General features: G+C 73.0%; 58 protein-coding genes (1 of these 58 cut by a window edge). 29 read left to right on the forward strand and 29 right to left on the reverse strand.

Translation table 11 applies throughout. From position 1 onward, the window contains the following. A partial coding sequence (locus LG632_RS05880) for a serine/threonine-protein kinase (protein WP_226725737.1) occupies positions 1-996 on the reverse strand: 996 nt, incomplete at its 3' end. A gap of 153 nt (positions 997-1149) precedes the next feature. Between LG632_RS05880 and LG632_RS05885 the strand changes: the two genes are divergently transcribed. After that, positions 1150-2184, forward strand: a complete 1035-nt coding sequence (locus LG632_RS05885; protein WP_226725738.1) for an alpha/beta hydrolase — start codon at positions 1150-1152, stop codon at positions 2182-2184. Positions 2185-2191: 7 nt separating this feature from the next. On the opposite strand, the gene LG632_RS05890 is transcribed toward LG632_RS05885, so the two are convergent. Continuing rightward, positions 2192-3052, reverse strand: a complete 861-nt coding sequence (locus LG632_RS05890; protein WP_226725739.1) for a menaquinone biosynthetic enzyme MqnA/MqnD family protein — start codon at positions 3050-3052, stop codon at positions 2192-2194. A gap of 235 nt (positions 3053-3287) precedes the next feature. Here LG632_RS05890 and LG632_RS05895 point away from each other — a divergent pair, with 235 nt between their 5' ends. Next, entirely contained in the window at positions 3288-3491 is a 204-nt protein-coding gene (locus LG632_RS05895; RefSeq protein WP_226725740.1) for a cold-shock protein, read from the forward strand. A gap of 62 nt (positions 3492-3553) precedes the next feature. Here LG632_RS05895 and LG632_RS30150 read toward each other — a convergent pair whose 3' ends face one another. Beyond that, entirely contained in the window at positions 3554-5296 is a 1743-nt protein-coding gene (locus LG632_RS30150) for a lytic murein transglycosylase (protein ID WP_308108010.1), read from the reverse strand. A 200-nt stretch (positions 5297-5496) separates the two neighbouring features. After that, the gene (locus tag LG632_RS05905; RefSeq protein ID WP_226725741.1) at positions 5497-5775 is read right to left on the reverse strand and encodes a ricin-type beta-trefoil lectin domain protein; all 279 of its coding nucleotides are present in this window, start codon (positions 5773-5775) and stop codon (positions 5497-5499) included. A 15-nt stretch (positions 5776-5790) separates the two neighbouring features. Here LG632_RS05905 and LG632_RS05910 point away from each other — a divergent pair, with 15 nt between their 5' ends. Continuing rightward, positions 5791-6450, forward strand: a complete 660-nt coding sequence (locus LG632_RS05910) for a hypothetical protein (RefSeq protein ID WP_226725742.1) — start codon at positions 5791-5793, stop codon at positions 6448-6450. A gap of 500 nt (positions 6451-6950) precedes the next feature. On the opposite strand, the gene LG632_RS05915 is transcribed toward LG632_RS05910, so the two are convergent. Beyond that, entirely contained in the window at positions 6951-8708 is a 1758-nt protein-coding gene (locus LG632_RS05915) for an AMP-dependent synthetase/ligase (protein ID WP_226725743.1), read from the reverse strand. Positions 8709-8802: 94 nt separating this feature from the next. Here LG632_RS05915 and LG632_RS05920 point away from each other — a divergent pair, with 94 nt between their 5' ends. From LG632_RS05920 to LG632_RS05935, 4 genes are all read left to right on the forward strand, one after another. Continuing rightward, positions 8803-9813 (forward strand): AraC family transcriptional regulator, encoded by a 1011-nt coding sequence (locus tag LG632_RS05920; RefSeq protein ID WP_226725744.1) that lies wholly within the window; start codon positions 8803-8805, stop codon positions 9811-9813. Between the two features lie 85 nt (positions 9814-9898). Further along, entirely contained in the window at positions 9899-10309 is a 411-nt protein-coding gene (locus LG632_RS05925; RefSeq protein ID WP_226725745.1) for a RidA family protein, read from the forward strand. 157 nt (positions 10310-10466) lie between these two features. Then, a complete protein-coding gene (locus tag LG632_RS05930) occupies positions 10467-11132 on the forward strand; it encodes a maleylpyruvate isomerase N-terminal domain-containing protein (protein ID WP_226725746.1) in 666 nt (221 codons plus the stop codon). A 128-nt stretch (positions 11133-11260) separates the two neighbouring features. Beyond that, on the forward strand, positions 11261-11932 hold the full coding sequence (locus tag LG632_RS05935; protein WP_226725747.1) for an alpha/beta fold hydrolase: 672 nt from the start codon (positions 11261-11263) through the stop codon (positions 11930-11932). 118 nt (positions 11933-12050) lie between these two features. Here the strand turns inward: LG632_RS05935 and LG632_RS05940 are convergent, their stop codons facing one another. Next, positions 12051-12512, reverse strand: coding sequence for a hypothetical protein (locus LG632_RS05940; RefSeq protein WP_226725748.1), 462 nt, complete (start codon positions 12510-12512; stop codon positions 12051-12053). A gap of 202 nt (positions 12513-12714) precedes the next feature. Here LG632_RS05940 and LG632_RS05945 point away from each other — a divergent pair, with 202 nt between their 5' ends. Continuing rightward, positions 12715-13881 carry a lipase family protein gene (locus LG632_RS05945; protein ID WP_226725749.1) on the forward strand — a complete coding sequence of 389 codons (1167 nt, stop codon included), beginning with the start codon at positions 12715-12717 and terminating at the stop codon, positions 13879-13881. A 90-nt stretch (positions 13882-13971) separates the two neighbouring features. Here LG632_RS05945 and LG632_RS05950 read toward each other — a convergent pair whose 3' ends face one another. Then, a complete protein-coding gene (locus LG632_RS05950) occupies positions 13972-15876 on the reverse strand; it encodes an AMP-dependent synthetase/ligase (protein WP_226725750.1) in 1905 nt (634 codons plus the stop codon). Between the two features lie 179 nt (positions 15877-16055). Between LG632_RS05950 and LG632_RS05955 the strand changes: the two genes are divergently transcribed. Genes LG632_RS05955 through LG632_RS05965 form a run of 3 tightly spaced genes read left to right on the forward strand, consistent with a single transcriptional unit; the run spans position 16056 to position 18219 of the window. Further along, positions 16056-16508: a hypothetical protein gene (locus LG632_RS05955; RefSeq protein WP_226725751.1), complete on the forward strand. Its 453-nt coding sequence runs from the start codon at positions 16056-16058 to the stop codon at positions 16506-16508. Continuing rightward, on the forward strand, positions 16505-17902 hold the full coding sequence (locus LG632_RS05960) for a hypothetical protein (protein WP_226725752.1): 1398 nt from the start codon (positions 16505-16507) through the stop codon (positions 17900-17902). Before LG632_RS05955 ends, LG632_RS05960 begins: the two co-directional genes overlap by 4 nt. Continuing rightward, positions 17899-18219: a hypothetical protein gene (locus tag LG632_RS05965; protein WP_226725753.1), complete on the forward strand. Its 321-nt coding sequence runs from the start codon at positions 17899-17901 to the stop codon at positions 18217-18219. Before LG632_RS05960 ends, LG632_RS05965 begins: the two co-directional genes overlap by 4 nt. Before the next feature lie 82 nt (positions 18220-18301). Here the strand turns inward: LG632_RS05965 and LG632_RS05970 are convergent, their stop codons facing one another. From LG632_RS05970 to LG632_RS05980, 3 genes are all read right to left on the reverse strand, one after another. Then, positions 18302-19630 (reverse strand): dicarboxylate/amino acid:cation symporter, encoded by a 1329-nt coding sequence (locus LG632_RS05970; RefSeq protein WP_374203408.1) that lies wholly within the window; start codon positions 19628-19630, stop codon positions 18302-18304. Positions 19631-20009: 379 nt separating this feature from the next. Then, on the reverse strand, positions 20010-20285 hold the full coding sequence (locus LG632_RS05975; protein ID WP_264201475.1) for a DUF4229 domain-containing protein: 276 nt from the start codon (positions 20283-20285) through the stop codon (positions 20010-20012). A 119-nt stretch (positions 20286-20404) separates the two neighbouring features. Then, positions 20405-20929, reverse strand: coding sequence for a GNAT family N-acetyltransferase (locus LG632_RS05980; RefSeq protein WP_226725756.1), 525 nt, complete (start codon positions 20927-20929; stop codon positions 20405-20407). A gap of 277 nt (positions 20930-21206) precedes the next feature. Here LG632_RS05980 and LG632_RS05985 point away from each other — a divergent pair, with 277 nt between their 5' ends. Further along, positions 21207-21731 (forward strand): DUF6879 family protein, encoded by a 525-nt coding sequence (locus LG632_RS05985; protein ID WP_226725757.1) that lies wholly within the window; start codon positions 21207-21209, stop codon positions 21729-21731. Between the two features lie 89 nt (positions 21732-21820). Next, on the forward strand, positions 21821-22075 hold the full coding sequence (locus LG632_RS30690) for a hypothetical protein (RefSeq protein WP_374203409.1): 255 nt from the start codon (positions 21821-21823) through the stop codon (positions 22073-22075). A 100-nt stretch (positions 22076-22175) separates the two neighbouring features. Here the strand turns inward: LG632_RS30690 and mqnE are convergent, their stop codons facing one another. Next, positions 22176-23339, reverse strand: coding sequence for an aminofutalosine synthase MqnE (mqnE, locus tag LG632_RS05995; RefSeq protein WP_226725758.1), 1164 nt, complete (start codon positions 23337-23339; stop codon positions 22176-22178). A 74-nt stretch (positions 23340-23413) separates the two neighbouring features. Next, entirely contained in the window at positions 23414-23869 is a 456-nt protein-coding gene (locus LG632_RS06000) for an Lrp/AsnC family transcriptional regulator (RefSeq protein WP_226725759.1), read from the reverse strand. 122 nt (positions 23870-23991) lie between these two features. On the opposite strand from LG632_RS06000, the gene LG632_RS30155 reads away from it, so the two are divergent. Further along, positions 23992-24126, forward strand: coding sequence for a hypothetical protein (locus LG632_RS30155; RefSeq protein WP_264201485.1), 135 nt, complete (start codon positions 23992-23994; stop codon positions 24124-24126). Positions 24127-24149: 23 nt separating this feature from the next. Here the strand turns inward: LG632_RS30155 and LG632_RS06005 are convergent, their stop codons facing one another. Genes LG632_RS06005 through LG632_RS06025 form a run of 5 tightly spaced genes read right to left on the reverse strand, consistent with a single transcriptional unit; the run spans position 24150 to position 28036 of the window. Further along, a complete protein-coding gene (locus LG632_RS06005) occupies positions 24150-24821 on the reverse strand; it encodes a UbiX family flavin prenyltransferase (RefSeq protein ID WP_226725760.1) in 672 nt (223 codons plus the stop codon). A gap of 39 nt (positions 24822-24860) precedes the next feature. Further along, a complete protein-coding gene (locus LG632_RS06010; RefSeq protein ID WP_226725761.1) occupies positions 24861-25109 on the reverse strand; it encodes a BAR domain-containing protein in 249 nt (82 codons plus the stop codon). A gap of 22 nt (positions 25110-25131) precedes the next feature. Then, complete coding sequence (gene mqnP / locus LG632_RS06015; RefSeq protein ID WP_226725762.1) at positions 25132-26058, reverse strand: menaquinone biosynthesis prenyltransferase MqnP; 927 nt, start codon at positions 26056-26058, stop codon at positions 25132-25134. Continuing rightward, a complete protein-coding gene (locus tag LG632_RS06020; protein WP_226725763.1) occupies positions 26058-26561 on the reverse strand; it encodes a hypothetical protein in 504 nt (167 codons plus the stop codon). The genes mqnP and LG632_RS06020 overlap by 1 nt, the downstream gene beginning before the upstream one ends. Positions 26562-26578: 17 nt before the next feature. Continuing rightward, positions 26579-28036, reverse strand: coding sequence for a menaquinone biosynthesis decarboxylase (locus LG632_RS06025; protein ID WP_226725764.1), 1458 nt, complete (start codon positions 28034-28036; stop codon positions 26579-26581). 95 nt (positions 28037-28131) lie between these two features. On the opposite strand from LG632_RS06025, the gene LG632_RS06030 reads away from it, so the two are divergent. Both LG632_RS06030 and LG632_RS06035 read left to right on the forward strand, forming a co-directional pair. Next, positions 28132-28464 carry a PLD nuclease N-terminal domain-containing protein gene (locus LG632_RS06030; RefSeq protein WP_226725765.1) on the forward strand — a complete coding sequence of 111 codons (333 nt, stop codon included), beginning with the start codon at positions 28132-28134 and terminating at the stop codon, positions 28462-28464. Between the two features lie 65 nt (positions 28465-28529). Further along, on the forward strand, positions 28530-28991 hold the full coding sequence (locus tag LG632_RS06035) for a GNAT family N-acetyltransferase (protein ID WP_226725805.1): 462 nt from the start codon (positions 28530-28532) through the stop codon (positions 28989-28991). Between the two features lie 23 nt (positions 28992-29014). Here the strand turns inward: LG632_RS06035 and LG632_RS06040 are convergent, their stop codons facing one another. The 8 genes from LG632_RS06040 to hemL form a co-directional block, all read right to left on the reverse strand. Further along, positions 29015-29446, reverse strand: coding sequence for an SRPBCC domain-containing protein (locus LG632_RS06040; protein ID WP_226725766.1), 432 nt, complete (start codon positions 29444-29446; stop codon positions 29015-29017). Positions 29447-29487: 41 nt separating this feature from the next. Beyond that, on the reverse strand, positions 29488-30570 hold the full coding sequence (gene ccsB, locus LG632_RS06045) for a c-type cytochrome biogenesis protein CcsB (protein WP_226725767.1): 1083 nt from the start codon (positions 30568-30570) through the stop codon (positions 29488-29490). After that, a complete protein-coding gene (resB, locus tag LG632_RS06050) occupies positions 30567-32315 on the reverse strand; it encodes a cytochrome c biogenesis protein ResB (protein ID WP_226725768.1) in 1749 nt (582 codons plus the stop codon). The genes ccsB and resB overlap by 4 nt, the downstream gene beginning before the upstream one ends. Before the next feature lie 13 nt (positions 32316-32328). After that, entirely contained in the window at positions 32329-33105 is a 777-nt protein-coding gene (locus LG632_RS06055) for a cytochrome c biogenesis CcdA family protein (protein WP_226725769.1), read from the reverse strand. After that, entirely contained in the window at positions 33102-33734 is a 633-nt protein-coding gene (locus LG632_RS06060; protein WP_226725770.1) for a TlpA family protein disulfide reductase, read from the reverse strand. The genes LG632_RS06055 and LG632_RS06060 overlap by 4 nt, the downstream gene beginning before the upstream one ends. A gap of 54 nt (positions 33735-33788) precedes the next feature. Beyond that, positions 33789-34991, reverse strand: coding sequence for a polysaccharide deacetylase family protein (locus tag LG632_RS06065; protein ID WP_226725771.1), 1203 nt, complete (start codon positions 34989-34991; stop codon positions 33789-33791). Between the two features lie 1290 nt (positions 34992-36281). Continuing rightward, the gene (locus tag LG632_RS06070; RefSeq protein ID WP_226725772.1) at positions 36282-36962 is read right to left on the reverse strand and encodes a histidine phosphatase family protein; all 681 of its coding nucleotides are present in this window, start codon (positions 36960-36962) and stop codon (positions 36282-36284) included. Next, positions 36959-38281, reverse strand: coding sequence for a glutamate-1-semialdehyde 2,1-aminomutase (gene hemL, locus LG632_RS06075; RefSeq protein ID WP_226725773.1), 1323 nt, complete (start codon positions 38279-38281; stop codon positions 36959-36961). Before hemL ends, LG632_RS06070 begins: the two co-directional genes overlap by 4 nt. Positions 38282-38916: 635 nt before the next feature. Here hemL and LG632_RS06080 point away from each other — a divergent pair. From LG632_RS06080 to LG632_RS30485, 8 genes are all read left to right on the forward strand, one after another. Further along, complete coding sequence (locus LG632_RS06080) at positions 38917-39369, forward strand: hypothetical protein (RefSeq protein ID WP_226725806.1); 453 nt, start codon at positions 38917-38919, stop codon at positions 39367-39369. Between the two features lie 451 nt (positions 39370-39820). Next, on the forward strand, positions 39821-40492 hold the full coding sequence (gene upp, locus LG632_RS06085; protein ID WP_226725774.1) for a uracil phosphoribosyltransferase: 672 nt from the start codon (positions 39821-39823) through the stop codon (positions 40490-40492). After that, a complete protein-coding gene (locus tag LG632_RS06090; RefSeq protein WP_226725775.1) occupies positions 40489-41502 on the forward strand; it encodes an EamA family transporter in 1014 nt (337 codons plus the stop codon). The genes upp and LG632_RS06090 overlap by 4 nt, the downstream gene beginning before the upstream one ends. Further along, on the forward strand, positions 41492-45724 hold the full coding sequence (locus LG632_RS06095; protein ID WP_264201468.1) for a non-ribosomal peptide synthetase family protein: 4233 nt from the start codon (positions 41492-41494) through the stop codon (positions 45722-45724). The genes LG632_RS06090 and LG632_RS06095 overlap by 11 nt, the downstream gene beginning before the upstream one ends. Before the next feature lie 98 nt (positions 45725-45822). Next, a complete protein-coding gene (locus LG632_RS06100; protein WP_226725776.1) occupies positions 45823-46059 on the forward strand; it encodes a tautomerase family protein in 237 nt (78 codons plus the stop codon). After that, complete coding sequence (locus tag LG632_RS06105; protein WP_226725777.1) at positions 46056-47006, forward strand: pseudouridine-5'-phosphate glycosidase; 951 nt, start codon at positions 46056-46058, stop codon at positions 47004-47006. Before LG632_RS06100 ends, LG632_RS06105 begins: the two co-directional genes overlap by 4 nt. Next, a complete protein-coding gene (locus tag LG632_RS06110; protein ID WP_226725778.1) occupies positions 47003-47800 on the forward strand; it encodes an HAD family hydrolase in 798 nt (265 codons plus the stop codon). Before LG632_RS06105 ends, LG632_RS06110 begins: the two co-directional genes overlap by 4 nt. A 17-nt stretch (positions 47801-47817) precedes the next feature. Beyond that, positions 47818-48876, forward strand: a complete 1059-nt coding sequence (locus LG632_RS30485; protein ID WP_308108019.1) for a GNAT family N-acetyltransferase — start codon at positions 47818-47820, stop codon at positions 48874-48876. Between the two features lie 114 nt (positions 48877-48990). Here LG632_RS30485 and LG632_RS06125 read toward each other — a convergent pair whose 3' ends face one another. Continuing rightward, the gene (locus LG632_RS06125; RefSeq protein WP_226725809.1) at positions 48991-49887 is read right to left on the reverse strand and encodes an NADP-dependent oxidoreductase; all 897 of its coding nucleotides are present in this window, start codon (positions 49885-49887) and stop codon (positions 48991-48993) included. A gap of 188 nt (positions 49888-50075) precedes the next feature. On the opposite strand from LG632_RS06125, the gene LG632_RS06130 reads away from it, so the two are divergent. Both LG632_RS06130 and LG632_RS06135 read left to right on the forward strand, forming a co-directional pair. Continuing rightward, a complete protein-coding gene (locus tag LG632_RS06130) occupies positions 50076-50504 on the forward strand; it encodes a winged helix-turn-helix transcriptional regulator (RefSeq protein ID WP_226725779.1) in 429 nt (142 codons plus the stop codon). A 116-nt stretch (positions 50505-50620) separates the two neighbouring features. Beyond that, positions 50621-51376 (forward strand): Mut7-C RNAse domain-containing protein, encoded by a 756-nt coding sequence (locus LG632_RS06135; protein WP_226725780.1) that lies wholly within the window; start codon positions 50621-50623, stop codon positions 51374-51376. Here LG632_RS06135 and LG632_RS06140 read toward each other — a convergent pair. After that, positions 51364-51867 (reverse strand): hypothetical protein, encoded by a 504-nt coding sequence (locus tag LG632_RS06140; RefSeq protein ID WP_226725781.1) that lies wholly within the window; start codon positions 51865-51867, stop codon positions 51364-51366. The genes LG632_RS06135 and LG632_RS06140 overlap by 13 nt on opposite strands. 163 nt (positions 51868-52030) lie before the next feature. On the opposite strand from LG632_RS06140, the gene LG632_RS06145 reads away from it, so the two are divergent. After that, the gene (locus tag LG632_RS06145) at positions 52031-52366 is read left to right on the forward strand and encodes a YnfA family protein (RefSeq protein WP_226725782.1); all 336 of its coding nucleotides are present in this window, start codon (positions 52031-52033) and stop codon (positions 52364-52366) included. A 121-nt stretch (positions 52367-52487) separates the two neighbouring features. Beyond that, complete coding sequence (locus LG632_RS06150) at positions 52488-53252, forward strand: SDR family NAD(P)-dependent oxidoreductase (RefSeq protein ID WP_226725783.1); 765 nt, start codon at positions 52488-52490, stop codon at positions 53250-53252. A gap of 19 nt (positions 53253-53271) precedes the next feature. Here LG632_RS06150 and LG632_RS06155 read toward each other — a convergent pair whose 3' ends face one another. Further along, positions 53272-53949, reverse strand: coding sequence for a polysaccharide deacetylase family protein (locus LG632_RS06155; RefSeq protein ID WP_226725784.1), 678 nt, complete (start codon positions 53947-53949; stop codon positions 53272-53274). 163 nt (positions 53950-54112) lie between these two features. On the opposite strand from LG632_RS06155, the gene LG632_RS06160 reads away from it, so the two are divergent. Then, positions 54113-54385, forward strand: coding sequence for a PDDEXK family nuclease (locus tag LG632_RS06160; protein WP_226725785.1), 273 nt, complete (start codon positions 54113-54115; stop codon positions 54383-54385). A 96-nt stretch (positions 54386-54481) separates the two neighbouring features. Here LG632_RS06160 and LG632_RS06165 read toward each other — a convergent pair whose 3' ends face one another. Further along, positions 54482-55555 carry the 3' portion of an RtcB family protein gene (locus LG632_RS06165; RefSeq protein ID WP_226725786.1) on the reverse strand. Its footprint extends 120 nt past the window's final position, so the window shows 1074 of its 1194 coding nt (coding positions 121-1194); its start codon lies off the right edge, out of view; its stop codon occupies positions 54482-54484.

The raw sequence follows: 55555 nt of genomic DNA on the forward strand, positions 1-55555 counted from the left end.
GCCGTACGCGCCCGAGGTCGCGGTCGGGCTGTACGGGGACGCGGTCGGCACGGGACCGCCGGCCCCGCCCGGCACGGAGTCCTCCGCGTCCAGGTCCAGCAGCCGTACGGCCGCCCGCGAGGCCTCCTCCACCAGCGGGGCCGGGAGCCAGCCGGGCACGCCCAGGGCGGCGCCGAGCTCCGCCGCGACCGCCTCCGGCGTGGGCCGGTCCGCCGCGGCCTTGGCCAGGCAGGCCCCGACCAGCGGCACCAGCGCGGCCGGGACGTCCGTCAGGTCCGGCTCCTCGTGGACGACCTTGTACAGCAGCGTGGCCGAGTTGTCCCCCGAGAACGGCGGGCGGCCGGTCGCGGCGAAGGCCAGCACCGCGCCCAGGGAGAAGATGTCCGAGGCGCCGGTGACGCCCTTGCCGAGGATCTGCTCGGGCGACATGTAGCCGGGCGAGCCGATCGAGACCCCGGTGGAGGTCAGCGAGGCCGTGCCGTCCGTGGCCCGGGCGATGCCGAAGTCGATCAGCCGGGGGCCGCCCGCCTCGCCTCCGGCCCCGCCGGCCGTGCCGAGGGTGAGCAGCACGTTCGAGGGCTTGACGTCCCGGTGGACCAGCCCGAGCCCGTGCACGGCCACCAGCGCCCGCGCCAGGCCCGCGCCGATGGCCCGTACCGTCGGCTCGGGCAGCGGGCCGTGGGAGGCCACCGCGCGGTCCAGGGAGGGCCCGGCGACGTAGCCGGTGGCCACCCACGGCACCTCCGCGTCGGGGTCGGCGTCCAGGACCGGCGCGGTCCACTCGCCGCCCACCCGGCGGGCCGCCTCCACCTCCCGGCGGAAGCGGGTGCGAAATTCCGTGTCGGTCGCGAAGTGCGGGTGGACGATCTTGACCGCGACCGTCCGGCCGCCCGCGCTGCGGCCCAGGTAGACCCGGCCCATCCCGCCGGCACCGAGCCGGCCCAGCAACCGGTACGGCCCGATCGCGCGCGGCTCCCCGGCCTCCAGCGGCTGCATGGCTCCCCCTTCACGTCGACGGCCCGGTGGCTCCCCCGTCGGATGCACACCGGACGACGGTTGCGTGTCCGATACATGGCGGATGCACGACGACACGCACCCTAATGCCACCCCGCTGCGCGCCGCCGCTCCTTGCGTGACACGGTGATCCCCATGAGATCCACGACCGCTCCGGCGGCCTTGGCCGCCGCCCTGCTGACGGCCCTGATATCCACCCTGCTCACCGGCTGCTCCGGCAAGGGCGACAAGGTGAGCTACGACACCCCCGCGGCCCGCTCCCAGAGCGCCTCGCGCAAGCAGCCGACCGAGGCCGAGCGGCGCGCGCAGGAGCTGACGCAGCTGCCGACCGGGCCGCAGGCGCAGTGGGCGAAGGAGACGGACGTCGACGGTGGCACGACCATCAGTGTGACGACCCTCGTGGGCAGGAAGTCCGGTTTCACCGGTCAGGTGTGGGTGTGGGTGCCGCGGCAGTACTTCGAGCCGAAATACAGCATGAGCGGCTTCCCGGTGATGATCGCCCTGCCGGGCGGCAAGGGCTTCCCCAAGACGTACTGGACCCAGCCGGGGCTGGGGCTGCAGACCGGTATCCACAAGTGGTCGCAGGAGGGCACGAGCCAGCCGTTCATCGTGGTGATGCCGGTGCTGAACCCGAGCAAGGAGTACTACCAGGACGGCAGTGACATCCCCGAGCAGGCCAAGATGGGAACGTGGCTGTCGGAGGACGTGCCGCAGCTGGTCAAGGAGAATTTCCGCACCTTCAAGTCCCGTGACGGATGGGGGTGGATGGGCTCCTCGTCGGGTGGTTTCGCGGCGCTGAAGTTCGTCCTGCAGAAGCCCGAGCAATTCAAGGCCGTCATCGCCTCGGGTCCCGACACCCGGCCCGACTCCCCGCTCTGGAAGCACTACGAGAAGGAGAAGCAGGCGAACAATCCGGAGAAGCTCGCCGCGGCGCTGATCGAGAAGGGCGGGCCGGATGTGTACGTCGCCTTCCAGGTGGGCACGCTGGAGCCCGCGATAATGCCGAACATCAAGAATTTCATCAAGAATTACGGCCATGGCCCGATCAAGACCAACCTTCAGGTGATCAAGGACGGCCAGCACGACGCCAAGAGCTACATCCGGGGCATGGGCGAGGGCACCATGCAGTGGTACAGCCAGTGGTTCCAGGCGCCGATCGCCACGCCGTAGCCGCCGCTCAGGCCGTCGCCGCCGGGGCCAGCAGCCGGACGTCCACGTCGGCCGGGAATCCCGTCGTCGGACCGGTGCGCCGCGCGAACTCCCGTACGCCGGCCAGCTGGTCGGCCCCGAAGCGGAAGTCCAGCGTGGTGAAGTAACGCTCCAGCAGCTCGGCGTCGAAGGCCTCCCAGCGGGCCGCCTGCTCCGCCACCTTGGTGACCTCCTCCAGGGACAGGTCACGGGAGGCGAGGAAGGCCTCGTGCACCTGGCGGACGGTCTCCGGCTCGCGCTCGGCGTACTCCCGGCGGGCGGCCCAGACCGCGAAGACGAACGGCAGCCCGGTCCACTCCTTCCACATCGTCCCCAGGTCGTGGACCTCCAGCCCCAGCCGCGGGGCGTCGTGCAGGGACGCGCGCAGCGCCGCGTCACCGATCAGGACGGCCGCCTCCGCCTCCTGCATCATCAGCCCGAGGTCGGGCGGGCAGGAGAAGTAGTCGGGGTGCACGTCGTAGCGCTCGGCCAGCATCAGCTGGGCCAGCCGGACGGAGGTGCGGGAGGTGGAGCCGAGGGCGACCCGGGCGCCGTCGAGCTGCGCCAGGGGCACCTGGGAGACGATCACGCAGGACATGACGGGGCCGTCGCAGCCGACCGCGAGATCGGGGAAGGCCACGAGATCGTCGGCGTTCTTCAGGAACTCCACCAGAGTGATCGGCGCGATGTCGAGCTCCCCGGCCACCAGGGACGCGCTGAGCTTCTCGGGGCTGTCCTTGGTCAGCTCCAGGTCCAGCAGAGTGCCGGTCCTGGCCAGGCCCCAGTAGAGCGGGAGACAGTTCAGGAACTGAATGTGGCCGACCCGGGGCCGGCTGCGATTGGCGTCCACGTGGTGAGACTAGACCCCGGCCCGCGTCAGCATCCGGGCGGGTCTCAAACGTCCGGGTGACGTGATCTTTCCCTCTGGTCTCCCAACGACCCCGCGTGCTACGCTCGAAGCAAGTTGCAGTTTGGTTTCCCTTGCAGTACGGAGCCTGCGGAGCTTGTGACCGCGGGCTTTTGTAGTTTTCAGACTTCTTAGCAGGTTCTGGAGCAGGGCGACCCTTTGGCCCATAGGAGGGCTCATGGCTACCGGAACCGTGAAGTGGTTCAACGCTGAAAAGGGCTTCGGCTTCATCGCCCAGGACGGCGGCGGCCCGGATGTCTTCGTCCACTACTCCGCGATCAACGCGTCTGGCTTCCGCTCCCTCGAGGAGAACCAGACCGTCACCTTCGACGTCACCCAGGGCCCGAAGGGCCCGCAGGCCGAGAACGTCGTTGTGGGTTGATCTTTTGATCTGAGCAAGACCCAAGGAGCCCCGCCGATCGGCGGGGCTCCTGCCTTTTGCGCTCAGGCCTTGCGGGACGGGGCCACGGAGGGCTTCGGGGACTCCTTCGGCTGGTCGGCCGGGGCCGGCGTCGGGGTCGGCGTGGGCGTCGGCGTAGGCGTCGGCGCGGGAGCCTTGGTGACCGTGAGGTCGAAGATCTTCTCCAGGCCGTCCGCGGTCCTCAGCCGCAGGTGGTACGTGCCCGGCTCCGCCGTGGCCGAGGTGAACAGCTCCGGCAGGGTGACCAGGCCGTTCCTGTCCGTGGCCGGCAGCTCCAGGCTGCGCACCTCCTTGCCGTCCTTGTCCTTGAAGAACGGCCCCGACCCGGCGACGACCCACTTGTCCGTCGCCCTGTCCTTCACGACGGTCTCGGCGGTCAGCACCGTGCCCGCGACCGGCTTGCCCTTGGCCAGGGCCTTCAGCTCGATCCCGGTGAAGCTGCTGCCCGCGACGGTCTCCAGGACCTTCTCACTCGTACGGGCGATCTCGTCGACGACCGGCACCGGCTTGGGCGCAACCGTTCCGGTGAACTTGACGGAGAACGAGCGGGCGCCGTACGTCGAGGCGCGCAGCGTGAAGCCGCCGCCCTTGGGCTCCGGGCCGGCCTTCAGCAGCGGGGCCGTGGCCACGCCCTGGGCGTCGGTCTTGACCACGTAGTCCTTCTTGCCGGCGTGGTCGCCGGTGAAGGAGGTGCCGCCGGTCGTGTCGTTCTCGATCACGAAGACCACGTCCTGGCCGGCGGCGGGCTTGCCGTCGCTCATGACCGCCTTGACGGTCGGCACCAGGTCGATGACCTCGCCGGCCTCCCCCTTCAGCTCGGTCGCGCCGACCGCCTTGAGCCCGTCCAGCGTGGGCGCCGGCGGCGTCGGCTTCGACGGCTCGGCCGGCTTGGTGGGCGGGGTCGTGGGCGTGGACGGCTTCGCCGGCGGGGTGTACGGAGGCGGCGTCCGCGGCGTCGGGATCGGGCCGGGCGGGGTGGTCGGGTAGTTCCCGGCGGGCGGGTTCGGCACCCCGGCAGCACCGTTCTGGTACTGCCGCATCCAGCCGAGCACGCTGTTCACGTACTCGCGGGAGTTGTTGTAGCTCAGGACCGCCCGGTCCAGCTGGGCGGCGTCCCCGAGGTTCCGGTCGCCCGCGCACAGGTAGAGGCCGGCGCCGAGCGCGGCGTCGTAGATGTTGTTGGGGTCGCGGCGGCCGTCGCCGTTGCCGTCGGCGCCCCAGGTGGCCCAGGTCGACGGGATGAACTGCATCGGGCCGACGGCACGGTCGTACTGGGTGTCGGCGTCCCACTCGCCCTTGTCGGTGTCGCGGATCTCCGCGAAGCCGTTGCCGTCCAGGCGCGGGCCGCGGATGGGCTTCTCGGTGTACCCGTCGGCCTTGAGGCCGTAACCGGAGGCGTGCACGGACTCGATCCGCCCGATGCCGGCGAGCAGCTGCCAGGGCAGGTGGCAGTTCGGCAGCGCGGCCGCCACCGACACCTCGGCGCGCTTGTACGCGTCCAGGGCGGTCGCGGGTATCCCGCTGGCCCCCTCCTGCGTACCGGTGCCGCCGTCGGCGACCGGCGGGTTCTGGACCAGGTCGGGCAGGTCGAGCCGCGCGTTGCCCCGGTCGTTGGCCTGCGGGCTGTCGGGCGTCGGCTCGGCCTCACCGGCGTCGGCGGTGGGCGAGGTGGTGACGACGGCCGCCGTGGTCAGGCTGGCCGCGAGCGCGGCGGTGCAGAGCACCTTGCGTGACGTCGAGACGAGGTGGCGGTGAAGAGGCTTCACAGTGCGGCGATCCCCCCATGGCGAGCCGTGAATATCCACTGTCTATCAGGTATTCAACGCCGACTCGCCGCGCACCCTCCCCATAATGGCGAACCATTTGTCTCGCCTTCACCGAACCTCCCCCGAGGGCCGGCCACCACGACGGGCGGCCGGCCCGGATCGCCCTCGTTCAGGGGGAGTTGTCCGAACGGGGACCGCCGCTACACGGTGGTTCCCATCGGGGTGGTCAGCCCGGGCGACAGCCAACGCTGCGCCTTGCTGCCGTTGCAGTCCCAGATCTGCAGCTGGTTGCCGTTGTCCGTCCGCCCGCCCGGCACGTCCAGGCACTTGCGGCTGACCGGGTTGTAGAAGCCCGAGGTGGCGGTGGGCAGCCACGTCTGGTTCCAGGCGCCGGGGGCGCAGCCCCACGGGATCTCTCTCTGCTCAAGGGCGAGGACATGGCCAAGAAGCTGAAGGGGTCGGTCATCGGTTACTGCCACTGCTGAGGAACGGACATGAATGCCTTTCGAAAGGTCCTGTACGCGGACGTGGCCGTCCTGGGCGGCCTCGGAGCAGCCGTGGAGGGGGTGGCGCGGGAGCGCGGATGTGACATCGGCACCGTGTTTCCGGCATCCGACGCGGTGAGGATCGAGACGACACGCGGTGTCGTCTCGATCGAGCCGGAGGCCGACCAGCACCGGTTCCGGCTGAGCGTCCACATCCCCGGTTTCACCTGGGTGATCGGGTCCACGGACGATCTGGGATCGGCCGTGGAGGCGGTCGCCGCGTGGCGCGGAGGCCTGCCGCTCGAGGAGTTCCGGGCAACGTTCGAGTTCATCGAGCTCGATGAGTTCGTCAGGGCACTCGACAACGGCGAGCCGACCGCGACGCAGTGGGCCGACCTGCTGTCCTCCGAGTTCTACGAGGAACAAAGGGGTCTCCTGCGTCGCGTCCACGCGGACGAGGGACTGCGGGAACTCTTCCCCACCGTCTCCCACGGCGGCGTCCGCCTCCGCGTGGATCCGCTGGACGGCGCGAGCCGTCAGGTCCTGGTGACGGAGCTGGGCGCGGAGCAGTACCGGGTCGTCCGCGTCGGCGTGCCGGAGGCCGCGTGGGGCGACGTGTCGGCCGATGAGCTGATCTCTCACCTGCGCAGCGTTTTTGAAAAGGCGTGATGCTGAGAGGCAGTTGAGGCGACACCCCGCCAGGCTCAGCCTGGTGGGGTGTCGCCGTCTGTGCCATGTCACTGAATTCGGTCAACCCCCTCACAGAGCGTCGCCGGACCGTCCTACGCCGATTCCTCCGGTACGGGCTGTACGGACGAGGGCGGATCAGCCGTGAACGACCTGTCACCACGCGAAGAACGGGCCTGAGCGCGTAAGGCAGCAGCATCGCCGGGAAGGCGGCACGGACGACGGAGACCGGGGACGTCGACTCGGTGATGAGCCGGTCCGCCTGGCCGGCGCCGTGCAGCAGGCACGCGTCGCCGGGGTCCGGCAGCGAGAAGCCGGCCAGGTGGCCCCACAGGAAGGCGGCCGCCGCCGTGCCCGCGCCGGCGAAGGCCGCGGTGAGGCAGGTCCGGGCGGTCAGGGCCGGCAGGGGTCGCCCTGGCGGATCGCGAAGATGATCACAGTGGCTCGGGACACCGCAGGGCGCCCCGCGGTCCCTGGGGCGGTCACCCGTACAGCGCCTCGATCTCCCGCGCGTACCGCTCCGCCACCGCCCGGCGGCGGACCTTGAGGGTCGGGGTCAGGGTTCCCTCCGCGATCGACAGGTCCTCCGGCAGGATGTGGAAGGCGCGGATCCGGGCGGGGCGGGACACCGTGGCGTTGGCCGCCTCGACGGCCTGCGCCACCAGGGCGCGGACCGCCGGGTGGGCGTACGGCGCCTCGCCGAGGGTGCGGCCCTCGCGGGCCGCCCAGGCCGCGATCTCCTCCGCGTCGAGGGTGATCAGCGCGACCGGGTGGGGGCGCCGGTCGCCGATCATCACGGCGCGGGAGACGTAGCGGGAGCGCTGGATCGCGAACTCCACCTCGGTCGGTGAGAGGTTCTTGCCGGCCGAGGTGATCACGATCTCCTTCTTGCGGCCGGTGATGCGCAGGTAGCCGTCCTCGTCCAGGGCGCCCAGGTCCCCGGTGTGCAGCCAGCCGTCCGCGTCCAGGACCTCCGCGGTCGCCTCCGGGTTGTTGTGGTAGCCGGGGAAGACCATCGGGCCGCGCACCAGGATCTCGCCGTCCTCGGCGATGCGGACCTCGCAGCCGTCGATCGGGCGGCCGACGGTGCCGGGCCGGGCGGCGCCGGTGTGGTTGGCGGAGACGACCCCGGCCGTCTCGGTCATCCCGTAGCCCTCGTGGACGACCAGGCCGCAGGCCCGCAGGAAGTCCAGGACGGCCGGGTCGATCGGGGCGGCGCCGGTCAGCGCCCAGCGCAGCCGGCCGCCCAGCGCGGCCCGTACGGGTGCGAACAGGGCCGCCTCGGCGGCCTCGTGGGCCGCCTTGAGCTCCGCCGGCAGGCGTCCTTCGGCCGCCAGTACGCCGATCCGGACGGCCTCGTCGAAGCGCGTGCGCCCGCCCTCCTGGGACTCCGCGAGGGCGAGCACGGTGGCGTGCACCTTCTCGAACAGGCGTGGTACGGACGGCAGATGGGTGGGACGGGCCTCGGCGAGTTCGGTGACCACGTCCTCGATCCGGCCGCCGAAGTAGCACAGCTCCGCGCCGCTCAGGAACGCTGTGAACTGGATGAGCTGGGCGAGTACGTGGGCCAGCGGGAGGTAGAGGTACGTGGAGTCGCCGGGGCCGGCCGGGACCAGCGGGAGCAGGGCGTCCTGGACCGCGCCGAAGTTGGCGTGGGTGAGGCGGCAGCCCTTGGGCGGGCCGGTGGTGCCCGAGGTGTAGATGATGGCGGCGTCGGCGGTGGCGGGGACGGCGGCGGCCCGGGCGAGGAGCTCGTCCGGAGCGCCTGCGCCCTGCCGGGTCAGGTCGTCCATCAGGACGGTCTCCCGCAGCTTCGGCAGGCGGTCGCGGACCGCCGCGACCCGCGCCGCCTGGGCGGGGTCGTCGCAGACGACCACGACCGCCTCGGAGTCGGAGAGCACCCAGGCGAGCTCCTCCTCCCCCGCGCTGGGGTAGACCGGCACCAGGACGGCGCCGGCCGCGAGCACGGCGAAGTAGGTGTACGTCCACTGCGGGCGGGTCTCGGCGAGCACCGCGACCCGTTCGCCGGGGGCCACGCGCAGGTCCAGCAGGGCCCGGCCGGTGCGGCGGACGCGGTCGCGCAGGTCGGCGTAGGAGCCCGTGCGCCAGGTCCCGTCCGCGGCGCGGTGGCGCAGGGCGGTGACCTCGGGTCCGTGCCGTTCGTAGGTCCACTCGGTGAGGACGGCGAGGGTCGCCGGTCGGTCCTGCGGTCGGGTGGATGGCGCGGCGGCAGCAGTCATGGACCGACGCTAGGCAGCCAGATGGCGTCATGAGCATGACCAGAAGCGTCACCCCCGCTGACCGCAGCGCTCAGGGCGGCTACCGTCGTTGCGCATGGGGAGGCGGACGATCTCCGTGCACCACGTGCGGGCCCTGCTCGCGGGTGTGCGGCGGGACGGGGTCGATGTCGTGCCCTTGCTGCAGGCGGCGCAGATCCCGCCGCTGCTGCTGGGCGACGGCCGGGCGCGGGTGACCGAGGCGCAGTTCACCCGGCTGTTCCGGGCGCTGTACCGCAGCACGCAGGACGAGTTCCTGGGGCTGGGGACGACGCCGAGCCGGCCGGGGACGTTCGCGATGATGTGCTACGCCGCGCTGGGCTGTCCGGACCTCGGCGCGGCCATCGAACGCGGGACGGCGTTCTACCGGCTGTTCCCCGGCGGCCCCGACCTGGGGCTCGACGTGCGGGCCGGCCAGGCGTGGTTCACGGTGCGCAGCGCGCCCGCCGGGGACGAGGAGCGGTTCCTGTCGGAGTGCCTGCTGTGCATCTGGCACCGGCTGTGCAGCTGGCTGATCGGGCGGCGGATCCCGCTGGCCGGGGCGGGGTTCGCCTATCCCCCGCCGCCGCACCGGCAGGAGTACGAGGCGCTGTTCGGCTGCCCGGTGCGGTTCGGCGAGCCGCGGACCGGGGCGGTCTTCGACGCGCGCTGGCTGGCGGCGCCGCTGGTGCGGGACGAGGCGGGGCTGGAGGAGATGCTGCGGCGGGCGCCGTTCGACCTGCTGGGGCGGCCGGAGTACGGCACCACGGTCGCGGAGCAGGTGCGGCGGGCGCTGGCGCGGCAGTTGCGGTCCTCGCCGCGGCTGCCGGCCCTCGGGGAGGTGGCGGGCCGGCTGGCGGTGTCGCCGGCGACGCTGCGGCGGCGGCTCCAGGAGGAGGGGACGTCGTTCCAGCGGCTGAAGGACCAGGTGCGGCGGGACGCGGCGATCGCCGGGCTGGTGGAGGGCAACGAGCCGATCGCGGACCTGGCGGCCCGGCTGGGCTTCTCGGAGGACACCGCCTTCCACCGGGCCTTCCGGCGGTGGACGGGGACCACACCGGGGGCGTACCGGATCGCCTCGGGCGGGTGAGGGGAGCCAGGAAAATGCGTCGAACGCGGAAGCGGTCCTCTGAGAAGGTCCTCAGTGCCCCGGAACCGCTGCGAAAGGGAAGACCGTGCCGCGTGCCGTCACATTGATCCGCTCCGCCTCCCTGTCCGATGTCGCGGAGTACGCCTACGCGGCCACGGCGCCGGCCGAGTCGCGACTGATCTTCCTGGCCGGAGCGTGTCCTTTGGAGGAGGACGGCTCCACCGCGGCCCTCGGGGACTTCGCGGGGCAGGCGGCCAGGGCCGTGGAGAACATGCGGACCGCTCTGGCGGACTCCGGCGCGTCGCTGCACGACGTCATCAGCACCCGTGTCCTCGTCGCCTCTCACCGGCGGGAGGACCTGGTGACGGCCTGGCAGGTCGTCCGGGACGCCTTCGGTGACCACGACGTGCCGAGCACGTTGATGGGAGTCACCGTGCTCGGCTACGACGGCCAGCTCGTGGAGATCGAAGCGGTCGCCGCCGTGCTCGACGCCTGAACCCCGGGTGACGGTCGCGGGCCCGGGGCGGGCGACCCACCTGCCCGGGGCGGCGACCCACCTGCCCGGGGTGGCGACCCACCTGCCCGGGGCGGCGACCCACCTGCCCGGGCCGGGCGACCTACCTGATCGAGGACCGACGGCCTACCCTGGCGCCGTGGACCTGTTCACGCGGTCGTGGGACGCGCTGCGGGCGGCGGTGGCCGCCCTGGCGGACGAGGACTTCGGGCGGCCGTCGGGCTGCGCCGGGTGGCTGGTGCGGGACCTGGTGTGCCATCTCGTCATCGACGCCCAGGACGTGCTGATCACCCTGGTGACCCCGGCCGGGGCGGCGGAACCGGTGACGCACGACGCGGTGACGTACTGGCGGGTCGGCGACACCCCGCCGACCGGTGACGACCCGCTGGACGCGCTGGTCGTGCGGCTGGCGGCGGCGTACCAGGAGCCGGAGCTGCTGAAGTTCCACCTGGACGACGTCGGTGCGGCGGCCGGGCGGGCGGCCGCGCTGGCCGATCCGGAGCTGCGGGTGCGGACCCAGGACATGGTGCTGACGGCCGGCGACTACCTGTCCGCGTACGTGCTGGAGTGGACGCTGCACCACCTGGACCTCGTGGCGCACGTGCCGGGGGCGGCGGGGCCGCCGCCGGAGGGACTCGCCCGCACCCGGGCCATGGTGGAGGCCCTCGCCGGGGCGGCCTTCCCGGCGTCCTTCTCCGACGTCGACGTGCTGCTCGTGGCGACCGGGCGGCGGGCCCCGACCGCGGCGGAACGGGCCGCGCTGGGGCCGGAGCTGGGCACCCGGCTGCCGCTCGTACTGGGCTGAGCCGGTCGTCGGCCGGGCCGGGCGCCACCTCCGGCCGGGCCCGGCGCCCACCCCCTGCCGCCCACCCCCCGACCGGGCGGGGCGAAAACCTGTGGCCCGGCCCGCCGTTCGTGGTTACGGTCGCCGCGATGACTCTCTCTCACGACGTGACCGGCAGCGGCCCGGCACTCCTGCTGCTGCACGCGGCCGTCTGCGACCGGCGGATGTGGGAGCCGCAGTGGCGGGCGCTGGCCCGCGCCGGGTTCCGCGTGGTGCGGCCCGACTTCCGCGGGTACGGGCGGACACCGGCGGCGACCGGACCGTACGGCGACGCCGAGGACGTCGTGGAGCTGCTGGACGCCCTGGGCGTGGCCCGCGCCGCCGTCGTCGGCTCCTCCTACGGCGGCCAGGTCGCGCTGGAGCTGGCCGCCAGGTGGCCGGAGCGCGTGGAGTCGCTCGCCCTGCTGTGCAGCGGGGCCCAGGGCCGCGACGCCGGGGCGGACGCGGTCGCCTGGCTCGGCCCGGAGGCGTCCGAGGTGGTGCGCGCGCTGGTGCGCGAGATGCAGCTCGCCGCCACGGGCGGCGGACGGCCCACCGGGAGCGGTGCGGACCCGGCCGGGGTCGCGGCACGGACGCTGATCGTGTCCGGGGCCCACGACCTCGGTCATTTCCGGTCGGTCGCCGCCATGCTGGCCGGGCGGATCGCGGGAGCCCGCCACGTGGAGCTGCCCTGGGCCGGGCACCTGCCCAACCTGGAACGGCCCGCCGAGGTCACCGAATTGCTGCTCGACTTCCTGCGGGTGCCGGCCGCCTGCGGCTGAGCGCTCCTGCGGGTGCCGGCCGCCTGCGGCTGAGCGCTCCTGCGGCCGAGCGCTCCTGCGGGTACCCGCCGCTGCGGCCGAGCGCGGCGGTGCCGCGGGCTGCTGGGGTGCGTCCCGCTCAGCGGCGGCCGGGCAGCAGGGCCACCACCACCGAGCCCAGCAGGCCCAGCAGTCCCGTGGCGGCCAGCGTCAGGGCGCCCAGGTGGACGAAGGTCAGCCAGCTCTCGGGTTCGCCGTAGGCGCGGTCGGCCAGGACGTGGGCCTCGCCCTTGAGGGTCAGAGAGCCGGACGAGCGCTCGATCTGGTCGGCGTAGGCATACAGCGCGCCCTGGTGGGTCTCGCCGTCCACCGTCCACGTCGTGCGCTCGCACACCACCGTGCCGCGGCCGCCCGAGACCGTCTCCGTGCCGCAGCGGGCGGGCAGTTGGAGCCGGGCCGGCGAGCCGAAGGCGTAGGCCGCGCCCCAGCCGGAGGGTTGCTGGGAGGCGCTGCCGACGACGAAGAACACCCCGGCCGCGACGGCCACGAGGAGCAGGCACAACGTGGCGCGGTTCTTCAGGCTTTCCCAGCGTGCGGACACGGGCGCTCCCGTTGGGTGTGAACACGTCAACATCAACTCGGTGGCGCGTTTCTATCGCACAGAGTGATCACTCCACAAGGAGTGCGGCGCATGTGACTCACGGTCAGGAAAGCTGAGCGGTCCGGTCAGCGACGTTCCGACCGGTCGGTCACTACGGTCTCCTCACCCACCACCGCACGGAAACCGTTGGGAGAGCCGCCCCATGCGTATCCGCAGCACCGCCCTGACCGCCGTCGCCGCCACCCTCGCCACCGCCCTGGCCCTGGCCGCGGCCGGTCCTTCCCACGCCGCCGCCGAGGACGGCGCGGGCCCCCGGCCCGGCGACCTCGTCGCCGTCGCGCCCTCCGCCTTCCATCCGCTGCCCGGGCAGCCCACCGCCACCAAGGCCTGGAAGATCCACTACCGCTCGACCACCGCCGACGGCGCGCCCGACGTGGTCTCGGGCACCGTCATCGTCCCCCAGGACGGCCGGACGGGTCCGCGCCCGCTGATCACGTACGCCGTCGGAACCGTCGGGCTCGGCGACTCGTGCGCGCCGAGCGCCAACTTCCCCCGGGGCACGGGCCTGGAGGCCAATCTGATCCAGCAGCTCACCTGGCGCGGCTGGGCCGTCGTGGTCACCGACTACGAGGGGCTGGGCACGCCCGGCACCCACACGTACACCGTCGGGCCGTCCGCCGGGCACGCGATGCTCGACGCCGCCCGGGCCGCGCAGCGGCTGCCGGAGGCCGGACTGCCGGCGGACGGGCCGGTCGGCATCATGGGCTACTCGCAGGGCGGGCAGGCCGCCGGCTGGGCCGCCGAGCTGCAGGGGTCGTACGCGCCGGAGCTGAAGGTCAAGGGCACCGCCGCCGGCGGGGTGCCGGCCGACCTGCTGAAGGTGGCCGACTTCAACAACGGCTCCTACGGCTCGGGGCTGGTCTTCATGGCGGCCGCCGGGCAGGACGCGGCCTTCCCCGAGCTGAGGCTCGACGCCTACCTCAACGCACCCGGCAAGGCGCTGGTCGACTTCTTCCGGGAGAACTGCGTGGCCGTCGACGCCACCGTGGGCTCCTTCAAGCGGATCTCCGACCTCACCACCACCAACCCGCTGGACCGGCCCGAGTGGCAGGCCCGGCTGAACCAGTCGAAGCTGGGCCGGACCGCGCCGGCGGCGCCGGTGTACCAGTACCACGCGCTCGGCGACGAGCTGATCCCCTACGCGGTCGGACGCACCCTGCGCGAGGAGTGGTGCGCCCGGGGCGCGGCCGTGCAGTGGTCGACGATCCGGGTGGGCGAGCACGTCAGCGGAGTGATCACGGAGGCGTACGACGCCCAGAACTGGCTCGCCGACCGCTTCGCCGGACGCCCGGCCGGCGGCAACTGCTGAGCGACCGCGGACGCGCGCCGCGGTGCCGGAGCCCCGCCGGCAGGGCCCGCACCCCGCCGGCGGGGTTCCGGCACCGGCGCGCCCGCGGCCTCACTTGCGGTACAGGTCCTCGATCTCCCGCTCGTGGTCGCGGGCGATCGCGGCCCGGCGCAGCTTCAGCGACGGGGTGAGGTGGCCGCGGTCCTCGGTGAAGTCGTGGGCCAGGACCGTGAAACGGCGAATCGACTCGGCGCGCGAGACCAGCTGGTTGGCCTCGTCCACCGCGCGCTGGATCTCCCCGAGCAGCTCCTCGTCGCGGACCAGGTCCGCCATCGGCACGCCCTCCTTCCTGCGCATCCGCCGCCAGTGGGCGAGGCCGTCCGGCTCCAGCGTGATCAGGGCGGTGACGTAGGGGCGGTTGTCGCCGACGACCATGCACTGGCCGACCAGCGGGTGGGCGCGCAGCCAGTCCTCCAGGGGGGCCGGGGCCACGTTCTTGCCGCCGGAGGTGATGATCAGGTCCTTCTTGCGGCCGGTGATCGTCAGGTAGCCGTCGGCGTCGAGCTCGCCGAGGTCGCCCGTGGCGAACCACTGACCGGGCTGGACGGCGTACGGGGTGTTCCAGTAGCCGCCGAAGACGTGCCGGCCGCGCAGCAGCACCTCGCCGTCGTCGGCGATCCGGACCGCCGTGCCGGGCAGCGGCCACCCGACCGTGCCCAGGCGGGGCGCCAGCGGCGGGGTGACCGTGGTGGCGCCGGTGGTCTCGGTGAGGCCGTAGCCCTCGAAGACCTCCACGCCGGCACCGGTGTAGAAGGCGGCGAGGCGGCGGCCGAGCGGTGAGCCGCCGCTGATCACGTAGCGGACCCGGCCGCCGAGCGCCGCCCGGATCCGGCGGTAGACCAGCGGGTCGTACAGGGCGCGGGCCGCGCGCAGGCCGAGGCTCGGCAGCTTGCCGCCCGCGGACTCGCCGACGCTCCGCGCGATCCGGGCCGCCCGGTCGAAGGAGGAGGCGCGGCCCATCTTCTCGGCCGTGGCCCGGGCGGTGTTGTAGACCTTCTCCAGGACGTACGGGATGGCGAGCAGGAACGTCGGGCGGAACCCGGCCAGGTCCGCGAGGAGGTCCTCGCTCGCCAGGCTCGGCGCGTGGCCCAGGCGCACCCGGGCGCGCAGGCAGCCGACGGCGACCATCCGGCCGAAGATGTGCGACAGCGGCAGGAACAGCAGCGTGGCGGCGGGCTCCTCGCTGGCGGCACGGAAGACCGGGTGCAGCAGCTCGACGGCGTTGTCCACCTCGGCGAAGAAGTTGCCGTGGGTCAGCACGCAGCCCTTGGGCCGGCCAGTGGTGCCGGAGGTGTAGACGAGGGTGGCGATGGTGTCGGGCGAGCACAGGGCGCGCCGTTCGTGCACGAGCGCGTCGGGGATCCGCTCCCCGGCCTTGACCAGGCGGGCGACGGCGCCGGTGTCGAACTCCCACAAGTGGGTGAGCCCGGGCAGCGCGGCCCGTTCGCCGCTGATCAGGCGGGCCTGCGCGGTGTCCTCGACGGCGCAGGCGACGGCGCCGGAGTCGTGCAGGATCCAGCGGGCCTGCAGGGCGGAGGAGGTCGGGTAGACCGGGACGGTGACCAGGGCCGCCGCCCACGCGGCGAAGTCCAGCAGGGTCCACTCGTACGTCGTCCGGGCCATGATGGCCAGCCGGTCACCGGGCCGCATGCCCTCGGCGATCAGCCCCTTGGCCACGGCGAGCACCTCGGCGGCGAACTCGGCGGCGGTGACGTCCCGCCAGCTGCCGTCGCGCTGCTTGCGGCCGAGGACGACGGCGTCGGGCGCCTCGCGGGCGTTGTCGAACGGGATGTCACCGAGGGCCCCGCGCACCGGAACCGGCACCAGCGCGGGTACCTCGGCCTCGCGGACGACGCCGTCGACGACGGTGGTGCGGGGCGGGACCGGGCGGGGGGCGCCGCCGGCGGGCGGGACGGCGGCCGGCGGGGCGGCGGGCGAGGTACGGGCGGCTTCCATGGGCGGCTCCTCGGCTCTCGTCCTTGTTACCGCCGGTAATTTAGAGCGGGCCCGACGCCCTGAACACCCCCCTGCACAGCCCCTGCACACCGCCCGTGCACGGTCCGCACGGAACCGCACAGCTCTGACCTGCGTGAACATCCTTGGCAGGGGATGCAGGAACGGGAAGGCAGCGGGGCATGTCGTTCGACGCGGAGTGGGCCGGCTTCAAGGCCGCCGCCCAGGCCCGGCTCCAGCAGGAGCCGGGCGAGGCGGCCATGCGCCTGGACTCGGCGGGCTCCGGCGGCCCCCCGGGCGCCGAGGGCAACCTCGTGGCCGACACCGCCTCGATCAACGGGAACGCCAACCTCCTCATCGAGATCGCCGCCCTGCTCCACGAGGGCCGCCCGGACGGCGACGCGGCCACCATGGCGCGCGCGCCGCGGGCCCACGCCGACGTCGGGGCCAAGGTCCAGGCCTTCGCACGGTTCGCGAACGACCAGTACCTCGACACCGTGGCGCTGTTCGCGGCGCTCGCCACCAAGCTGAAGTCGGCCGGCACGGACTTCGCCCGGGTGGACGACGACAACGCCCGGAAGTTCCTGGACGAGCTGCTGGAGTCGGGCAGTTACGTGAAACCGGAGGACAAGTGAGCGACGGTCTGACCTACCGCAAGGACGTGGAGTTCCTCGCCGAGTGCAATCCGGCCCTGGTCGAGCGCAACGCGATGGAGTTCAAGCGGCTGCGCGACCTCCTCACCGAGATCGGCACCCCGGCCCGCCGCGCCGAGACCGGCACGCAATGGCACAGCGAGCACAGCGGTGCGTACACCTCCCGCCTCTCCGAGGCGCGCAAGCTCGCCGAGCAGATGGCCGAGGGCTTCGGCAAGGCGGCCGGCGCCCTGCACGCGTACGCCCAGGCGCTGACCACGGCCAAGTCGCACTACTCGGCCGGCAAGCGGACCGAGCAGGCCCTCGCGGACCTCATCCACACCAAGGGCACCGCCATCACCCGCACCGCGCAGGAGGCCGAGCCGATGCGGCAGTGGGAGGACATGCGGGCGACCACCGGCGTCATGGACTTCTTCGCCGAACTGACCATGGACGTGGACGACATCCGCGACCGGGCCAACAGCCTGCACGACAGCTGCGGCGGCAGCTTCGACCAGGCCAGGACCACCGAGTCCGAGGCCCGCGCCACCTGCCTGCACGCGCTGGACCAGGCGTACGACCTGCTGCCCGAGTTCAAGCTCAAGGGCGACGCCTCCAAGGTGGACCTGTACGCCGCCCTGGCCGACCTGCGCCGCGAGGGCGCGGAGGCCCGGCAGAACCCGCTCACCCACCTGCCGGGCAGCGGGCCGAAGCGGGACATGACCGGGCCGCTGGGCAAGGAGCCGGTCTCCCCGGCGCTGCGCGACATCCGGATGCGGGTGGCGGGGCTGCCCGAGGCCGCCGACACCTACTGGTGGCCGCCGTCCTCCGACGCCGACAAGACCGCCTGGCTGCAGCAGAACAAGGAGCTGCTCAAGGCCGCCGCGGCGCACGCGGGGCTGCCGCCGGAGATGGTCGCCGGCATCGCGTGGCGGGAGGTCGCCGGGCAGCCCGGCTTCTTCGACGACATCACGGACACCGTGCGCGAACAGGCCGCCGCGCCCTGGGGGCTGAGCCCCGTGGCCCCGCAGAACCTGCCCTGGCGGCTGGCGGGCAACCCGGACGAGACCTCGTTCGGCCCGATCGCCATCCAGCTGCGGCGCGGCGCGGAGGTGCTCGGCTACGACCCGCAGCACCTGACCGAGGGCCAGCGCAACCTGATCGAGGGCGCCCTCCAGGACCCCAAGCAGAACGCCTTCATCGCGGCCGGCTACCTCGCGCAGCTCAAGGCCGAGAGCGGCTTCGCCGACGTACCGGCGGAGCAGATGACCGAGGCGCAGATGAAGGAGCTCGCCGCCCGCTACAACGGGGGCCCCTATTGGCGGACGGACAAGGCGCAGAACTACGGTGACGAGTTCGGCGGGAACCTGGACGACGTGAGGAAAGCCCTGAAATGACCTACGACCGCGAGAGCGTCGACCTCCCGGAGGACCGGGGCTGCCTGCGGTGGGTGCTGGGCGTCCCCCTCGTCCTGATCCACGGGCTGAACGCGTTCCTCGTCTTCTCCGCCGTCGCCCACGGCCCCCAGGGCGCGTGGGACGACCAGGGCTACGCGGGCACCACCGCGGCCTGCGTCCTCGCGATCGCCCTGAGCCTGCTGGGCCTGGCCGTCACCGCCGTTCCGTCGGTCCGCCGGACGATGGGCCGGTGGTGGTTCGCACCGCCGGTGGTGCTCGGCACGGTCGCCTTCGTACGGGCCTGGACCCTGAACTGACGCGCGCCGCGGCCCCCGTCCTGGCAGCAGGACGGGGGCCGCGGCGCGCGTGGTGCGGGTCGGACCTGGGTCGGACGGCGGGTCAGACGGTGGCGGGGACGGCCACCTTGCGCTCGGCCTCGCGGACCTCGGCCTCGTCCAGCGGGGAGGCGGACGCGGTGGCGTAGGCCGTCTTGTCGAGGATGCCCTCGCGGGCCGAGACCAGGACGGGGACCAGGGACTGCCCCGCGACGTTGGTGGCGGTGCGCATCATGTCGAGGATCGGGTCGATCGCCATCAGCAGGCCGACGCCCTCCAGCGGCAGGCCCAGGGTCGACAGGGTCAGCGTCAGCATGACCGTGGCGCCCGTCAGGCCGGCGGTGGCGGCCGAGCCGACCACGGAGACGAAGGCGATCAGCAGGTAGTCCTTGACGCCGAGCTGCACGTCGAAGATCTGCGCGATGAAGATCGCGGCGAGCGCCGGGTAGATGGCGGCGCAGCCGTCCATCTTGGTGGTCGCGCCGAACGGCACGGCGAAGGACGCGTACTCCTTCGGGACGCCCAGGCGCTCGGTGACCTTCTGGGTGACCGGCATGGTGCCGACCGAGGAGCGGGAGACGAAGGCCAGCTGGATGGCGGGCCAGGCGCCCTTGAAGAACTGCAGCGGGTTGACCTTGGCGACGGTGGCCAGCAGCAGCGGGTAGACGCCGAACAGGACCAGGGCGCAGCCGATGTAGACGTCGGCCGTGAAGGTCGCGTACTTGCCGATCAGGTCCCAGCCGTAGGTGCCGATGGCGGTGCCGATGAGGCCGACGGTGCCCAGCGGGGCGAGCCGGATGACCCACCACAGGGCCTTCTGCAGCAGTTCCAGCACCGACTGGGACAGGCTCAGCAGCGGCTGCGCCTTGTCACCGAGCTGGAGGGCGGCGACACCGGCGACGGCGGCCATGAAGACGATCTGCAGCACGTTCAGCTCGGTGAACGGGGTGACGACGTCGTTCGGCACGATGCCGGTCAGGAAGTCGATCCAGGAGCCCTGGCGCTTGGGCAGCTTGCCGTCGGCCGGGGTCAGGCCGGTGCCCGAGCCGGGGTTGGTCAGCAGGCCGAGGACCAGGCCGATGCTCACCGCGATCAGCGAGGTGAGCATGAACCAGAGCAGCGTGCGGGTGGCCAGCCGGGCGGCGTTGTTGACCTTCCGCAGGTTGGTGATGGACACCAGGATCGCGAAGAAGACGAGCGGGGCGACGGCCAGCTTCAGCAGCTGGACGAAGATGTCGCCGACCTTCTCCAGGGTCGTGTGCAACCAGCTGACGTCCTGGCTGCGGGCCAGCCAGCCGAGGAGCACACCGAGCACGAGACCGGTGACGATCTGGGCCCAGAACGGGAATTTGAACGAGGCCTTGGGGGCCGCGGTGGACGTGGATGTGGACACGGACACACTCCGGGGATGGCGCACGGGAGGCAGGGACATTTCTGCGGGGGTGTTGCGCGGTGCGGCAGCCAGGAATGTGCCCGGCCCGGACCGCTGCTGAACGCGTGAAGCTGTTACGGACAGCAACAGGCCGCGGACACACGGCGGCAGAGGTCGACGTGCAGGCGCGCCACGAGCAGGGTGCCCGGGGCAGTCAGAGGCGCTTCAACAGTCAACATGTGGGCTACGTTAACACTGATCCTTTGAGATACTCAAAGGAGATCTTTGAGGAGCGGGCCTCCCGGAACGAGGAACGAGCCTCCCGGAACGCCGAAAGCCCCGGCGCGGGACGGGAAGTCCTGCGCCGGGGCCCTCGGGAGTGTGACGAACGAGACGCCGCTCAGGAGTGGGCGGCACGCGCGGCGTCGTCCGCCGCGTCCTCCTGGCTGCGGTTCTCGGCGAGCCGGCCCTTGGCCCGCTCGACCTTGCCGACGATCTGCTGGGACATCTCCTCGCGCTGCTTGCGCAGCAGCACGAAGGACAGCGGCGCCGAGAGCACCAGCGCCAGCAGCACGACCCACGCCAGATTGGCGTCGCCGAGCCCGGCCGGCACCAGACGCAGCCGGACCAGCCCCCAGACGACGAAGAAGCAGCCGACGAAGATGCCCAGCCGCATGGCGGTGTAGCGGATCGTGGCGCTCGGCTTCTGGGACACGGTGACCCTTCTTTCGTCGGTACGTCCGGTGATGCCCGTCCAGTGAAGCACGCCGACCCCCCGCGCCCGCGCGCCGGGGGTCAGCCGAGCGGCAGCAGCATGAAGATGTCGTCGCGGTCGTCGCCGGGGGCCACGCGGATGGCGGACGGGACCCGGCCGACCTCCTTGTAGCCGCACGCGGCGTAGAAGTGCTCCAGGCCCAGGCCGCCGCGGCAGTTCAGCCGGATCGCCTCGATGCCGTCGAAGCCGCGCACCGCGTCCGCGACCGCGGCCATCAGGTCGCGGCCGTAGCCCCGGCCCTGGTGACGGGGGTGGACCATCACCGTGTACACCCACAGCCAGTGGGTCATCAGCTGGTGCGTGTTGTAGGTGAGGAAGGCGGTCGCGGCCACCCGGCCCTCGGCGTCGTGACCGACCAGCAGCCGCGAGGCGCCGTCGGCGACCTGGGCGAGCTGCTTGATCAGCTGCGGCCGTACGGCGTCCCGGTCGACCGGCGGCACGAAGCCGACCGCACCGCCCGCGTTGGAGACGTCCGTCCACAGGTCGAGGAGGCCCTCGTGGAGGGCGGGGTCGATGACGGGGTCCAGCGTGAAGGTAAGGGTCATAGGGCGAGGCTATCTATTACACACCGGGTGCCGCAACGGTATTGCGCCGAGCGGGAAACGGCGCGCTGCGGCCGCACTTCCCCCAGGGCAGCGACCTGCCCGTCCCCGATGCCGAGCGCCGCACCACCCGGGAAATTTCCCGGGTGCCGCTTCCTCGAACGGCCTGATCGGTCAGAGTGAGTGTGCGACCAGGCGCAACGCGCTCGACGAGGAGGGACGCCATGGCCTTACGGTTCGTCGGTAAAGATCCGGAGTCCGGGGACCACGGAGGCGCTCCGTGTCGCAGAGTCTGACTGACTTCTCCGACCTCATCAGGTCGGTCCAGCAGTCGGCCGTTCATCTGGAGATGCGGGACGGGTACGGCGTCGAGAACGAGATCGAAGGCTTCGCCGCGTGGAAGGACGGTCACCGGCTCGACCCGGAAGACCGAGCGTCGTGGTGGCGCCCCTGGCTCGACCTCGTACAGGAGATCACGGCCAAGGGTGTGCTGATCCGCCGGGCCCGGATCATCTCCGAGCCGGTCAGCGACTACATCGCCTACGAGCACTCGTTCACGTTCACCAACATCGCCGCCGGGGAGCAGATCCGATGGCTTCCCCGTCGCCACGCATCCGACCTGATGTTGCCCGGTAACGACTACTGGCTGTTCGACGGACGGCTGGTCCAGTTCAACATCTTCGACGGCCTCGGGCGGTGGGTACACACCGACCAGACCGAAGACCCCGCCGTAGCGGCACAGTGCGAGGCAGCGTTCGAAGCAGTGTGGGAGCGCGGTGTCCCGCACGAGAAGTACGCCGTCTGATTTCCTGGCCCGGTCAGCTCATGCCCACATCTCCGCTCTCCAGCGCCCAGGCCGCACGCAAAGCCGTCGCCGTCCGCCTCCAAGGGCTGATGAAAGACGCTGGGCTCTCAGGGCACGAGCTGGCCGTCCGGTGCGGCTGGCACCGAGCCAAGTCGTCCCCCATCGCCCGGGGCATCACGCCGCCCGAGTTCCAGGACCGGGGCTGGAGGCTTGAGCCCGGCGGGAAGCGGGTCAGCTTCGAGGCGACCTGCGCCAACCGTGACCACCTGTGGACCGGGAACCTCACCGTGGAGGGGCTCGCCCCGGAGCGGGTGGCCGAGCGCCCTTCTCTCTACCACGCCTAGCTCGAAGCAGAACGAGGCCCCGGTCCCCCCTCGGGGACCGGGGCCTCGCGCACGCGCCGGAGGCACGCACCGGAAGCGGGCGTCGGAAGCGGGCGTCGGGTCAGACGCGCATCGGCTGCGGCGACTCGCGCAGCTGGGCGTCCGGGCCCGGGTACTCGCGGATGACCTCGTAGCGCGTGTTGCGCTCGACCGGGCGGAAGCCGGCCTCCCGGATCAGCTCCAGGAGGTCGTCCCGGGTGAGCTTGTTCGGGGTGCCGTAGTTGTCGGCGTCGTGCGTGATCTTGTACTCGACGACCGAGCCGTCCATGTCGTCCGCGCCGTGCTGCAGGGCGAGCTGGGCGGTCTGCACGCCGTGCATCACCCAGAAGACCTTCACGTGCGGGACGTTGTCGAAGAGGAGGCGGGAGACCGCGAAGGTCTTCAGCGCCTCGGCGCCCGTCGCCATCGTCGTGCGCGCCTGGAGGGTGTTGCGGACCTTGCCGTCCTGCATGTCCACGAAGTCGTGCTGGTACCGCAGCGGGATGAAGACCTGGAAGCCGCCGGTCTCGTCCTGGAGCTCGCGCAGCCGCAGCACGTGGTCCACGCGGTGGCGCGGCTCCTCGATGTGCCCGTAGAGCATCGTGCACGGGGTCTTCAGACCCTTCTCGTGCGCGAGGCGGTGGATGCGCGACCAGTCCTCCCAGTGGGTCCTGTGGTCGACGATGTGCTGGCGGACCTCCCAGTCGAAGATCTCCGCGCCGCCACCGGTCAGCGACTCCAGGCCGGCGTCGATCAGCTCGTCGAGGATCTCGGACGCCGACAGGCCCGAGATGGTCTCGAAGTGGTGGATCTCGGTCGCCGTGAAGGCCTTCAGCGAGACGTTCGGCAGGGCCTTCTTCAGCTCGCGCAGCGAGCGCGGGTAGTAGCGCCACGGCAGGTTGGGGTGCAGGCCGTTGACCACGTGCAGCTCGGTGAGGTGCTCGTTCTCCATGGCCTTGGCCAGGCGGACGGCCTCCTCGATGCGCATCGTGTACGCGTCCTTCTCGCCCGGCTTGCGCTGGAAGGAGCAGTACGCGCACGAGGCCGTGCACACGTTGGTCATGTTGAGGTGGCGGTTGACGTTGAAGTGCACGACGTCGCCGTTCAGCTTCGTGCGCACCTCGTGGGCGAGACCCCCGAGCCAGGCCAGATCGTCGGACTCGTAGAGGGCGATGCCGTCCTCCCGCGTCAGCCGCTCGCCGGAGCGGACCTTCTCCTCCAGCTCGCGCTTGAGCCCAGCGTCCATGTGCCGGTCGCCTCCTCTAGATGTCCTGCAACCCTCCCCCGGGCAACGCCTGGGGGCACCCCCAAACCGTACTCTCAGCGCTCCTCGGGCAATTCCCCGACCCGGTTCTCCCACTTCGTGGAGAGCACGATCGTGGTCCGGGTGCGGGAGACGCCCTTGGTCCCGGACAGCTTTCGGATGATCTTCTCCAGGCCGTCCACGTCGCTGGCGCGCACCTTGAGCATGTAGGAGTCGTCGCCCGCGATGAACCAGCAGTCCTCGATCTCGGCGAAGTCGCGCAGCCGGCGGGCGACGTCCTCGTGGTCGGCGGCGTCGGAGAGCGAGATGCCGATCAGGGCGGTGACGCCGAGGCCGAGCGAGGCCGAGTCGACCGTCGCACGGTAGCCGGTGATCACGCCGGCCGATTCCAGCCGGTTGATCCGGTCGGTGACGCTGGGGCCCGAGAGGCCTACGAGCCGGCCGAGCTCCGCGTAGGAGGCACGTCCGTTCTCCCTCAGTGCCTGGATGAGCTGCCTGTCCACCGCGTCCATATACCTGGAGCCTTCCATTATTCGGCGATCCTGCAAGTTTACGTATAGAATCGAAGGCGCACAGGGTCAACACCCTGTGAATCTTTCAACAGATCAATGACGATCTTCAGGAGTGGTTCACCGTGTACACGATCGAGATGGCCTACGCCCACATGCGACAGCTGCAGGAGCTGGCCAACCGATCCCGTGCCCACCAGCCCGCCGCCGCCCACCGCCTCGACAAGGCGCGCAAGCCGCTGAGCAGCAAGAAGCGCTGACTCCCGGGGGCCCGAGCCTCCCCCTAGCTCCGCTGGGGGGACCCGCGCAGCTCCCCCTCCCAACGGCGGTACAGCTGGTGCGGCACGCCTGCCGCGTCCAGCACCCGCCCGGCGACGAAGTCCACGAGGTCCTGGATGTGCGTCGCCCCCGCGTAGAACGCCGGCGAGGCGGGCAGCACCACGGCTCCCGCCTCGTCCAGCGCCACCAGGTGCTTGAGCGTCTGCCCGTTCAGCGGGGTCTCCCGCACCGCGACCACCAGCCGGCGCCGCTCCTTGAGCATCACGCTCGCCGCCCGCTGGAGCAGGTCCTTCGACAGCCCGAGCGCCACACCGGCCACACAGGCGGTGGACGCCGGCACGACGAGCATCCCCTTGACGGGGTACGAGCCGCTGCTCGGCCCGGCGGCGAGGTCCCCGGCCGCCCAGTACCGCACGCCGCTCAGATCCGGCCGCTCGAACGTCCCCGGCTTGCCGTCGGCCCCCCGCGCGAGCCACTCGCCCAGATCGTCGCGCCAGTGCGCGTCACGGAAGGCGATCCCGGTCTCGTCCAACAGGGTGAGCCGCGAAGCCCGGCTGACCACGAGGTCGACACTCTCCCCGGCCGCCAGCAGTCCACGCAGCACCGAAGCCGCATACGGCGTCCCGGACGCCCCGGACACCCCGACCACCCACGGGGTGCGCTTGCCGTCAGTCATACCTCCGAGACTATCCGGCCAGCCCGCGGGGGGCGCGGGTCAGGTCGCGCTCGGGTCCACCGGCAGCTCCGAGGTGTCGATCACGACCTTGCCGATGCCGGTCTCGACCGTGACGTCGTCGCCGTACCGGATGACGTCCCGCCCGAGGTAGCCCTCCGGGCCGGGGTTCCACAGGGTCGTGCACTGCGCCTTGTCCGGCAGCCCGGGAACATGTCCTCGAACCGGCTGAGCTGTGAGTGCAGGCGTTCGGTCTCCGAGACGGTCACGTCGGCCTCCCTGTCCATGCACTCGATGGTAGGCCGAACGCCAGCTACGCGGTCAGCCCCCGCACCACCAGATCAGCGAGAGCGCACACGAACAGGGCGATGCCGATGAACCCGTTGACGGTGAAGAAGGCCCGGTTCAGGCGGGACAGGTCGTGCGGGCGGACGATCGTGTGCTCGTAGACGAAGGCCACCGCGACGATCACCAGGCCCACCCAGAACAGCGCGCCCGCCCCGGTCGCCACGGCGTACCAGACCAGCAGCGCCATCGTCACCGCGTGGCAGCCGCGGGCGCCCCACAGCGCCGCCGGGACGCCGAAGCGGGCCGGGACCGAGCGCACGCCCTCGGCGCGGTCCGCCGCCACGTCCTGGCAGGCGAAGATCAGGTCGAAGCCGCCGATCCAGACGCCGACGGCCAGGCCCAGGATCACCGCCTCCCAGGACCAGGCCCCGGTCACCGCCAGCCACGCGCCGACCGGGCCCATGGCCTGGGCCAGGCCGAGGATGGCGTGCGGGTAGTCGGTGAAGCGCTTGCCGTACGGGTAGACCACCATCGGCACGACCGCCACCGGCGCCAGGGCCAGGCAGAGCGGGTTCAGCAGGGCGGCAGCCCCGAGGAACACCGCCACCGCGACGCCCGCGCCGGTCCAGGCCGTGCGCACCGAGACCGCTCCGGTGACCAGCTCGCGGCCGGCCGTGCGGGGGTTGCGCGCGTCGATCTCGCGGTCGATGATCCGGTTCGCGGCCATGGCGAAGGTCCGCAGGCCCACCATGCAGACCGTCACCAGGAGCAGCTCCGTCCAGTGGACGCCGCCGCTCCGGCGGAACATGGCCGTCAGCGCCGCGATGTAGGCGAAGGGCAGCGCGAAGACGGAGTGCTCGATCATCACCAGGCGCAGGAACGCCTTCACCTTGCCCGCCGACTGCGGGGCCGCCGGCCCCGGCCCGCCGAGGACCCCGTCCGCCGTCGTCATCACGCGAGGCTCTCCAGGAACGCGTCCACGTCGGCCAGCAGTTCGCCGGCGGCCACCGGGCCCGTCTCCACGGTCAGGGCGGCCGACGGGTCGCCCTCGGCCTCCGGCGGGGTGAGGTACGCCGAGAACGCGTACGCGTCCGCGCCCGCCGGGCGGGCCTCCAGCCGCAGCACGCTGCCGCCGTCCACCGTGAACGGCGCCGGCCCGGCGCCGCCCGCGGCGGCCGCGGCTGCCCCGGCCAGCTCGGCCCGCAACTGCTCGGCGAAGGAGGCGGGTTCGGTGTCCCGGACCCCGGGCAGCTCGAAGCCGTCGCCCTCGCCGTCCCGCTCCAGCAGAACGGCCCAGACGTCGCCGGGTCCGGCGAACTCCTCCGGCGTGACCCCGGCCTGCTCGGCGGCGGACCGCACGCCGGGGTCGGCCGGGTCGAGCTCGGGACGCACCAGGGCCACGTAGGCCTCGTCGGTGCCGATGAACAGGGCGGGACCGCCCGTCACAGGGCTCACAGCGTCGCGCTCCTCGCTCACAGTCCGTACTCCTTCCAGCGGCGGTCCACCAGGGCGGCGGTGGCCGGGTCGGACTCGACCATGTCGGGCCAGCCGCCGTCGCGGGTGTAGCCCTCCTCCGGCAGCTTCTTCGTGGCGTCGATGCCCGCCTTGCCGCCCCAGAACTGCTGGTACGACGCGTGGTCCAGGTGGTCCACCGGGCCCTCGACCACGGTGAGGTCCCGCGCGTAGTCGGTGTTGCCCAGCGCCCGCCAGGCGACCTCGTGCAGGTCGTGGACGTCGCAGTCCTTGTCCACGACCACGATCAGCTTGGTCAGCGACATCATGTGCGCGCCCCAGATGGCGTGCATGACCTTCTGCGCGTGCTTGGGGTACTTCTTGTCGATCGAGACGATCGCGCAGTTGTGGAAGCCGCCCGACTCCGGCAGGTGGTAGTCCACGATGTCCGGCACGATGATCTTCAGCAGCGGCAGGAAGAAGCGTTCCGTCGCGCGGCCCAGCGGACCGTCCTCCGTCGGCGGCCGGCCGACCACGATGGACTGCAGCAGCGGGCGCCGCCGCATGGTCACGCAGTCGATCGTCAGCGCCGGGAACGGCTCCTGCGGCGTGTAGAAGCCGGTGTGGTCGCCGAACGGGCCCTCCGGCAGCATCTCGCCCGGCTCCAGCCAGCCCTCCAGCACCACTTCGGCCTGGGCCGGGACCTGGAGCGGGACGGTCTTGCAGTCCACCATCTCGATCCGCTTGCCCGCCACGAAGCCCGCGAACAGGTACTCGTCGATGTCGCCGGGCAGCGGCGCCGTGGAGGCGTACGTGACCGCCGGCGGGCAGCCGAAGGCGATCGCCACCGGCAGCCGCTCGCCCCGCGCCGCCGCGACGGCGTAGTGGTTGCGGCTGTCCTTGTGGATCTGCCAGTGCATGCCGATGGTGCGCCGGTCGTGGCGCTGGAGGCGGTACAGGCCCAGGTTGCGCACGCCCGTCTCGGGGTGCTTGGTGTGGGTCAGGCCCAGGTTGAAGAACGAGCCGCCGTCCTTGGGCCAGGTGAACAGGGCCGGCAGCCGGTCCAGGTCCACGTCGTCCCCGGTCAGGACGACCTCCTGGACGGGCGCGGCGTCGCCCTTCACCTTCTTCGGCGGGACGTGGACCATCGAGCCCAGCTTGCCGAAGGCCTCCCGGACCCCGACGAAGCCCTGCGGCAGCTCCGGCTTGAGCAGGCCGCCGATCTTCTCGCTGATCTCGCCGTACGACTTCAGGCCCAGGGCCTTCAGCAGGCGGCGGTCGGTGCCGAAGACGTTCATCGCGAGCGGCATGTCCGAGCCCTTGACGTTCTCGAACAGCAGCGCCGGGCCGCCCGCCTTGTTGACTCTGTCGACGATCTCCCCGACCTCCAGGTACGGGTCGACTTCGGCCTTGATGCGCTTGAGGTCGCCCTCCCGCTCCAGGGCCCGGAGCAGCGAGCGGAGATCGTCGTAAGCCATAGGGGCAAGTATCCGCCACCAACTACCCTGGAAGCGTCACCGGGGCCCGACGGGGGCCCCGGCCAGCCACCGCTTCTGGGGGTCAGGCTTCCACCGTGCTGCGCTATCTGCCGTTCCTTCTGATCATCGCGCTGACCATCTACGCCTTCATCGACTGCCTCAACACCCCGGAGGACGAGGTCAAGCACCTCCCGAAGGTGGTGTGGGTGATCATCATCCTGCTGTTCTCGATCGTCGGGCCGGTGGTCTGGCTGTTCGCCGGCAAGCAGCGCTCCCTGGCGGGCGGCGGCTTCGGCACCGGTGGGGGCCGCGCGCGCCGCACCCGGTGGGTGGCACCGGACGACAACCCGGACTTCCTGCGCTCCCTCGACCGCCGCGACGACGAGGACCCGGGCAAGGGCGACCAGAACGGCAAGGGCGGCGCGTGAGCGGTGCCCGGCCCGCGCTGCGCATCCGGCCGGGCGGCCCGGCCGACGCCCCGGCCGTCCTCGCGATGCTGGACTCCGCCGTCGCCTGGATGAACGCCCGCGGCAACACCGAGCAGTGGGGCACGGTCGCGTACTCGCAGCGGCCCGGCGGGGCGGAGCGGGTCCAGCGGTACACCACCGAGAACGACCCGTACGTCGCCGAGCTGGACGGCGTGCCCGTCGGCGCCCTCGTCCTGGACAGCGGGCCCAGCCCGCAGCTGCCGGTCCCCCGGGCCGGCGAGCCCGAGCGCTACGTGCGCCTGCTGGTCTCCGACCGCCGGCACGCGGGCCTCGGCATCGGCGCGGCCCTGCTGGAGCACGCCGTCGAGCAGACCCGGCGGGCGGGCGTGGAGCTGCTGCGGGTGGACTGCTGGGCGGGCGGCGGGGGCGAGCTGGTCGCGTTCTACGAGCGCTGCGGCTTCACCCGCACGCAGTCCTTCCGCTCCGGCGACTGGCCGGGGCAGGTCCTGGCCCGCCGGGTCGGCTGATCAGCCCCCGGTGAGGCGGCCGGTCACACGGCGGACTCCGCCAGGACGGCCTCCAGGCGGTCGAAGCGGGCCTGCCAGACCTCCAGGCAGTGCGCGCAGTCGCTGTCGGAGCCGTGGCGGTCGTCGGTGAAGCGGACCAGGGTGGAGTCCGTACCGAGCGGCTCCAGGTGGAAGCGGATCCGGTCGTGGTCGTCGACCGTGTACTCGGCGATCCGCTCGACGTCCCACGCCGTGACGTGGCCGGTGGCCGTGGTCTCCTCGTCGATCCAGCGCAGCGTCACCGCCCCGCCCAGCCTGCGTTCCAGCACCTGCGCGTCCGCGAGCCAGGTACGCAGTCCCTCCGGGGTGGTCAGGGCCGGCCAGACCGTCTCGTAGGCGAACGGCAGGTGCGGCTCGAAGTGCAGCATGTAGCGGTCGCCGTCCCGGCGCTCGCTGGTGCCTTGCGGTGTCGGCATGGCACCAGCGTCACTCGGTCCGGTCGGCGGCGCACCTCGGGCTACACGCCGCCGTAGCTGTGCTTGCCGTTCAGCAGGATGTTCACGCCGTAGTAGTTCCAGATCCAGCAGGCGAAGGCGAAGAGCGCCAGGTAGGCGGCCTTGCGGCCCTTCCAGCCGGCGGTGGCCCGGGCGTGCAGGTAGCAGGCGTACGCCACCCACGTCACGAACGACCAGACCTCCTTGGGGTCCCAGTCCCAGTAGCGGCCCCAGGCGTCGCCGGCCCAGATCGCGCCCGCGATGATCGTGAACGTCCACAGCGGGAAGACGGCCGCGTTGATCCGGTACGAGAACTTGTCGAGGGTGGCCGCCGCGGGCAGCCGCTCCAGGACCGAGGAGGCGAAGGCGCCCGGCTTGCCGCCGCCGGCGAGCTTGGTCTCGTAGGAGTCCCGGAAGAGGTACAGGGCGGTGCCGGCGGCGCCGATGTAGAAGGTCGCGCCGCAGAAGATGGCGGTGGAGACGTGGATCCACAGCCAGTACGAGTCCAGCGCCGGGACCAGCTGGTCGCTGTCGGTGTAGAGCCACTTGGTGGCGATGCCGAGGTCCAGCAGGACGGTGGTGACCAGGACCAGGCCGAGCCAGCGGACGTTCTTGCCGAGCGCGAGCAGCGCCAGGTAGACGCCGACCGCCATCGTGGAGAAGGTGATCGAGAACTCGTACATGTTGCCCCAGGGGGCCCGCTCGACCGACAGCGCGCGGGCCACGACCCCGGCGAACTCGATCAGGAAGCCGAGCACGGTCAGCGAGACCGCGATCCGCCCGTACAGGTCGCCCTTCTCGCTGCCGCCGGCGGCGCCGGGCCCGTCGGGCACGTGACGGCCGCCGGCCGCGCCCCGGCTGACCACCTTCGGCTTGTCCAGCACGGCGGTGGCGGTGCCCTTGCCCCGCACCTGCACGGCCGGGGCGGCCGCGGCGGGGGTGGAGGTCAGCGCGGCGGCGGTGCGGCCGACCTTGCTGCGGCTGCCGAAGACCCATTCGGCGATGTGCGCGAGGAAGGCGAGGGTGTAGACCGCCATCGACGAATAGATCAGGTAGTTGCTGATCTCAGCCAGGCTCTCGTTGGCTGCCACTGCGAGCGGCGTCATCCGCGCTCTCCTTCTCGGGACTCTTCAGCCTCTTCGGGCTCGGGGTCGGGCGCGGTCGGCGCCTGCTGGTTCAAGGTGGCGGCGAGGTCGGCCAGCTCCTCGGGGAGCTTGGCGGACTCGCTGCGTCCGAGGCCCGCCATCTCCACGACGGTCACGCCGTCCGGGCCGGACACCGCGCGGACCCAGATCCGGCGGCGCTGGATGAACAGGGAGCCGGCCAGACCCACGACGGCACCCACGGCGCCGCCGAGCGCGAGGCCGTTGCCGGGCTGCTCGGAGATCTGGAACGTCGCCCACCGCTCGATGCCCTCGAACTTCACGGTGCCCGCGCCGCCCGGCAGGACCATCTCCTCGCCGAGGGCCAGGCGCTGCTTGAAGGGCTGGCCGGAGTCGTCCTTGAACTGCTGCATCTTGGACGTCTCCAGCCGGTAGACGTTCTGCGGCAGACCGGAGTCGACGCCGAGGCTGCCGTGCCAGGCGTTCAGCGCCAGGCGCGGATTGGCGAGCTCGGGGAACTGGGAGAACATCGTGCCCGAGCCCTCGCCGGCGAATGTCGGCACGAACAGGGCGGTGAAGCCCAGCTGCTCCTTGACCCCGTCCTTGTTGGCGTAGCCGTCGGCGACCTTGATCGCGCCGGAGGAGGTCAGGTTGGCGTCCTGCGGCAGCATCGGCACGGCGTCCTTGAAGACCACCTTGCCGGTGGGGTCGGTCACCGAGACCACCGGGGCGTAGCCGTGGCCGAGCAGGAAGACCTTGGAGCCGTCGATCTCCAGGGGCTTGTTGACCTCGATCTCGGCCTTGGTGGGGGTGCCGTCGGCGCCCCTGCTCCAGGTGACGTACGCCTTGAAGGTGCGCGCGGTGCCGCGCTGCGGGCCGGTCTTCTCGAACGAGGCGTCGAACCGGTCCAGGGTGAAGCTGAACGGCGGCAGGCCGTCGGCGTCGAAGAGCGAGCCGGGCTTGAAGTCGTCGTACTGGGTGAGCGTGTTCGAGAAGCCCTTGCCGCGCAGGACCAGCTTGCCGCCCTCGTACTTGTAGAGCTTGCCCCAGGCGAAGGCGACGAGGATCGCGATCAGCGCGAGGTGGAAGACCAGGTTGCCGGCCTCGCGCAGGTAGCCCTTCTCGGCGGCGACGGACGAGCCGCCGGCCGCGGCCTCGGTGCGGAAGCGGCGCCGGCCGAGCAGGGTCCGGGCGTGGGCGAGGACCTCCTCGGGGGTGGCCGTGGTGCGCCAGGTCGCGTGGACGGGCATCCGGTCGAGCCGCTTGGGCGCGCCCGGCGGGCGGCCGGTCAGCTGGCCGACGAACTGCCAGGTGCGCGGGACGATGCAGCCGATGAGGGAGACGAACAGCAGGATGTAGATCGCGGAGAACCACACCGAGCCGTAGACCTCGAACAGCTGGAGCTTCTCGGCGAGCGGCACCCAGAACTCGTGGGTCTTCTTCCACTGCTCGACCTTCAGCGGGTCGATGTGGGTCTGCGGCACGAGCGAGCCGGGGATGGCGCCGAGCGACAGCAGGAACAGCAGGAGCAGCGCGACGCGCATGGAGGTCAGCTGCCGCCAGAACCAGCGCAGCCAGCCGAGCAGGCCGATGCCGACCGGGCCGGCGGTGTCCTCGGCGGGCGCGGTCGACAGCTGGGCGCCGGCGGCGGCCTCGGAGGCGTCGTCGGCGGCGGCGCGCTCGGCGGGCTCGGCCGCGGCGGGCTCGGCGGGCTCGGCCGCGGGGGTCGTCTTGTCCGTCGTACTCATCAGTCCTGTGTCCTCAGATCCCCACCGTGAAGCCCTGGGTCCAGCCCTGCATCTCCTGGACGATGCTGTCCCACGTTCCTGTGACGAGCAGCAGTCCGGTCACGATGAGCATGCCGCCGCCGATCCGCATCACCCACGCGTAGTGCTTCTTCACCCATCCGAACGCACCCAGCGCCTTGCGGAAGGCGACGGCCGCCGCGATGAACGGCAGGCCCAGGCCCAGGCAGTAGGCGGTGGTCAGCAGGGCGCCGCGGCCCGCGCTCGCCTCGTTGAGCGAGAGGGTGGAGACGGCGGCCAGGGTGGGCCCCATGCAGGGGGTCCAGCCGACGCCGAAGAGCACGCCGAGCACCGGCGCGCCGATCAGGCCGGCCGTGGGCCGCTTGTGGAAGCGGAACTCGCGCATCGTGAGTCCGGGGATCAGGCCCATGAAGAACAGCCCGAGCACGATCACCAGGCCGCCGAGGACCTGGGAGATGATCCGCCGGTTCTCCTGGAGGGTCTCCCCGAAGTAGCCGAAGAGGGCGCCGCCGGAGACGAACACGGCGGTGAAGCCCAGCACGAACAGCCCGGCCCCGGCGAGCATCCGCCCGCGCCGGGCCTCGGCCAGGTCCGCGCCGCTGACGCCGGTGACGTAGGAGAGGTAGCCGGGTACGAGCGGCAGCACGCACGGCGAGAAGAAGGAGACGAGTCCGGCGAGCACGGCGATGGGCAGGGCCAGCAGCAGGGCCCCGCCCAGGACGGTCTCGTTGACGCCGGTCGTCCCGGCGGCGAGGGGGAGCACGTCCGTCACTGCTCCGCCAGCAGCGGGTCGATCATCTTGCGCAGCTGCTCCTCGTTGACGGCGACGAGCGTGCGGGCGGCGATCCGGCCCTGCTTGTCGAGCACGATCGTGGAGGGGATCGACTGCGCGTTCAGCGTGCCCTTGGGGAAGCGCAGCATCAGCTTGCCGTCCGGGTCGTACAGGCTCGGGTAGGTGATCCCGAAGTTCTGCTCGAAGGCGGCGGCGGACTGCTTGCTGTTGTCGCGGGTGTTGATCCCGACGAACGCCACGTCCTTGCCGGCGTCGGCCAGCTCCTTGGAGACCTTGGCGAAGTACGGCGCCTCGGCGCGGCACGGCGGGCACCACGAGCCCCACACGTTGAGCACCACGACCTTGCCCTTGAGGGTGGTCGTGTCGAGCGTCTTGCCGTCGACGGTCTCGCCGTCGAGCTTGGGCGCCTCGACCCGCTCGGCCTGGGCGACGGTGGAGATCCCGCCGGCCCCGGTGACGTAACCGCCGCCCGAGCTCTTGGCGGACTTGCTCCCACCGGCGGAGTCGCCGCAGGCGGTCAGGGTCAGGGCGCCGGCGAGGGTCACCGCGGTCAGCAGGAGCGCGCGGCCACTGGTCGAGCGGCGGCGGGGGGCGCTGCTAAGGCTCATGTGAAAAGTTTCGCATGGGCGTTTTCGGCGATCTTCACGCCCCCCACGGGCGTCTCAGCCGAGGAAGCCGCGCCAGCCCGCGGCGGGTGCCTGCCCGGGCGCGAGACTGCGGAGCTTGGCGAGGACGGCGGGGTCCTGGACGTCGAGCCAGTCCACGAACTGCCGGAAGGACACCAGCCGCACGTCCTTTTTGCCCGACATGCCCTTGAGGGCCTCCTCGACGGCGTCCATGTAGATCCCGCCGTTCCACTGCTCGAAGTGGTTGCCGATGAACAGCGGTGCCCTGTTTGTCTCGTATGCCCGCTTGAAGCCGCCGAGGTAGGCGGCGGTCGCCTGGCTGCGCCAGGCGGGATGGTTCGCGGGCGCGCCCTGGGTGGTGTTGCGCGACTGGTTGGCGAGGATGTTGTAGTCCATCGACAGCACCTCGAACGAGTGCCCGGGGAAGGGGATCGCCTGCAACGGCAGGTCCCACACACCCCCCTTCTTCGCCGGCCACACCTGCCGGCCCCCCGGCGAGCTGGCGTCGTAGCGCCAGCCGAGCGCCTGCGCGGTGGGCAGCAGCTGCTCCTGGCCGAGCAGGCAGGGGGTGCGCCCGCCCACCAGCTCTTTGCGGTAGTCGAAGGGCAGCGGCTCGACGTCGGTGAAGCCGGTGGCGGTCCGCCAGCCGGTGACGAACGCCACGGCCTGCTCGATCTCGCTCCTCCAGTCGGCGGACGTCCAGCGCGCCACGGACCCGCTCCCGGCACAGAAGTGCCCGTTGAAGTGGGTGCCTATCTCGTGCCCGTCGAGCCAGGCCTGGCGCAGGTGGCGCAAGGTGCTGCGCACGTTCTCCTCCTTGAGGTAGCCGATGTCGGACGCCCCGACGGGATTCCTGGGCGGCCGGTACAGGCCCTTTTTGCCCTCCGGCAGCAGATAGATCCCGGACAGGAAGAAGGTCATCGCCGCGTGGTGGTCCTTCGCGAGCTTCAGGAAGCGCGGGAAGAGCCCGTTGCCGACCTCCCCCGCCCCGTCCCAGCTGAACACCACGAACTGCGGCGGCGTCTCCCCCGGCTGCAGCGGCCGGGGCCGGTCCGGCTGGTTCGGCTGCGCCCCGGTGTCGGCGGTGGACCCGTCGCCGATGAGCACGGGCCCCGGCCGCCCGGACCCCCCACCACCCCCGAACCACGCCCGCCCGTCCCCACCCCCGCACCCCGCGACCCCGACCACGGCCGCGGCGGCGGCGACCCCGAGAGCACTCCGCCGACTGACATCGCCCATCTCGCCCACCCCATAGGCCGGTTCCGCCGCGCGGGACTTGTGCGCTCAAGAGCTTGATTCCCTCCCGCGGTGAGGGCATGAGCCCGATTCCGTCACAGAAGGGCACCAACCACGCAACAGCCGCCGAGCCGCAACGGGGCGGGCGCCCCGCCCCCCCCGCCGGGGGCGGGGGCGGGGCCCCCCCCCCCGGCCCGGGACGCAGGCCCGGCCAAGGGCCGGACTGCGGGACGCGGGGTCGGGGGCCCGGGCCGGAGAGCAGGGCGGGGGTCCGATCCGGGCGCAGGCCGGGCGGAGCCGTGGCGCAGGTGGGGCTCGGGCCGGGCGGCAGGCCGCAGGCCTCGTCGCGCCGCGACGCAAGCCGCAGGCCGTGCCCAGGGCAGCCGCAGGCCGAGGCCGCAGGCGCCCCGAGGGGCAGATCGGGGCCGCACTTGGGGGCCGAGCCGGGCCGCACGGTGAAGCCTCGGGGCGGGCCGCACGGTGAAGCCCCAGGACGGGGCGCCGGAAGGGGCCCGGGACGGGCGCACGATGGAGCCTCGGGCTCGGCCGCATGGTCGGGCCCCGGGACGGGCGCACGATGGAGCCCCGGGCCCGGGCGCAGGGTGGCGCCCCAGGGTGGGGGCGCAGGGTGGGGGTGTCCGGGACGTAAAGCGTGATTTGTGGCGTAGCCGCTGCACACGGTGCGGAATCAGGCAGCACCGCCATAAATCATGCAGTCCCGGACACCCCCACCCGGAGCCCCCACCCCCCGAAGCCACGCCCCGCCCGCGCAACCGCCGAAGCCCAGCCAAGGCCAAGGCCCGCGGGGCCCGGCCAGAGGCGCCGGGGCGAAGGCCCGTCCGGGGCGGAGGGCCGAGCCGGGGGCCGAGCCGGAGCCGGGCGGGTGGCCCGGGGTTGGCGCGCGTCGTGCCGGTGTCGCGGCCGGGCCGAGGACGCGAGGTTGGGGGGCCTGGGCCGGAGGCACAGGGTTGGAGGCCAGGCGGGGGGACCGGCCGCGGACCCGGCCAGGCACAGGCCGCAGGCCCGTGTCCAGGGCGGACGGACGCCGAGGGCGCAGGCCCGGGTCGCGCCGAGGGCCGCAGGCCGAGCGCAGTTGAGGGTCCAGCCGGGGCGCACGATGGAGCCCCGGGGCGCGGCACAAGGTGGGGCCCCGGGACCGGGCGCAGGGCCGGGCCCCAGGGTGGGGGCGCACGATGGAGCCCGGAGCCCCCACCCCCCGAAGCCACGCCCCGCCCGCGCAACCGCCGAAGCCCAGCCAAGGCCAAGGCCAAAACCCCGGCCCCCACGGGCGTCCTACGCTCCGAACGCCTTCCCCTTCCCCTTCACCGCCTTGGCCCCCGCCAGCAGATGCGCCGGCACCAGATCCCGCGCCGGCTCGCTGTACCCCACGGAAACGATCCGGTCCCCGCGGTACGTGAACGACGTCAGCGAAGCCAGGGTGCACTGCCTGCGCCGCGGGTCGTGCCACAGCCTCCGCTTCTCCACGAAGCTCCGCACGATCCAGATCGGCAGCTGGTGGCTGACGCACACCGCCTCGTGCCCCCGCGCCGCGTCCTTCGCCGCGTCCAGCGCGCCCATCATCCGCACGACCTGCTCGACGTACGGCTCGCCCCACGACGGCTTGAACGGGTTCGTCAGGTGCTTCCAGTTGGACGGCCTGCGCAGCGCGCCGTCCCCGACCCCGAACGTCTTGCCCTCGAAGACGTTCTCCGCCTCCAGCAGCCGCGCGTCGGTGGCCAGCTCCAGCCCGTGGCTCTTGGCGATGGGCGCCGCCGTCTCCTGGGCGCGCTCCAGCGGCGAGGAGACGACGTGCGTGATGTCGCGCCCCTCCAGGTGCTCGGCGACCCGGTCCGCCATCTGCCGCCCGAGGGCGGACAGGTGGTACCCGGGCCGGCGCCCGTACAGCACGCCGTCGGGGTTCTCCACCTCGCCGTGGCGGACGAGGTGGACGACGGTGATCTCCCCCTGGCTCATGCCGTGGCCTCCGCGGCGGCCCGCGCGGCGGCCGGCAGGGCCGCGGCGACCCGCTCCACCGCCCGCTCGTCGTGCGCGGTCGAGACGAACCACGACTCGAACGCCGACGGCGGCAGGTACACGCCGTTGGCCAGCATCGAGTGGAAGAACGCGGTGAAGCGGAAGGACTCCTGCTTCTTCGCGTCGTCGTAGTTGCGGACCTCGTCCTCGGTGAAGAACACCGAGAACATGTTGGAGGCGGTCTGCAGCCGGTGCGCGACGCCTTCCTTGGTCAGCGCGTCCGTCACCAGCGTGCGGATCTGCTCGGAGGCCGCGTCGACCTTCGCGTACGCCGCGTCGTCGAGCAGCCGCAGCTGGGCCAGGCCCGCGGCGGTGGCGATCGGGTTACCGGACAGGGTGCCGGCCTGGTAGACCGGGCCCGCCGGGGCCAGCGCCGCCATCACGTCGGCGCGGCCGCCGAACGCGGCGGCCGGGAAGCCGCCGCCCATGACCTTGCCGAAGGTCATCAGGTCGGGCTTGACGCCGTCCACGCCGTACCAGCCGGCACGGCTCGTACGGAAGCCCGTCATGACCTCGTCGGAGATGTAGAGGGCGCCGTCGGCACGACAGATTTCGGCCAGACCTTGGTTGAAGCCGGGCGCGGGCGTGACCACGCCCATGTTGCCCGGGGCGGCCTCGGTGATCACGCAGGCGATCTCGCCGGGGTGCGCGGCGAACGCCGCCCGCACGGCGTCGAGGTCGTTGTACGGCAGCACGATCGTGTCGCCGGCCTGCGCGCCGGTCACGCCGGGGGTGTCGGGCAGGGCGAAGGTGGCCAGGCCGGAACCGGCGGCGGCCAGCAGGGCGTCCACGTGGCCGTGGTAGCAGCCGGCGAACTTCACGACCTTGGCGCGACCGGTGAAGCCACGGGCGAGCCGGATCGCCGACATGGTCGCCTCGGTGCCCGAGGACACCAGGCGCACCTGCTCGACGGGCTCGATCCGGGCCACGATCTCCTCGGCGAGCGCGACCTCGCCCTCACCGGGCGTGCCGAAGGAGGTGCCGCGGGCGACGGCCTCCTGCACGGCGGCGATCACCTCGGGGTGCGCGTGGCCGAGGATCATCGGACCCCAGGAGCACACGAGATCGACGTATTCGCGGCCATCGGCGTCCGTCAGGTACGGACCGGTACCGGACACCATGAACCGGGGTGTTCCGCCCACGGCGCGGAAGGCGCGAACCGGAGAGTTCACGCCGCCGGGGGTCACGAGGGACGCGCGCTGGAACAGCGTCTGCGAAACTGGGGCTTCATACGGGTACGGGTAGCTCACACGAGCCATGGTCTCACCAGGCCGCGACTGTCTTGCGGACGGGCGTTTCACCGCGCCGCCGCGGGGGAGGTCACTGCCATGATGATCAGGCTGCGTGGCGGGGGCCGCGGGGCCGGGGCAGGCAAGACCAGTCGGGTGGAGATATGCAACGCGGTGGTGGACCGGGCGAGGGCACGGACGGCCTGGACCCGCAGCGCGCCCGTGAGGCCCGTGAGGCCCGCCGCCGCGGCAAGCACCGGCGGAACGCGGCCGCGGAGCAGGCCGACACCGCCGGGCCCGCCGGCGCGGGGAGCCCGCGCGGCGCGGAAGCGGAACCGAAGCGGGACCGCGACCGGCGCGAGCCGGGTGGACCCGCGCTCGGCGGCACCGCGCTCGGCGGCCCCTCCACCGGCGGCTCCTCCCCCGGCGGCCCCCTCGGCGGCCCGGCCCTGGGCGGGCCTCCCCTCGGCGGCCCTGCCCTCGGTGGCCCTGCCCTCGGTGGCCCTGCCCTCGGCGGCCCCCTCGGTGGGACGCCCCTGGGCGGCTCGCCGCTCGGCAGCTCCTCGCTCGGAGGGTCGTCCGCCCTGGGCGGCCCGTCCCTCGGCGGGCCGTCGCTCGGCGGCCCTTCCCTCGGCGGCCCGGCGGTCGAGGGTCCTGGCTCGGCGATCGGGGGCCGCGGCATGGGGGTGACGTACAAGTACTTCGGCGCCCCGGACGGCGCCACGGCCGCCCGGGTGCCGATCTCTATGCGCCCGGAGGAGCTCGGCGGCGACGAGCTCGGCATGGGCGGCATGTTCACCAAGATCAAGCCGGAGACGGTGGCCGCGATGGTCCTGACCGGCATCGAGGGCATACCGCTGCACAAGGTGCCGCCGCTGGAGCTGGTGGTCCTCCACCCCGACTACGCGGTGGTCAAGCTCCCCATGACCGTGGTCGACCCGCTGCGTGAGATCGGCGAGGAGTCGGTCGGCGCGGCGGCCTTCATCTGGTCCACGGTCCCCGACCGCGGCGGCCCGAGCGACGCCTTCAACGTCTACCAGCTCCTGCACGAGTGGCAGGACTTCTCCCAGCGCCTGCACGAGGCGGGCCACCAGCCGTACTGCTTGGTGTGGCCGTGACGATGCGCCACCGTTCCGGCCTGGCTGCGGCGACGGCGTAGGGCCGCGGCCCGGTCGGTCCCCGGGGCGGCGGCAGCCTGCCCGCCAGGAGGGCGCGATCCCCGACGCCGGGCCCCGCAGTCGGTCGGCGGCCAGCACGCCAAGGCCCGGCACAGCGCGGCACGGCCCGGCCCGGCACGCCACGGCCCGGCACAGCACGCCCCCCACCACACCGCGCCCGGCAGCGTTGCCGCCGGCCCCGCCCGCCGGCCCCGCCCGCCGCCCCGGCCGGTGGTGTTGCCGGCGGAGCGGTGGGCGGCGCGGCACTTGGCAGTGGCAACAGGGTGCGGTGTTCCCGTGCGGCCGCCGATAACCGAGGATCTGTTTTGTTTTCGGGCAAGGGTGCGGGCGCCGCCACGGCGGCGTGCCTTCGGTCTCCCCGCCCGCCGGATCCGATTGCAGAGCAGGTGTCATGCCGACCACCGAGAAGGTCCACCAGCTGCCGCAGACCAACCAGCTGCGCGCACTGCACACGATCATCCGCGACCGCGACGCCGCCCGCACCGACTTCGTCCACCACTCCCGCCGCGTGATCCGGCTGCTGCTGGAAGCGGCGCTGGACCTGCTGCCGTTCGACAAGCAGGACGTGACCACGCCGGTCGGCGAGACGTACCCGGGGCTGCGGTTCACCGGCAAGCTGTGCGCCGTGCCCGTGATCCGGGCCGGCGACGCCATGGCCGACGAGCTGCGGCAGATGATCCCCGGCATCCGCGTCGGCAAGATCCTCATCCAGCGGGACAAGACCACCAAGCTGCCCCAGCTGCACTACTGGAACCTGCCCGACGACGTCGCCGACCGCCACGTCCTGCTGCTGGAGCCGATGCTCGCCACCGGCGGCAGCGCCCGTACGGCCATCGAGGTGCTGGGCGCCGCCGGGGTGCGCGAGGACCGGATCGTGCTGGTCAACTTCCTGTCCGCGCCCGAGGGCATCGAGGCGGTGCACGCCGCCCATCCCGAGGTCACCATCGTCACGTCCTCGATCGAGGAGCGGCTCAACGCCGGGGCGTTCATGATCCCCGGGATCGGCGACTTCGGGGACCGCTACTTCGGCACCACCGACTCGGCCCTGGCCGCCGGGCGATGAGCACGGCCGGAACCCCCGCGGGAAGCGGCGCGCCCGGTGCCGCGGCCGCCGGCCCCCGGCTCGCGACGGACTCGCTCGTCACCGCGCTGGCCCCCGCCGTATGGGGATCGACATACCTGGTGACCACCGAGTTGCTGCCGCCGGACCGGCCCCTGCTCGCGGCCACCGCACGGGCGCTGCCCGCCGGGCTGATCCTCGTGGCGCTGGGCCGGACCCTGCCGCGCGGGGTGTGGTGGGGCCGGGCCCTGGTGCTGGGCGTGCTGAACATCGGCGCGTTCTTCTACTTCCTCTTCCTCGCCGCGTACCACCTGCCCGGCGGCGTGGCCGCCCTGGTGGGCTCGGTCCAGCCGATGTTCGTGCTGCTGCTGTCGGTCCTGCTGCTGGGGGACCGGATCAAGGCGGTGCACGTGGTGGCGTGCCTGCTCGGCGCGGCCGGGGTCGGGCTGCTGGTGCTCCAGCCGGACGCCGGGCTCGACGCCGTGGGCGTGGCCGGCGGTCTGCTCGCCGCGGGCAGCATGGCCTGCGGGATCGTGCTGACCAAGCGGTGGGGGCGGCCCGAGGGCGTCGGCCTGCTGACCTTCACCGGCTGGCAACTGGCCGTCGGCGGGCTGGTGCTCACCCCCGTCACCCTGCTCGCCGAGGGCCTGCCGGCCGCTGTCACCGGGGCGAACCTCGCCGGGTTCGCGTACCTGGGCGGGGTCGGGGCGCTGTTCGCCTACGCCGTGTGGTTCCGCGGGGTGGAGCGGCTGCCGGCGCTGGCGGTGTCGTTCCTCGGTTTCATCTCGCCGCTCGCGGCCACCGCGCTCGGCTACCTGGTCCTGGACCAGACGCTCGGCCCGCTCCAGATGGTGGGCGCCGTCGCCGTCCTCGCCGCGGTGTTCGTGGCACAGCCCCGCCCAGCGCGCCGTCGGGCCGCCGACGCCGCGCGGCACCCGTCCGTGACGTCTCCAGACTCCCTCGACGACGCCACGTCGAGGCCCGTGACCCCTGGCCGAGGCCATGAACACTGACGAACCCGAAACGTTTCCTCCCTCCCTCCCCGCCACCACGGCCGCCACTCCTGCCCCAACCACCACTTCCGCCTCGTCGGCCTCGCCGGCCTCGCCGGCCTCGCCGGCCTCCCGGCCCGCGCCGGGCGGACCGGCCGCCCCGGCGCACGCGCCCGCGCACCTGACCGCGCTCCTGGCGGAGCAGGTGGCCGCCCGGCCCGAGGCCGTGGCCGTGGAGGACACCGAAGGCGGCCGGCTGACGTACGCCGACCTGGCGGACGCGGCCCAGCGGCTCGGCGCCCGCCTGCGCGGCCTGGGCGCCGGACCCGGCACCCCGGTCGGTCTCTACGCCGACCCCGGCATCGACCTGATGACCGCCGTCTGGGGCATCCTCGCCTCGGGCGCGCCCTACCTCCCGCTGTCCCCGGACTACCCCGCCGACCGGCTGCGCTACATGGCCGAGAACGCCGCCCTCGACCTGGTCGTCACCCAGCCGCACCTGGTGGACCGCCTGCGCGAGCTCCTCCCGGCGAGCACCGGCGTCGTCGTGGTGGGCGAGGCCGCGCCCGGCGGGCCCACCGACGCACCCTCGGCCGGCCCCGCCCCCGCACTCGGCGACGCGCGCCCGACCACTCCCGGGTCCCCGGCTCCCGGCGCCGACCTCGGGCGCTCGGCTCCCGGAGGCAACCTCGGCGCCGGCCTCGGGACCGACCTCGGGCCCGGGGACCTCGCCTACGTCATCTACACCTCCGGCTCGACCGGCCGCCCCAAGGGCGTGATGATCGAGCACCACAGCATCGTCGCGCAGCTGCGCTGGCTGGCCCGGCGCGGGCACCTCGGCCCCGCCACGACCGTGCTGCAGAAGACCCCCATGAGCTTCGACGCCGCCCAGTGGGAGCTGCTCGCCCCCGCCGCCGGCGGGCGCGTCGTGATGGCCGCCCCCGGGAGCTACCGGGATCCCGAGGCGCTGATCGACACCATGGCCGCGCACGCGGTCACCACCCTGCAGTGCGTGCCCACCCTGCTCCAGGCCCTCCTGGACACCGAGCGCCTGCCGTCCTGCACCGCCCTGACGCGGGTCTTCTCCGGCGGTGAGGCCCTCACCGTCAAACTGGCCCGCGCCTTCGCCGCGCAGTTGCCCGGCGCCACGCTGGTCAACCTCTACGGCCCCACCGAGTGCACCATCAACGCCACCGCCCACCACGTCGACCTGGACTCCCTGGCCGACGAGGGGCCCTCCGCCATCGTCTCCATCGGCGAACCGGTCGACCACACCCGCTGCTTCGTCCTCGACGAGGACCTCCGCCCGGTCGGCATGGGCGAGAAGGGCGAGCTCTACATCGGCGGCGTCCAGCTCGCCCGCGGCTACGTCGACCTCCCCGAGCAGACCGCCGAACGCTTCGTCACCGCACCCTTCCTGCCCGGCGAACGCCTCTACCGCACCGGCGACCTGGCCGCGTGGAACACCGACGGCACCATCCGGTTCTGCGGCCGCGTCGACACCCAGGTCAAGCTGCGCGGCTACCGCGTGGAACTGGAGGAGATCACCTCCGCCATCGAGGAGCACGCCTGGGTCCGCCGCGCCGCGGCCGTCGTCACCGACGACCCGCGCACCGGCTTCCAGCAGCTGTGCGCCCTGGTCGAGCTCGACCCCAAGGAAGCCGCCCTGATGGACCAGGGCAACCACGGCGCCCACCACCAGTCCAAGGCCAGCAAGCTCCAGGTCAAGGCGCAGCTGTCCAACCCGGGCCTGCGCGAGCCGCACGAACTGGCCGGCCGCCCCGTCCTCGCCCTGCCCGGCCGTACGCCTTCCCCGCACCAGCGGCGCGAGACCTTCGCCCGCAAGACGTACCGCTTCTACGAGGGCGGCAAGGTCACCCGCGCCGACCTCGAAGCCCTGCTCGCACCCCGCCCGGCCCCGGCGCTCAGCCGCCCGCTCAGCCAACTGACTTTGGATCAGCTCGGGGAGGTGCTGCGCTGGTTCGGCCCCTTCCACAGCTCCGAACGCCTCCTGCCGAAGTACTCCTACGCCTCCCCCGGCGCCCTGTACGCCACCCAGCTCTACGTCGAGTCCCACGGCGGTGCCGCCGGCCTGCCCCAGGACACCGGCACCCCGCACGCCGGCACCCCGGACACCGGCACCCCGGGCGGCGGCATCCCGGGCGGCGGCATCCACTACTTCCACCCCGTCGACCACACCCTCGTCCGCATCGCCGACGCCCCGCCCGGCCCGGGCGCCCCCGCGGGACCGGACGGCGGCGCGCCCGCGGGACCGGACGGCGGCGCCCCCGCGCTCCGCCTGCACTTCGTCGGCAAGCACCGCGCCATCGCCCCCGTCTACCGCAACAACATCCGGGAGGTCCTGGAGTTCGAGACGGGCCACATGCTGGGCGTCTTCGAGGAGGTCCTGCTCCCGTACGGCCTGACCGTGCGCCCGTACGGCCACGACGAGTCGGTCCGCGACCACCTCGACGTGGCGGCCGAGGACCACTACCTCGGCACGTTCGAGATCGTCCCCGCCGCCGACGCGCCGCCGGGCCCCGCCCCGGTGGACCTGTTCCTGCAGTCCCACCCCGGCCGCGTCCGCGACCTCCCCGGCGGCCTGTACCGCCACGACCCGGCCACCGGCGGCCTCACCCCGCTGTCCCCCGAGACGGTCGAGAAGCGCCACGTCATCGCCATCAACCAGGGCGTGTACGAGGCCGCCTCGTTCGGCGTCACCGCCGTCGCGCGCACCCCGCAGCCCTGGCTGGAGTACGTGGACCTGGGCCGCACCCTGCACCACCTCCAGCGCAACTCGCTGCGCCTGGGCCTGATGTCGTCGGGCTACTCCTCCAAGTCCGGCCACCCGCTGCCCACCGCGCGCCGCATCGACGACCTGCTCGCCGCCGCCGGCATCCCGTCCGGGCCGTCGTACTTCTTCCTCGGCGGCAAGGTCAGCGAGGAGCAGGTCAGCTCGACCGGCATGCGCGAGGACTCCGTCCACATGCGCGGCCCGACCGAGATGATCCGCGACGACCTGGCCCGGCTGCTGCCCGACTACATGATCCCCAACCGCGTCGTGGTGCTGGACGCGCTCCCGCTGACCGCCAACGGCAAGATCGACTACGCGGCGCTGGCGGCCCGCCAGGAGCTCACCGGTCCCGCCGCGCGCACCGCCGGCGCCCCCCGCGTCGCGCCCGCCACCCCGCTGGAGGAGTGGCTGGCGCGGGCCTGGGCCAAGGCGCTGAAGTACGCCGACCTCACGGACGTGTCGATGGAGGACAGCTTCTTCGCCTGCGGCGGCAACTCCCTCATCGCGATGACCCTGACCCGCTGGATCAACCGCGAGTTCGGCCTCTCGCTGCCCATGCAGACCCTCTTCGACCACCCCCGGCTGGCCGACCTCGCCGCCCGCATCGCCGACGGCGGCGCCGCGCTGCCCGCCTCGCGCCTGGTCCGGCTGCACGACGACGGCCCCGGCACCCCGGTGTTCTGCTGGCCGGGCCTGGGCGGCTACCCCATGAACCTGCGCCTGCTGGCCCGCGAGTCCGCGACGGGCGGCCCGTTCTACGGGGTCCAGGCCCGCGGCATCAACCCCGGGGAGGTCCCGTACCCGACCATCGCCGAGACGGCCGCCGCGGACGTCGCCGCACTGCGCCGCATCCAGCCGGAGGGCCCGTACAGGCTGTGGGGGTACTCCTTCGGCGCCCGCGTCGCCTTCGAGAGCGCCTGGCAGCTGGAACGGGCCGGGGCCGAGGTCGCCGAGCTGCTGCTGATCTGCCCCGGCAACCCGAAGCTGCGCGACGCCGACGGCCGCCCCTACCCGCGCGTGTCCTCGTACGCCAACCCCGGCTACGTGACGATCCTCTGGTCCGTCTTCGCCGGCTCCCTGACCGGGCCCGGCCTGGAGGAGTGCCTGTCGGCGGCCCGGGACGAGGACGGCTTCGTGGACTTCGTCGCGTGCTCCTTCCCCGAGCTCGACCGGGACACGATCCGCCGGATCACGCGGATCGTCGGGGAGACGTACGAGTTCGAGTACAGCTTCCGCGAACTGGCCGAGCGGCGGCTGCGCGCGCCCGTGACCCTGGTCCGCGCCACCGGTGACGACTACTCGTTCATCGAAGGCCGCTCCGGCTGGTCCGCCGCGCCGCCCCGCGTCCTGGACCTGGCGGCCGACCACTACGAGGTGCTGCGGGAGGCGGGGATCGCGGAGCTGGTGGCCGCCGTCGGCGGCCGGCACCGGCAGCACCGGCATCCCTAGCAGCACCGGCACCGGTCCGGCCGACCGGCCGGGCCCACCGACCGACCTGCCGCGCGCACACCGCCGGCAGGGCACACCGAGGAAAGGAACGAAGGAAGATGCCGCACGTCCACGTCCAGCACTACCCGAAGGACAACCTCACCCCCGAGCGCCTGAAGGCCTTCGACGAGGCCGTCACCGCCGCCGTCACCGAGACCTTCGGCGTCACCGGCGACAAGGTGTCCATCGCCCTGGAGACCGTCGCCCCCGAGCTGTGGTACGACCAGGTCGTCACCGCCTTCGCCGCCCGCCGGGAGCTGCTCATCAAGGCCCCCGGCTACTGGAAAGAGGCGTGAGCGCGGCCGTGCCGCCCGTGCCGCTGGTGTACTCGGAGGAGGTCCGTGAGGCCCTCCACGAGGGCCGGGCCGTGGTGGCGCTGGAGTCCAACGTCATCACGCACGGCCTGCCCTACCCGGACAACGCGGCCACGGCCCGCAAGGTCGAGGCCGCCGTCCGGGCGGGCGGGGCGGTGCCCGCCACCGTCTGCGTGGACGGCGGGGCGATCCGGGTCGGCATGACCGACGCCGACATCGAGCGCTTCGCCTCCCTGCCCGGCATCCCCAAGGTCTCCAGCCGCGACCTGCCCCTGGTCCTCGCCTCGGGCGGGCCCGGCGCCACCACGGTGGCCTCGTCGCTGGTCGCGGCGGAGCTGGCCGGGATCCGGTGGTTCTCGTCGGCGGGCATCGGCGGGGTGCACCGGGGGGCGCAGGAGACGTTCGACGTCTCCTCCGACCTCATCCAGTTCACCCGGTCCCGGGTCGCGGTCGTCTGCGCCGGCGCGAAGATGATCCTGGACCTGGGGCTGACCCTGGAGTACCTGGAGACCCACTGCGTGCCCGTCGTCGCGTACCGCTCGGACGACTTCCCGGCCTTCTACTGCCGTACCAGCGGCCACCGGGCCCCGCACCGCGTCGACGACGAGGCCGTGCTCGCCCGCGCCGTCGAGACGCACTGGGCGCTCGGCAGCCCGACCTCCTTCCTCGTCACCACCCCGGTGCGGGAGGCGGACGCCATAGACTCCGCCGAGGTGGACGCCGCGATCCGCGAAGCGGTCACGGCGGCGGCCCGGGACGGCGTCTTCGGCCAGGGCCTGACCAAGTACCTGATGCGCGCGGTCGACGCGGCCACCGACGGGCGCTCGGCCCGGGCCAACATGGCGGTCCTGGCCACGTGCGCCGAGACCGCCGGGCGCCTGGCGGCCGCGCACAGCACGACGATGCGGAGCGGGGGGACGGCGGGATGAGCGACGTGAGCGGCGTGAGCGGCCCGAGCGGCGGGGGCCCTGGGCCGGGAGGTGCGGGACCGGGGCTGCGGCTGGCGGTCTTCGACCTGGACGGCACGCTGGTGGACACGCCGAGGGCGATCGTCGAGACGTTCGAGGCGGCCTTCGCCGCGATGCGGACGGGAACCGGCCCCGAGCGGGGGCCCGGGGTGCCGGGCCCCACGCCCGGCCCGGAGGCGATCCGGGCGACGATCGGGATGCCCCTGGAACGGGCCTGGGCCACCCTGCTGGACCTCCCGGCGGCGGACCCCCGGGTGGCGGAAGGCGTCGAGCAGTACCTGCGGCTGTTCCGCGAGCTGGTCCTGCCGCGTTCCCGCGACCTGCTCTTCCCCGGCGTCGTCGAAGGACTCGACGCGCTGCGCGCGGCCGGGTTCACCCTCGCCGTCGCGACCAGCAAGTTCTACGCGAGCGCGGACGCGCTGCTGACGGCCGCCGGGCTGCGGGAGCTGTTCGCCGAGGTGATCGGCGCGGACCAGGTCACGCACCCCAAGCCGCACCCGGAGTCGGGCGAGCTCGTCCTCGCCCGCCTCGGGGTCCCGGCCGGGGCCGCCGTGATGGTCGGCGACACCACGCACGACCTGCTGATGGCCCGGGCGGCGGGCATGCGGTCGGTCGCCGTGACGTACGGCATCCACTCGGCGGCGCTGCTCGCCGGGGCGGAACCGACCTGGGTGGCCGGCACGTTCGACGAGGTGGTCGACGCGATCACGTCGGCCGCGCCGCGCCCGCCGAGGGCGACGGCGGCGGCCCGGTGAGCAGGACGGGGAGTCAGGTGGGGTCGGCAGACGGAGCAACGCAGGGCGCGGCACGGGACGAGGCGCGGGACGCGGCGCAGGACGCGGCGCGGGCACAGGACGAGGTCCGGCTGCGCCGGTTCGAGCAGGAGGACCTGACCACGTTCTGGCGGATGCACACCGATCCGGAAGCGATCCGCATGGCGGCGTTCACGCCGAAGGAACCGCACGACCGCGCCGCGTTCGAGGCCTTCTGGCAGCGCATCACCGGCGACCCCTCGATCGACGTGCGCACGATCGTCCGCGGCGACGAGGTGGTGGGCCACATCTCGGTGTTCGGCCCGCCCGAGGAGCGGACCGTCGGTTACGCCGTCGCCCGCGCCCACTGGGGACGCGGCATCGCCACGGCCGCGCTGCGGCAGCTGCTCGCCGCCGTCCCGCAGCGCCCGCTGCGGGCCTGGGTGGCGACGGACAACGCCGGCTCACTGCGGGTGCTGCGCGCGTGCGGCTTCGTGGTCACGGGCCGGGAGACGAACTGGGCGCACGGACGGGGCGCGGACACGGAGGAATACATGCTGAGTCTCGGAGCGGTCCGGCTGACCCCGTGGTCGGAGGCGGATCTCCCCCTGCTGGAGCGGGCCAACACGCCGGAGATGACCGAGCACCTCGGCGGCCCCGAGCATCCCGACCGGCTGGCCGACCGCCAGCGCCGGTACGTCGCCCTGAGCGGGCGGCCGCCGGCGGCGGGGCGGATGTTCCGCGTGTCGCTGACGGACACGGGCGAGGACGTCGGCTCGGTCGGCTTCTGGGAGCGCGACTGGCGCGACGAGGAGGTCTACGAGACCGGCTGGGCCGTCTTCCCGGAGTTCCAGCGCCGCGGCCTGGCGGTGGCGGCGCTGACCGAACTGATCGCGTACGTCCGCGCCCACGGCACCCGCCCGGCCCTGCACGCCTTCCCCGGCACGGACCACCCCGCCTCGAACGCCGTCTGCCGCAAGGCGGGCTTCACCTTCCTGGGCGAGACCCAGTTCGAATACCCCCCGGGCATCTTCCACGCGAGCAACGACTGGCGGTTCCCGCTCGACCCCCAGCCGTAGCCCCGTGGCTCCGCCGGCCGGCGGAGCCACGGCCCGGCCCGGGCCGGGCAGGGGCCGGGCCAGGCCGGACCGGGGCCGGGCCAGGCCTGACCGGGGCCGGGCGTCGGCCGGTGGTTAGGCCACCGTGAGGACCACCCGGCCGCGGGTGCCCGGCTTCGTCAGGTGGAGGTGGGCCGACGAGGAGTCCGCCAAAGGGTAGGTGGCGGCCACCCGCAGGGTCAGCGCGCCCTGGTCCACCAGGGCCGACAGGCGGGACAGGAGGGTGCCGTCGGCGGCGACCTCCTGCTCGCTCACCCGGACGCCGCGCACGGAGGCCGGCGCGCTCCCCGGGTGCAGCCCGACGTAGGCCCCGCCGTCGCGGGCGAAGGCCAGCGCCTCCTCCCCCACCACGGCGGCGTCCAGGACGCCGTCCACCGGCTCCGCCGGCGCCGAGCCGCGGGCGACGAACTCGGCCGCGCCCAGGCCCCGTACCAGTTCCTCGTCCTGCGGACCGGCCACCGCCGTCACCACCAGCCCGGCCGCCGCCGCCAGTTGCACGGCGAACCCGCCGACCATCCCCGCCGCACCGGTGACCAGCACCGACTGCCCGGCGACCAGGCCCAGCTGGTCCAGTGCCCGCGCCGCGGTCAGACCGCTCAGCGGCAGGGCCGCCGCCTCCACCGCCGTCACCGACTCCGGCGCCGGGGCCACGGCGTCCGCGTCGAGGACGACGTACTCGGCGTGCGTCCCGAGCTCCTTGAACGGCCCGTAGTGCAGCGCGACGACCCGCGCCCCGGCCGTCCAGCCGGTCACGCCCTCCCCGACCTCGTCGATCTCGCCGGCCACGTCCCAGCCGAGGCCGAGCGGCGCCGAGCCGCCGAAGACGCCGGCGCGGACCGCGCCGTCCACCGGGTTCAGCCCGGCCGCCCGCACCCGTATCCGCACCTGCCCGGCCGCCGGCCGCGGCACCGGCACCTGGACGACCGAGGCCTGCTCGGGCCCCCCGAAGGCCTCGACCACGACGGCGTCCATCACCGTCGGCCGCCCCTGCTGCTGCTGCTCGCTCATGCCGCTTTCCCCTCTGGTGTGTCTCTGCGTGTCTCATCTCCCGGGCCTCTTCGGCCCGTTCGGACACGCACTAACCTAAGGAGAGGTACTTTCTCTTCGTAAGTACGCACTTCGAAGTGCGTACCCCACCCGGAGGTAGGAGGCCCGCCACCATGCCCACCCGCACCGCCGCCGCCCGCCGCGCCGAGGCCCGCGCCGCCTACGACGCCTTCCTCAAGGAATGCCCGACCAGCCAACTCCTGGCCCGCATCAGCGACAAGTGGGTCGGCCTGATCGTCAGCGCCCTGCACGAGGCCGACGACGCGACCCTGCGCTACAGCGAACTCGGCCGCCGGATCCCCGGGGTCAGCCAGAAGATGCTCACCCAGACCCTGCGCTCCCTGGAGCGCGACGGCCTGGTCAGCCGCGCCGTCACCCCGACCGTCCCCCTCCGCGTCGACTACCGCCTCACCCCCCTCGGCGCCGACCTCGCCTGCCTGCTGTCCTCGGTCAAGCTGTGGGCCGAGACCCACTTCGACGAGGTCGCCGACCACCGCGCCGACTACGACGCCCGCGCCGAAGCCACCCCACCCGCCGCCTGACCCGGGTCCGGGGCGGGCCGCTGCCTGACCCGGGCCCGGGGCGTCGGGTCCGGGGCGGGCCGCCCGGCCCGGAAAAGCACGCCCGCCCCGACGGGACGGGGTGGCATGCTGGGGCCGTGAACGGTCCCGACATCCATCTCACCCTCGCCCCCGAACTGCGCCTGTTCGCCCCGCCGAGCCGGCGCGCCGACCGCGTACCGACCCCCACCGACGGCTCGTCCAGCCTCGGTCACGTCGTCGAGTCCGCCGGTGTGCCGCTCACCGAGGTCGGGCGGCTGCTCGTGGACGGGCGGGAGGTGCCCGTCAGCTACGTTCCCCGGGACGGCCAGGAGGTGGAGGTGCTCGGCGTGAGCCGGCCCCAGCAGGTGCCCGGCGCGCCGCTGCGCTTCCTGCTCGACGTCCACCTCGGCACCCTCGCCCGCCGCCTGCGCCTGCTCGGCGTGGACGCCGCGTACGACAACGAGGACCCCGGCGACCAGGCCCTGGCCACCCGTTCCGCCGCCGAACGCCGTGTCCTGCTCTCCCGCGACCGCGGTCTGCTGCGCCGCCGCGAGATCTGGGCCGGCGCGTACGTCTACAGCGACAACCCGGACGAGCAACTGCGCGACGTCCTCGGCCGGTTCGCCCCCGTCCTCACCCCGTGGACCCGCTGCACGGCCTGCAACGGCCCGCTGCACGAAGCCGACAAGGACAGCGTCGGCGACCGCCTGGAGCACGGCACCCACCGCACCTACGACGTCTTCGCCCAGTGCTCCGACTGCGAACGCGTCTACTGGCGCGGCGCCCACCACGCCCGCCTCGAACGCATCGTCACCGAGGCCCTGGCCGAGTTCGCCACCCCGGCGACGGGGGCTCCGCCTCAGAAGGCGTAGGCGTCCCCGGTGTCCAGGGCCAGCACCACCTGCTCGCCGTCGGCGGCGCCCCGCTCGGACGTCCCGCCGTTCCACCACGTGTCGACGCGCACCAGCACCTCGGCCGGCCGCCCGGCCAGCCCCAGCGCCAGGCCGATGTGCCGCCCCTGCCCGTGCGCGGGCACGGGGCCGGTCTCGCACACCACCTCGCGCACCCCGGCCCGCGCGCACCCCTCGGCCAGCGCCTGCCGCGGGGCCAGGTCCGACGACAGCCGGATCCGCAGCGTCGCGGCCTCCAGCGCGGCCGGGCCGTCGTTCTGGGGGACCAGCCACACCCCGAGCCGCCCGTCCGAGAGCGCCACCCGGCCGTGGTAGGCCAGGTCCGCCTCCCCGACCGGACCACCAGCCGCACCGGCCACACCGGTACCGGCACCGGCCAGCACAAGAACCACCGCCGCGACCACACCGCGTAGGGCTGCTGCTCGCACCGCGACCACCTCCACAGGCTTCACAGGCGGAAGCTAACCCGCCCCCACCCGGCCGGTCGGACCATCACACGAACGAGGGCGTGCCGCCCCGCCATCCGCACCCGCCGACCCGCGGACCCGCCGACCCGCGGACCCACCGACCCGCCCCCCGGCCCCGCGGACCCGCCGACGCTGGAACGATGGCCGCATGCTGATCGCCCGCTCCGCCGCCCTGTTCGCCCTCGCCGCCGTCCTGGAGATCGGCGGCGCCTGGCTCGTCTGGCAGGGCGTGAGGGACCACAAGGGCTGGGCGTGGATCGGCGCGGGCGTCGTCGCCCTCGGCCTCTACGGCTTCGTGGCCACGCTCCAGCCGCAGGGCGACTTCGCCCGCGTCCTCGCCGCCTACGGAGGCGTCTTCGTCGCCGGCTCGATCGCCTGGGGCATGGTCGCCGACGGCTACCGCCCCGACCGCTGGGACGTCGTCGGCGCCCTCGTCTGCCTCGCCGGCATGGCCGTGATCATGTACGTACCCCGCGGCCGGTGACGACGCCCCGCCCCGACCTATCCTGGCGGGGTCACCGCCACCCGCGCGCGACACCGGCCCGGCCGGACCGGCCGGACCACCCGACGGACCACCCGACGGACCACCCGATGGAGGAGACCCCATGCCGCCGAAGGCCCCCCGCACCGCCGTCGTCACCGGTGCCAGCAGCGGCATCGGCGCCGCCACCGCCCGACAGCTGGCCACCGCCGGGTACCACGTCGTCCTCACCGCCCGCCGCAAGGACCGCATCGAGGCCCTCGCCGCCGAACTGACGGCCGCCGGCCTCTCGGCGGCCCCGTACGCCCTCGACGTCACCGACCGCCCCGCCGTCGACGCCTTCGCCGCCTCGCTCGACCGCTGCGACGTCCTGGTCAACAACGCCGGCGGAGCCCTCGGCGCCGACCCGGTCGCCACCGGCGACCCCGCCGACTGGCGCACGATGTACGAGGTCAACGTCATCGGCACGCTGAACCTCACCCAGGCCCTGCTCCCGGCCCTGACCGCCTCCGGCGACGGCACCGTGGTCGTGCTCTCCTCCACCGCCGGCCACGGCACGTACGAGGGCGGCGCCGGCTACGTCGCCGCCAAGAACGGCGCCCGCGTCCTCGCCGAGACCCTCCGCCTGGAGATCGTCGGCCAGCCGGTGCGCGTCATCGAGATCGCCCCGGGCATGGTCAAGACCGAGGAGTTCGCCACCACCCGCTTCCGCGGCGACCAGGAGCGGGCCGCCAAGGTCTACGAGGGCGTGGCCGAGCCGCTGAGCGCCGACGACGTGGCCGACACGATCACCTGGGCCGTGACCCGCCCCAGCCACGTCAACATCGACCTCCTGGTGGTCCGCCCCCGCGCCCAGGCCTCGAACACGAAGGTCCACCGCGAGCTGTAGTCCCCCGGGGGCCGGCGGCCTAGGAGACGATCCCGGCGGCCTTGAGCTGCGGCATCAGGGCGGCCGGCTTCAGCCCGGCCGCCTTCGCCGCGTCCAGGGCGCGCTGCAGGTCACCGGCGAGCGTGGGCGTGAAGTGCAGCAGCACGATGTCCCCGGCCTTCAGCGCGGGCGTGGGCGGCGGCACGTCCCCCCACGTGGTGAAGTCGTGCGTCCAGGTCACGAGCGCCTTGACGCCGCAGGCCTTGGCCGCCGCCCGGACGTCGTCGTTCACCGCCCCGTACGGCGGCCGCAGCAGCCGCGGCTTGCGCCCGAACGCGGCCTGCACCTGCTCCCCGGCCCCGCACACCTCGGCGTCCTTGCCGACCGCGTCCAAGGTGGTCAGATCGGGATGGTTGACGGTGTGGTTCTCCACCGTCGCCCGCCCCTCCTCGACGAGCCCGGTGAAGTACTGGCGGTCGTACGACATCGCCCCCGGCAGCAGGAACAGCGACACCGGCACCCGCCGCTCGATCAGCAGCTGCGCGGCGACCGGGTCGTGGTGCCACCCGTCGTCGACGGTGATGAAGACGACCTTGTCCTGCGTCGGCACATGCGCCACGACGGGCGGCAACCCGACCCCGGCCTGCGCCGACCCGGCCACCCCGAGCCCGAGCGGGAGCGCGGCGAGAACACTGAGCACCACACGAGATCTCCTCATGCCGCCCACCTTGGTCTAGACCACGTCGGACCGTCAACCCCCTTGTGAACCAACCGACTTGCCGCCCCACCCCACCAGGTAGGCCCATACGAGTCAATGCGTGCGAAATGTCGGCGCCCGCGGCTACCGCTCCGAAAGCGTGAGCCCTGAAAGGGAGGAAGCCATGGCCGTGATGCAGCACGAGACCACGATCGTCGAGGCCGCCGATCGTCTCTCCAAAGAGCTTCCCGGATACCGAGTGGAGATTCCCCAAGGAAGGCTCACCGCGACACCACCCGCCGACGGGTCGCACGCGCTCTCGCTCAGTTGGCTCCTCGACGCGTGCCGCGACGCAGGCTCGGACAAGGCGGGTCTACGCCGCGTCCAAGGAGTCGGCCTCTGGCTCAACCACCTCCTCGACGGCGACGGCGACGGCGAGGGCGAGGGCGAGGGCTGACCGCCCGACCGCCCGAGCACCCGCGGACACGGAGGAGCCCGGGGCGCCGTGCGGCGGCCCGGGCTCCTCCATTCCCCCGACGACTGCGCTCGGGCCTCAGCCCTTCACGCAGACGACCTGCTTGAGCTTCGCGACGACCTCCACGAGGTCCGTCTGCTGCTCGATGACATGCTCGATCGACTTGTACGCGCCCGGGATCTCGTCCACGACGCCGGAGTCCTTGCGGCACTCCACGCCCCGCGTCTGGTCCGCCAGGTCACGCGCCGAGAACCGCTTCTTCGCCGCCGTCCGGCTCATCTTCCGGCCCGCGCCGTGGGAGGCCGAGTTGAAGGACTTCTCGTTGCCGAGGCCCTTCACGATGTACGAACCCGTGCCCATCGAGCCCGGGATGATGCCGTACTCGCCGCCGCCCGCCCGGATCGCGCCCTTGCGCGTGACCAGCAGGTCCATGCCGTCGTAGCGCTCCTCGGCCACGTAGTTGTGGTGGCAGCTGATCTCCTGCTCGAAGGAGACCTTCGCCTTGCGGAACTCCCTCCGCACGACCTCCTTCAGCAGGCTCATCATCACCCTGCGGTTGTACTTGGCGTACTCCTGCGCCCAGAAGAGGTCGTTGCGGTACGCGTCCATCTGCGGGGTCTGCGCGATGAACACCGCGAGGTCGCGGTCGACCAGGTTCTGGTTGTGCGACAGGCCGCGGGCGACCTCGATGTGGTGCGCGGCCAGTTCGTTGCCGATGCCCCTCGATCCCGAGTGCAGCATGAGCCACACCGAATCAGACATATCTATACAAACTTCTACGAAGTGGTTGCCCCCGCCGAGCGTTCCGAGCTGCTTCAGCGCCCGCTCCCGCCGGAACTTCACCTCGTCCGCCACGTAGTCGAACCGCTCCCACAGGTCCCCGAACCCCGACGCCCCGAACCCGTACAGCCGCCCCGGGTCCACCGGCTCGCGGTGCATCGCGGTGCCCACCGGGATGGCCTGCTCGATCTTGGAGCGGAGGCGGGAGAGGTCGCCGGGAAGGTCGTTCGCGGTCAGGGAGGTCTTGACGGCGGACATGCCGCAGCCGATGTCGACGCCGACCGCCGCCGGGCAGACGGCGTCCTTCATCGCGATCACCGAGCCGACCGTGGCGCCCTTGCCGTAGTGGACGTCCGGCATGACCGCCAGGCC

Origin of the sequence: Streptomyces antimicrobicus, assembly GCF_020532625.1 — a bacterium.
Lineage (GTDB): Bacteria > Actinomycetota > Actinomycetes > Streptomycetales > Streptomycetaceae > Streptomyces > Streptomyces antimicrobicus.

Bases quoted from the DNA above. Each gene is read 5' to 3' on its own strand.
- LG632_RS05950 (WP_226725750.1), bottom strand. From the start codon at position 15,876: ATGGAAGCCGCCCGTACCTCGCCCGCCGCCCCGCCGGCCGCCGTCCCG.
- LG632_RS05975 (WP_264201475.1), bottom strand. From the start codon at position 20,285: ATGCGGCTGGGCATCTTCGTCGGCTGCTTCTTCGTCGTCTGGGGGCTG.
- LG632_RS05965 (WP_226725753.1), top strand. From the start codon at position 17,899: ATGACCTACGACCGCGAGAGCGTCGACCTCCCGGAGGACCGGGGCTGC.
- upp (WP_226725774.1), top strand. From the start codon at position 39,821: ATGCCGACCACCGAGAAGGTCCACCAGCTGCCGCAGACCAACCAGCTG.
- LG632_RS05910 (WP_226725742.1), top strand. From the start codon at position 5,791: ATGAATGCCTTTCGAAAGGTCCTGTACGCGGACGTGGCCGTCCTGGGC.
- LG632_RS05980 (WP_226725756.1), bottom strand. From the start codon at position 20,929: ATGACCCTTACCTTCACGCTGGACCCCGTCATCGACCCCGCCCTCCAC.
- LG632_RS06095 (WP_264201468.1), top strand. From the start codon at position 41,492: ATGAACACTGACGAACCCGAAACGTTTCCTCCCTCCCTCCCCGCCACC.
- LG632_RS06040 (WP_226725766.1), bottom strand. From the start codon at position 29,446: ATGCCGACACCGCAAGGCACCAGCGAGCGCCGGGACGGCGACCGCTAC.
- LG632_RS05945 (WP_226725749.1), top strand. From the start codon at position 12,715: ATGCGTATCCGCAGCACCGCCCTGACCGCCGTCGCCGCCACCCTCGCC.
- LG632_RS05920 (WP_226725744.1), top strand. From the start codon at position 8,803: ATGGGGAGGCGGACGATCTCCGTGCACCACGTGCGGGCCCTGCTCGCG.
- LG632_RS06150 (WP_226725783.1), top strand. From the start codon at position 52,488: ATGCCGCCGAAGGCCCCCCGCACCGCCGTCGTCACCGGTGCCAGCAGC.
- LG632_RS06065 (WP_226725771.1), bottom strand. From the start codon at position 34,991: ATGGGCGATGTCAGTCGGCGGAGTGCTCTCGGGGTCGCCGCCGCCGCG.
- LG632_RS06035 (WP_226725805.1), top strand. From the start codon at position 28,530: ATGCTGGACTCCGCCGTCGCCTGGATGAACGCCCGCGGCAACACCGAG.
- LG632_RS05885 (WP_226725738.1), top strand. From the start codon at position 1,150: ATGAGATCCACGACCGCTCCGGCGGCCTTGGCCGCCGCCCTGCTGACG.
- LG632_RS30690 (WP_374203409.1), top strand. From the start codon at position 21,821: ATGAAAGACGCTGGGCTCTCAGGGCACGAGCTGGCCGTCCGGTGCGGC.
- LG632_RS06155 (WP_226725784.1), bottom strand. From the start codon at position 53,949: ATGAGGAGATCTCGTGTGGTGCTCAGTGTTCTCGCCGCGCTCCCGCTC.
- LG632_RS06000 (WP_226725759.1), bottom strand. From the start codon at position 23,869: ATGGACGCGGTGGACAGGCAGCTCATCCAGGCACTGAGGGAGAACGGA.
- resB (WP_226725768.1), bottom strand. From the start codon at position 32,315: ATGAGTACGACGGACAAGACGACCCCCGCGGCCGAGCCCGCCGAGCCC.
- hemL (WP_226725773.1), bottom strand. From the start codon at position 38,281: ATGGCTCGTGTGAGCTACCCGTACCCGTATGAAGCCCCAGTTTCGCAG.
- LG632_RS06005 (WP_226725760.1), bottom strand. From the start codon at position 24,821: ATGACTGACGGCAAGCGCACCCCGTGGGTGGTCGGGGTGTCCGGGGCG.
- LG632_RS06060 (WP_226725770.1), bottom strand. From the start codon at position 33,734: ATGAGCCTTAGCAGCGCCCCCCGCCGCCGCTCGACCAGTGGCCGCGCG.
- LG632_RS06130 (WP_226725779.1), top strand. From the start codon at position 50,076: ATGCCCACCCGCACCGCCGCCGCCCGCCGCGCCGAGGCCCGCGCCGCC.
- LG632_RS06110 (WP_226725778.1), top strand. From the start codon at position 47,003: ATGAGCGACGTGAGCGGCGTGAGCGGCCCGAGCGGCGGGGGCCCTGGG.
- mqnP (WP_226725762.1), bottom strand. From the start codon at position 26,058: ATGACGACGGCGGACGGGGTCCTCGGCGGGCCGGGGCCGGCGGCCCCG.
- ccsB (WP_226725767.1), bottom strand. From the start codon at position 30,570: ATGACGCCGCTCGCAGTGGCAGCCAACGAGAGCCTGGCTGAGATCAGC.
- LG632_RS05935 (WP_226725747.1), top strand. From the start codon at position 11,261: ATGACTCTCTCTCACGACGTGACCGGCAGCGGCCCGGCACTCCTGCTG.
- LG632_RS06125 (WP_226725809.1), bottom strand. From the start codon at position 49,887: ATGGACGCCGTCGTGGTCGAGGCCTTCGGGGGGCCCGAGCAGGCCTCG.
- LG632_RS06160 (WP_226725785.1), top strand. From the start codon at position 54,113: ATGGCCGTGATGCAGCACGAGACCACGATCGTCGAGGCCGCCGATCGT.
- LG632_RS05955 (WP_226725751.1), top strand. From the start codon at position 16,056: ATGTCGTTCGACGCGGAGTGGGCCGGCTTCAAGGCCGCCGCCCAGGCC.
- LG632_RS06025 (WP_226725764.1), bottom strand. From the start codon at position 28,036: ATGGCTTACGACGATCTCCGCTCGCTGCTCCGGGCCCTGGAGCGGGAG.
- LG632_RS06100 (WP_226725776.1), top strand. From the start codon at position 45,823: ATGCCGCACGTCCACGTCCAGCACTACCCGAAGGACAACCTCACCCCC.
- LG632_RS05895 (WP_226725740.1), top strand. From the start codon at position 3,288: ATGGCTACCGGAACCGTGAAGTGGTTCAACGCTGAAAAGGGCTTCGGC.
- LG632_RS06070 (WP_226725772.1), bottom strand. From the start codon at position 36,962: ATGAGCCAGGGGGAGATCACCGTCGTCCACCTCGTCCGCCACGGCGAG.
- mqnE (WP_226725758.1), bottom strand. From the start codon at position 23,339: ATGGACGCTGGGCTCAAGCGCGAGCTGGAGGAGAAGGTCCGCTCCGGC.
- LG632_RS06090 (WP_226725775.1), top strand. From the start codon at position 40,489: ATGAGCACGGCCGGAACCCCCGCGGGAAGCGGCGCGCCCGGTGCCGCG.
- LG632_RS05915 (WP_226725743.1), bottom strand. From the start codon at position 8,708: ATGACTGCTGCCGCCGCGCCATCCACCCGACCGCAGGACCGACCGGCG.
- LG632_RS06145 (WP_226725782.1), top strand. From the start codon at position 52,031: ATGCTGATCGCCCGCTCCGCCGCCCTGTTCGCCCTCGCCGCCGTCCTG.